This is a genomic window from Streptomyces sp. NPDC059895 (assembly GCF_042731035.1).
GTDB lineage: Bacteria > Actinomycetota > Actinomycetes > Streptomycetales > Streptomycetaceae > Streptomyces.
Genome location: NZ_JBHWKO010000019.1, coordinates 1 through 56,106, shown reverse-complemented (window position 1 = coordinate 56,106; position 56,106 = coordinate 1). Strand labels below are relative to the sequence as shown.

At 73.7% G+C, this 56,106-nt stretch carries 52 protein-coding genes and 1 riboswitch (1 of these 53 only partly in view); of the genes, 25 read left to right on the top strand and 27 right to left on the bottom strand.

What is annotated here, in order from left to right; all coding sequences use genetic code 11:
* Both cbiE and cobM read right to left on the bottom strand, forming a co-directional pair.
* A protein-coding gene (gene cbiE, locus ACFV9M_RS22330) for a precorrin-6y C5,15-methyltransferase (decarboxylating) subunit CbiE (RefSeq protein WP_385068368.1) crosses the window boundary here: on the bottom strand, positions 1 to 534 show its 5' end (the start). The gene continues 732 nt to the left of window position 1, outside the view; only the first 534 of its 1,266 coding nucleotides appear in the window; the start codon lies at positions 532 to 534; the stop codon falls past the left edge of the window.
* On the bottom strand, positions 531 to 1,349 hold the full coding sequence (gene cobM / locus ACFV9M_RS22325) for a precorrin-4 C(11)-methyltransferase (RefSeq protein WP_385068370.1): 819 nt from the start codon (positions 1,347 to 1,349) through the stop codon (positions 531 to 533). Before cobM ends, cbiE begins: the two co-directional genes overlap by 4 nt.
* A gap of 484 nt (positions 1,350 to 1,833) precedes the next feature.
* Between cobM and ACFV9M_RS22320 the strand changes: the two genes are divergently transcribed.
* A complete protein-coding gene (locus ACFV9M_RS22320; protein ID WP_385068372.1) occupies positions 1,834 to 2,574 on the top strand; it encodes a ZIP family metal transporter in 741 nt (246 codons plus the stop codon).
* 11 nt (positions 2,575 to 2,585) lie between these two features.
* On the opposite strand, the gene cobI is transcribed toward ACFV9M_RS22320, so the two are convergent.
* The 9 genes from cobI to ACFV9M_RS22275 form a co-directional block, all read right to left on the bottom strand.
* Positions 2,586 to 3,317, bottom strand: coding sequence for a precorrin-2 C(20)-methyltransferase (gene cobI / locus ACFV9M_RS22315; RefSeq protein WP_385068374.1), 732 nt, complete (start codon positions 3,315 to 3,317; stop codon positions 2,586 to 2,588).
* Positions 3,314 to 4,783: a cobyrinate a,c-diamide synthase gene (locus ACFV9M_RS22310; protein WP_385068376.1), complete on the bottom strand. Its 1,470-nt coding sequence runs from the start codon at positions 4,781 to 4,783 to the stop codon at positions 3,314 to 3,316. The genes cobI and ACFV9M_RS22310 overlap by 4 nt, the downstream gene beginning before the upstream one ends.
* Positions 4,777 to 5,376 (bottom strand): cob(I)yrinic acid a,c-diamide adenosyltransferase, encoded by a 600-nt coding sequence (gene cobO / locus ACFV9M_RS22305; RefSeq protein WP_385068378.1) that lies wholly within the window; start codon positions 5,374 to 5,376, stop codon positions 4,777 to 4,779. The genes ACFV9M_RS22310 and cobO overlap by 7 nt, the downstream gene beginning before the upstream one ends.
* Positions 5,376 to 7,433 carry a putative cobaltochelatase gene (locus ACFV9M_RS22300; protein ID WP_385068380.1) on the bottom strand — a complete coding sequence of 686 codons (2,058 nt, stop codon included), beginning with the start codon at positions 7,431 to 7,433 and terminating at the stop codon, positions 5,376 to 5,378. Before ACFV9M_RS22300 ends, cobO begins: the two co-directional genes overlap by 1 nt.
* Positions 7,430 to 11,086 carry a cobaltochelatase subunit CobN gene (cobN, locus tag ACFV9M_RS22295; RefSeq protein WP_385068382.1) on the bottom strand — a complete coding sequence of 1,219 codons (3,657 nt, stop codon included), beginning with the start codon at positions 11,084 to 11,086 and terminating at the stop codon, positions 7,430 to 7,432. Before cobN ends, ACFV9M_RS22300 begins: the two co-directional genes overlap by 4 nt.
* Positions 11,083 to 12,591, bottom strand: a complete 1,509-nt coding sequence (locus ACFV9M_RS22290; RefSeq protein ID WP_385068384.1) for a cobyric acid synthase — start codon at positions 12,589 to 12,591, stop codon at positions 11,083 to 11,085. The genes cobN and ACFV9M_RS22290 overlap by 4 nt, the downstream gene beginning before the upstream one ends.
* Positions 12,588 to 13,532, bottom strand: coding sequence for a cobalamin biosynthesis protein (locus ACFV9M_RS22285; RefSeq protein ID WP_385068386.1), 945 nt, complete (start codon positions 13,530 to 13,532; stop codon positions 12,588 to 12,590). The genes ACFV9M_RS22290 and ACFV9M_RS22285 overlap by 4 nt, the downstream gene beginning before the upstream one ends.
* Positions 13,533 to 13,631: 99 nt before the next feature.
* A riboswitch (cobalamin riboswitch) is annotated at positions 13,632 to 13,774 on the bottom strand.
* A 269-nt stretch (positions 13,775 to 14,043) separates the two neighbouring features.
* Positions 14,044 to 14,265: a hypothetical protein gene (locus ACFV9M_RS22280; protein ID WP_385068388.1), complete on the bottom strand. Its 222-nt coding sequence runs from the start codon at positions 14,263 to 14,265 to the stop codon at positions 14,044 to 14,046.
* Positions 14,266 to 14,301: 36 nt separating this feature from the next.
* Positions 14,302 to 15,537, bottom strand: a complete 1,236-nt coding sequence (locus ACFV9M_RS22275) for an anion permease (protein ID WP_385068390.1) — start codon at positions 15,535 to 15,537, stop codon at positions 14,302 to 14,304.
* Positions 15,538 to 15,686: 149 nt separating this feature from the next.
* Between ACFV9M_RS22275 and ACFV9M_RS22270 the strand changes: the two genes are divergently transcribed.
* From ACFV9M_RS22270 to ACFV9M_RS22260, 3 genes are all read left to right on the top strand, one after another.
* Entirely contained in the window at positions 15,687 to 16,379 is a 693-nt protein-coding gene (locus ACFV9M_RS22270) for a class II aldolase/adducin family protein (RefSeq protein ID WP_385068391.1), read from the top strand.
* A gap of 146 nt (positions 16,380 to 16,525) precedes the next feature.
* Positions 16,526 to 17,653, top strand: coding sequence for an alpha/beta hydrolase family protein (locus tag ACFV9M_RS22265; protein WP_385068393.1), 1,128 nt, complete (start codon positions 16,526 to 16,528; stop codon positions 17,651 to 17,653).
* A 253-nt stretch (positions 17,654 to 17,906) separates the two neighbouring features.
* Positions 17,907 to 19,340: a hypothetical protein gene (locus ACFV9M_RS22260; protein ID WP_385068395.1), complete on the top strand. Its 1,434-nt coding sequence runs from the start codon at positions 17,907 to 17,909 to the stop codon at positions 19,338 to 19,340.
* A gap of 37 nt (positions 19,341 to 19,377) precedes the next feature.
* On the opposite strand, the gene ACFV9M_RS22255 is transcribed toward ACFV9M_RS22260, so the two are convergent.
* A complete protein-coding gene (locus tag ACFV9M_RS22255; protein ID WP_385068397.1) occupies positions 19,378 to 19,791 on the bottom strand; it encodes a VOC family protein in 414 nt (137 codons plus the stop codon).
* A 230-nt stretch (positions 19,792 to 20,021) separates the two neighbouring features.
* On the opposite strand from ACFV9M_RS22255, the gene ACFV9M_RS22250 reads away from it, so the two are divergent.
* From ACFV9M_RS22250 to ACFV9M_RS22240, 3 genes are all read left to right on the top strand, one after another.
* Entirely contained in the window at positions 20,022 to 21,620 is a 1,599-nt protein-coding gene (locus tag ACFV9M_RS22250) for an ABC-F family ATP-binding cassette domain-containing protein (RefSeq protein ID WP_385068399.1), read from the top strand.
* 335 nt (positions 21,621 to 21,955) lie between these two features.
* Positions 21,956 to 22,177 carry a helix-turn-helix domain-containing protein gene (locus ACFV9M_RS22245; protein WP_004002281.1) on the top strand — a complete coding sequence of 74 codons (222 nt, stop codon included), beginning with the start codon at positions 21,956 to 21,958 and terminating at the stop codon, positions 22,175 to 22,177.
* 163 nt (positions 22,178 to 22,340) lie between these two features.
* On the top strand, positions 22,341 to 23,144 hold the full coding sequence (locus tag ACFV9M_RS22240) for an enoyl-CoA hydratase/isomerase family protein (protein ID WP_385068401.1): 804 nt from the start codon (positions 22,341 to 22,343) through the stop codon (positions 23,142 to 23,144).
* Positions 23,145 to 23,350: 206 nt separating this feature from the next.
* Here the strand turns inward: ACFV9M_RS22240 and ACFV9M_RS22235 are convergent, their stop codons facing one another.
* The gene (locus tag ACFV9M_RS22235) at positions 23,351 to 24,094 is read right to left on the bottom strand and encodes a nucleopolyhedrovirus P10 family protein (protein WP_385068403.1); all 744 of its coding nucleotides are present in this window, start codon (positions 24,092 to 24,094) and stop codon (positions 23,351 to 23,353) included.
* Between the two features lie 86 nt (positions 24,095 to 24,180).
* Here ACFV9M_RS22235 and ACFV9M_RS22230 point away from each other — a divergent pair, with 86 nt between their 5' ends.
* Genes ACFV9M_RS22230 through amaP form a run of 5 tightly spaced genes read left to right on the top strand, consistent with a single transcriptional unit; the run spans position 24,181 to position 26,534 of the window.
* Positions 24,181 to 24,663, top strand: coding sequence for an Asp23/Gls24 family envelope stress response protein (locus ACFV9M_RS22230; RefSeq protein WP_385068405.1), 483 nt, complete (start codon positions 24,181 to 24,183; stop codon positions 24,661 to 24,663).
* A 35-nt stretch (positions 24,664 to 24,698) separates the two neighbouring features.
* Positions 24,699 to 24,884 (top strand): hypothetical protein, encoded by a 186-nt coding sequence (locus ACFV9M_RS22225; protein ID WP_385068407.1) that lies wholly within the window; start codon positions 24,699 to 24,701, stop codon positions 24,882 to 24,884.
* Complete coding sequence (locus tag ACFV9M_RS22220) at positions 24,881 to 25,300, top strand: Asp23/Gls24 family envelope stress response protein (RefSeq protein WP_385068409.1); 420 nt, start codon at positions 24,881 to 24,883, stop codon at positions 25,298 to 25,300. The genes ACFV9M_RS22225 and ACFV9M_RS22220 overlap by 4 nt, the downstream gene beginning before the upstream one ends.
* Entirely contained in the window at positions 25,297 to 25,950 is a 654-nt protein-coding gene (locus ACFV9M_RS22215; protein WP_385068411.1) for a DUF6286 domain-containing protein, read from the top strand. Before ACFV9M_RS22220 ends, ACFV9M_RS22215 begins: the two co-directional genes overlap by 4 nt.
* Before the next feature lie 5 nt (positions 25,951 to 25,955).
* Positions 25,956 to 26,534, top strand: coding sequence for an alkaline shock response membrane anchor protein AmaP (amaP, locus tag ACFV9M_RS22210; RefSeq protein ID WP_385068413.1), 579 nt, complete (start codon positions 25,956 to 25,958; stop codon positions 26,532 to 26,534).
* Between the two features lie 161 nt (positions 26,535 to 26,695).
* Here the strand turns inward: amaP and ACFV9M_RS22205 are convergent, their stop codons facing one another.
* The 5 genes from ACFV9M_RS22205 to ACFV9M_RS22185 all read right to left on the bottom strand — a co-directional run bounded on the left by ACFV9M_RS22205 (position 26,696) and on the right by ACFV9M_RS22185 (position 31,606).
* Entirely contained in the window at positions 26,696 to 27,451 is a 756-nt protein-coding gene (locus ACFV9M_RS22205; protein WP_385068415.1) for an SDR family oxidoreductase, read from the bottom strand.
* 5 nt (positions 27,452 to 27,456) lie between these two features.
* Positions 27,457 to 29,244, bottom strand: coding sequence for a glycoside hydrolase family 15 protein (locus tag ACFV9M_RS22200; RefSeq protein ID WP_385068417.1), 1,788 nt, complete (start codon positions 29,242 to 29,244; stop codon positions 27,457 to 27,459).
* A 92-nt stretch (positions 29,245 to 29,336) separates the two neighbouring features.
* Entirely contained in the window at positions 29,337 to 30,128 is a 792-nt protein-coding gene (locus tag ACFV9M_RS22195) for an SURF1 family protein (protein ID WP_385068419.1), read from the bottom strand.
* A gap of 48 nt (positions 30,129 to 30,176) precedes the next feature.
* Positions 30,177 to 30,410, bottom strand: a complete 234-nt coding sequence (locus ACFV9M_RS22190) for a hypothetical protein (protein WP_188291435.1) — start codon at positions 30,408 to 30,410, stop codon at positions 30,177 to 30,179.
* Between the two features lie 197 nt (positions 30,411 to 30,607).
* Complete coding sequence (locus ACFV9M_RS22185; RefSeq protein ID WP_385068421.1) at positions 30,608 to 31,606, bottom strand: DEDDh family exonuclease; 999 nt, start codon at positions 31,604 to 31,606, stop codon at positions 30,608 to 30,610.
* A 218-nt stretch (positions 31,607 to 31,824) separates the two neighbouring features.
* Here ACFV9M_RS22185 and ACFV9M_RS22180 point away from each other — a divergent pair, with 218 nt between their 5' ends.
* Positions 31,825 to 32,547: a VIT family protein gene (locus tag ACFV9M_RS22180; RefSeq protein WP_385068423.1), complete on the top strand. Its 723-nt coding sequence runs from the start codon at positions 31,825 to 31,827 to the stop codon at positions 32,545 to 32,547.
* A 132-nt stretch (positions 32,548 to 32,679) separates the two neighbouring features.
* On the opposite strand, the gene ACFV9M_RS22175 is transcribed toward ACFV9M_RS22180, so the two are convergent.
* The gene (locus ACFV9M_RS22175) at positions 32,680 to 34,182 is read right to left on the bottom strand and encodes a CoA transferase (RefSeq protein ID WP_385068425.1); all 1,503 of its coding nucleotides are present in this window, start codon (positions 34,180 to 34,182) and stop codon (positions 32,680 to 32,682) included.
* A gap of 205 nt (positions 34,183 to 34,387) precedes the next feature.
* Positions 34,388 to 35,917, bottom strand: coding sequence for a S8 family serine peptidase (locus ACFV9M_RS22170; protein ID WP_385068427.1), 1,530 nt, complete (start codon positions 35,915 to 35,917; stop codon positions 34,388 to 34,390).
* A gap of 317 nt (positions 35,918 to 36,234) precedes the next feature.
* Between ACFV9M_RS22170 and ACFV9M_RS22165 the strand changes: the two genes are divergently transcribed.
* The 3 genes from ACFV9M_RS22165 (at position 36,235) to ACFV9M_RS22155 (ending at position 38,796) form a co-directional block, all read left to right on the top strand.
* Positions 36,235 to 36,591: a DUF485 domain-containing protein gene (locus ACFV9M_RS22165; RefSeq protein ID WP_385068429.1), complete on the top strand. Its 357-nt coding sequence runs from the start codon at positions 36,235 to 36,237 to the stop codon at positions 36,589 to 36,591.
* Positions 36,588 to 38,213, top strand: coding sequence for a cation acetate symporter (locus ACFV9M_RS22160; RefSeq protein WP_385068431.1), 1,626 nt, complete (start codon positions 36,588 to 36,590; stop codon positions 38,211 to 38,213). The genes ACFV9M_RS22165 and ACFV9M_RS22160 overlap by 4 nt, the downstream gene beginning before the upstream one ends.
* A 310-nt stretch (positions 38,214 to 38,523) precedes the next feature.
* A complete protein-coding gene (locus tag ACFV9M_RS22155) occupies positions 38,524 to 38,796 on the top strand; it encodes a hypothetical protein (RefSeq protein WP_385078113.1) in 273 nt (90 codons plus the stop codon).
* Between the two features lie 68 nt (positions 38,797 to 38,864).
* Here ACFV9M_RS22155 and ACFV9M_RS22150 read toward each other — a convergent pair whose 3' ends face one another.
* A complete protein-coding gene (locus ACFV9M_RS22150; RefSeq protein ID WP_385078110.1) occupies positions 38,865 to 39,602 on the bottom strand; it encodes a ferritin-like fold-containing protein in 738 nt (245 codons plus the stop codon).
* A 521-nt stretch (positions 39,603 to 40,123) separates the two neighbouring features.
* On the opposite strand from ACFV9M_RS22150, the gene ACFV9M_RS22145 reads away from it, so the two are divergent.
* Both ACFV9M_RS22145 and ACFV9M_RS22140 read left to right on the top strand, forming a co-directional pair.
* Positions 40,124 to 42,373, top strand: coding sequence for a DEAD/DEAH box helicase (locus ACFV9M_RS22145; protein WP_385078107.1), 2,250 nt, complete (start codon positions 40,124 to 40,126; stop codon positions 42,371 to 42,373).
* 169 nt (positions 42,374 to 42,542) lie between these two features.
* On the top strand, positions 42,543 to 43,427 hold the full coding sequence (locus tag ACFV9M_RS22140) for an alpha/beta fold hydrolase (RefSeq protein ID WP_385078105.1): 885 nt from the start codon (positions 42,543 to 42,545) through the stop codon (positions 43,425 to 43,427).
* Positions 43,428 to 43,467: 40 nt separating this feature from the next.
* Here ACFV9M_RS22140 and ACFV9M_RS22135 read toward each other — a convergent pair whose 3' ends face one another.
* Positions 43,468 to 44,364 carry an NYN domain-containing protein gene (locus ACFV9M_RS22135; protein WP_385078103.1) on the bottom strand — a complete coding sequence of 299 codons (897 nt, stop codon included), beginning with the start codon at positions 44,362 to 44,364 and terminating at the stop codon, positions 43,468 to 43,470.
* A gap of 225 nt (positions 44,365 to 44,589) precedes the next feature.
* Here ACFV9M_RS22135 and ACFV9M_RS22130 point away from each other — a divergent pair, with 225 nt between their 5' ends.
* Positions 44,590 to 44,742, top strand: a complete 153-nt coding sequence (locus ACFV9M_RS22130) for a hypothetical protein (RefSeq protein ID WP_007384531.1) — start codon at positions 44,590 to 44,592, stop codon at positions 44,740 to 44,742.
* A 115-nt stretch (positions 44,743 to 44,857) separates the two neighbouring features.
* On the opposite strand, the gene ACFV9M_RS22125 is transcribed toward ACFV9M_RS22130, so the two are convergent.
* The 3 genes from ACFV9M_RS22125 to ACFV9M_RS22115 form a co-directional block, all read right to left on the bottom strand.
* Entirely contained in the window at positions 44,858 to 45,463 is a 606-nt protein-coding gene (locus tag ACFV9M_RS22125) for a MarC family protein (protein ID WP_385078100.1), read from the bottom strand.
* A 332-nt stretch (positions 45,464 to 45,795) separates the two neighbouring features.
* On the bottom strand, positions 45,796 to 46,653 hold the full coding sequence (locus ACFV9M_RS22120; RefSeq protein ID WP_385078097.1) for a PHP domain-containing protein: 858 nt from the start codon (positions 46,651 to 46,653) through the stop codon (positions 45,796 to 45,798).
* A 108-nt stretch (positions 46,654 to 46,761) separates the two neighbouring features.
* Positions 46,762 to 47,403, bottom strand: a complete 642-nt coding sequence (locus ACFV9M_RS22115; protein WP_385078094.1) for a DUF6758 family protein — start codon at positions 47,401 to 47,403, stop codon at positions 46,762 to 46,764.
* Between the two features lie 176 nt (positions 47,404 to 47,579).
* Here ACFV9M_RS22115 and ACFV9M_RS22110 point away from each other — a divergent pair, with 176 nt between their 5' ends.
* The gene (locus tag ACFV9M_RS22110) at positions 47,580 to 48,821 is read left to right on the top strand and encodes an MFS transporter (RefSeq protein WP_385078091.1); all 1,242 of its coding nucleotides are present in this window, start codon (positions 47,580 to 47,582) and stop codon (positions 48,819 to 48,821) included.
* A gap of 93 nt (positions 48,822 to 48,914) precedes the next feature.
* Here ACFV9M_RS22110 and ACFV9M_RS22105 read toward each other — a convergent pair whose 3' ends face one another.
* Positions 48,915 to 49,499: a suppressor of fused domain protein gene (locus tag ACFV9M_RS22105; protein ID WP_385078089.1), complete on the bottom strand. Its 585-nt coding sequence runs from the start codon at positions 49,497 to 49,499 to the stop codon at positions 48,915 to 48,917.
* Positions 49,500 to 50,003: 504 nt separating this feature from the next.
* Between ACFV9M_RS22105 and ACFV9M_RS22100 the strand changes: the two genes are divergently transcribed.
* Positions 50,004 to 51,119 (top strand): magnesium and cobalt transport protein CorA, encoded by a 1,116-nt coding sequence (locus tag ACFV9M_RS22100; protein WP_385078085.1) that lies wholly within the window; start codon positions 50,004 to 50,006, stop codon positions 51,117 to 51,119.
* Between the two features lie 23 nt (positions 51,120 to 51,142).
* A complete protein-coding gene (locus tag ACFV9M_RS22095; RefSeq protein WP_385078082.1) occupies positions 51,143 to 51,658 on the top strand; it encodes a hypothetical protein in 516 nt (171 codons plus the stop codon).
* Between the two features lie 364 nt (positions 51,659 to 52,022).
* Here the strand turns inward: ACFV9M_RS22095 and ACFV9M_RS22090 are convergent, their stop codons facing one another.
* Positions 52,023 to 52,724, bottom strand: a complete 702-nt coding sequence (locus ACFV9M_RS22090) for a hypothetical protein (RefSeq protein WP_385078115.1) — start codon at positions 52,722 to 52,724, stop codon at positions 52,023 to 52,025.
* A 241-nt stretch (positions 52,725 to 52,965) separates the two neighbouring features.
* On the opposite strand from ACFV9M_RS22090, the gene ACFV9M_RS22085 reads away from it, so the two are divergent.
* From ACFV9M_RS22085 to ACFV9M_RS22075, 3 genes are read left to right on the top strand one after another with little or no spacing between them, the layout of a single operon-like run.
* Entirely contained in the window at positions 52,966 to 54,261 is a 1,296-nt protein-coding gene (locus ACFV9M_RS22085; protein ID WP_385078079.1) for a magnesium transporter MgtE N-terminal domain-containing protein, read from the top strand.
* Positions 54,245 to 54,886 (top strand): DUF1003 domain-containing protein, encoded by a 642-nt coding sequence (locus ACFV9M_RS22080; protein ID WP_385078076.1) that lies wholly within the window; start codon positions 54,245 to 54,247, stop codon positions 54,884 to 54,886. The genes ACFV9M_RS22085 and ACFV9M_RS22080 overlap by 17 nt, the downstream gene beginning before the upstream one ends.
* 43 nt (positions 54,887 to 54,929) lie before the next feature.
* Positions 54,930 to 56,063: an Mrp/NBP35 family ATP-binding protein gene (locus ACFV9M_RS22075; protein ID WP_385078074.1), complete on the top strand. Its 1,134-nt coding sequence runs from the start codon at positions 54,930 to 54,932 to the stop codon at positions 56,061 to 56,063.
* The last annotated feature ends 43 nt before the right edge of the window (positions 56,064 to 56,106 follow it).

The window sequence follows — 56,106 nt, the reverse complement described above, 5'->3', positions numbered from 1 at the left end:
CGCCGGGTCGCCCAGCGCGGACGCGACGACCAGGACCCGCCCGGGGACGGTCCGGGCGAGCGCGGCGCCCAGTTCGGCCGGCCCCGCGCCGGGCCCGGTCAGCACCGCGACCTTCGGATACGCCCGGCACACGTGGACGGCCGTGCGCGGATCCCGCCCGTGCGCGCTGACGACCACGGCGTCGTCCCAGGTCAGCCCGAGCCGGGCGAAGGCTGCGGCGACGGAGGAGACACCGGGCCGCACATCGAGCCGGTCCGGCCCGAACCGCTCGGCGAGCGCCCGCACGATCCCGAAGAACCCCGGGTCGCCCGAGGCCAGCACGACCACCCGCCGCCGCGCCGCGACGTGCTCCTCCATCGCGTCGAGAGCGGGCGCCAGCGGCCCGAGCACGATCCGCCCGGCGCCCTCGGGCAGCCGTACGGCGTCCAGGTGCCGGCGCCCGCCGACGACGAGGGCGGCGCCCGTGAGGACGCCGTCGTCCGGCGGTGACCCGGTGCCGGTGCCGGTGCCGACGACGGTGATCGGACGGCTCACGTGCCGGCACCCCGCTCGCGCAGCGCCTTGCGGGCGGCCGGGTCGGCCCTGCGGTAGCCGTGGAAGTGGCCCGGGTGGTACAGGTGCGAGCGGGTGCCGTGCGCGTCGAGGGCCGGGCCGACCAGGAACAGCGTGTGCTTCCACAGCTTGTGCTCCTTGACGGTCTCCTCCAGCGTGCCGATCGTGCACCGCACGACCAGCTCCTCCGGCCACGTCGCCTGGTAGGCGACGACGACCGGCGTTTCGGTCGGATAGCCGCCCTCCAGCAGCTCCCGCACCAGCTGTCCGCTGCGGGCGGCCGACAGGAAGACCGCCATGGTGGTGCCGTGCCGGGCGAACTCCCGGACCTCCTCCCCGGGCGGCATCGGCGTCTTGCCGCCGCCGAGCCGGGTGAGGATCACCGACTGCGCGACCTCCGGGATCGTCAGCTCCCGCTGGGCGAGCGCGGCGACGGCGGAGAACGAGGAGACCCCGGGCACCACCTCGGTCCCGATGCCGATCTCCCGGCACCGGTCGAGCTGCTCCTGCGTGCCGCCCCACAGCGCGGGGTCACCGGAGTGGATCCGGGCGACGCGCAGCCCCGTGTCACGGGCCCGCTCGTACACGGCGACGACGTCCTCCAGGGACATGGCCGCCGAGTCGAGGATCTCGGCACCCTCCCGGGCGTGGTCGAGGACCTCCGCCTGCACCAGGCTCGCGGCCCAGATCACGACGTCGGCCTCGGCGATGGCGCGCGCGGCACGGAACGTCAGCAGGTCGGCGGCGCCGGGGCCGGCACCGACGAAGGTCACCTTGCCGGCGGGGGCGTCGGCCATGGGTTCGGGTCCTCTCATGACGGAAGGGGGACCGGCCCGGTGGACCGGGCCGGAGCGGAGCGGGGTTGTCGCATCAGAACGGGGCGGCGGGGCCGGGCGCGCACGGCAGCGGGGGGCGGGCGGGAGCCGCCGGCGCGGGGGCCGCGTACGCCCGGTCGTCCGCGTGTGGTCGTGCGGTGCGGGAGCGGGCGAGCGGGACGGGGGCGTTGTGCGCCCGGACGCTCGCGCGGGGTTGTGCGGTGCGGGAGACGGCAGTCCGGGCCGCAGTGCCGTACGTCCGGGCGTTCGCGCGCGGCCGTGCGGTGCCGGAGGAAGCCGGTGCGCCGCAGGCGCCGTGCGCGCGGGCACGGCCGGCCGTGACGGGGGCACCGGCGGTGACGGGGGCACCGGCCGAGGCGGGAGTCGCCGGCGCGGGCCGCCGGACGGCGCCCGCGAGCGGCGGCCGGACGTGCGCCGCCGGGGCGTGATCGGATACGAAGGGCGCATGGCGGTGTTCGTCGCGCTCGGCGCGTTCCTGATGACGTTGGCCGGCGGCTGGACGGCACAGCGGGTGACCGACCGCCGCCACCTGGTACTGGGCCTGGCCGGCGGCCTGATGCTGGGCGTGGTCGGCCTGGACCTGCTGCCCGAGGCCCTGGACGCGGCCGGCACCGAGGTCCTGGGCGTCCCGGCCGCGCTGCTGCTCTTCGTCGCGGGTTTCCTGTTGGCCCATCTGGTGGAACGTCTGCTGGCCCACCGGCAGGCGGCGCACGGCGCGGAGGAGCGCGCTCTTCCCCGCGACGGCCGCACCCCCGAGGTGGGCCTGACGGCCGCCGCGGCCATGGTCGGCCACAGCGCCATGGACGGTGTGGCGATCGGCGCCGCCTTCCAGGTGGGCGGCGGCATGGGCACGGCCGTCGCGCTCGCCGTCGTCGCCCACGACTTCGCGGACGGCTTCAACACGTACACGATCACCAGCGTGTACGGCAACGCCCGCCGCAGAGCCCTGGCCATGCTGTTCGCGGACGCGGTGGCCCCGGTGCTGGGCGCCGCCTCGACCGTGTTCGTCACCATCCCCGAGCCGCTGCTCGGCGCCTACCTCGGGTTCTTCGGCGGCGCGCTGCTGTACCTCGCGGCCGCCGAGATCCTCCCCGAGGCCCACCACGCGCACCCCGCACGCTCGACCCTGCTGTGCACGGTCGCCGGCGTGGCGTTCATCTGGCTGGTGGTGGGCCTGGCGGGCTGACCCGGACGGACTCACAGCTTGCCGCCCCGCCCGCCGTCGCGCCGGGCGGGCGCGATGAGCGTGGACAGGTAGGGGAGGGGCTCCGCACCGAGGTCGGCGGCGGGCCGGACGGACTCCTCGGGCAGCCCCAGCGAGGCCCCCCACACGGCGTCCTCGAGCCGCCCGGTCTCCCGCAGCGCCTCGGCGACCTCGGCGGCCTGCCGCCCGAACTTGTAGGCGACGACGGTGCCCGGCCCGGCCAGCGCGTCCTTCAGCACGGCCGACCCCGCGGTCACCGGCACCAGCGTCAGCGGCTCGGTGCCCTCCGTGAGCACGGCCCCCGACCGCGCCGCCAGATCCTGCATGGCGGTGATCCCGGGAACGGTCTCCACGACCACGCCCGGCACCGCCCCGGCGACGGTCTGGGCGAGATACGTGAACGTCGAGTACACGTTGGGGTCCCCGATGGTCGCGAACGCCACACTGCCGTGCCGGCGCAGCAGCGCGGCCACCCGCTCCCCGGCGGCGTCCCAGGCGGCCTCCCGGCGCGCCCGGTCGCTGCGCTCGTTGAGCGCGAACACCACCCGGACGACCTTCTCCTCGGGCACGTAGTGCAGCACGGTCGCCTCGGCCCGGCCGCGCTCCCCGGTGTCCATGACCGGCACGACCACGACCTCGGCCGCGCGCAGCGCGTTGACGCCCTTGACGGTCACCAGCTCCGGATCGCCCGGACCGACCCCCACTCCGATCAGCTTGCTGCTCATGACGTCCGGCACCTCTCCACGAACCGACGGGCCGCACCGGGCTCGGCCGCCCAGTGCGTGTGCAGATAACTCGCGTGCACACCCCGCTGTACAAAACCTTCGACCCGCCGCCGCGGGACGCGCAGCCCCCAGGCGGGATCCGCCCCCGAGCCCGGCTCGACGGCCGTCCGGTGGAACTCGTGCCCCCGCATCCGCGTCCCCGCCGCGGCCAGCACGCTGTCGCTCACCGCCACCGCGTCCCGGTACCCGAGCGTGAGCCGCTCCGACATCCGGGCGGTGGCGTCCAGCACCCCGCACATCGGCCGGCCGTCCAGCTCCTGGCACAGGTAGAGCAGCCCCGCGCACTCGGCGGCCACCGGGGCGCCGCTCAGCGCGAGGTCGGCGACCGCCTTCCGCAGCGGCTCGTTGGCGGACAGCTCGGAGGCGTACACCTCGGGGAACCCGCCGCCGACGACGAGCCCCCCGGTCCCCTCGGGCAGTTCCTCGTCCCGCAACGGGTCGAAGACGACGACCTCGGCCCCGGCGGCCGCGAGCAGCTCGGTGTGCTCGGCGTAGGAGAAGGTGAACGCGGGGCCGCCGGCGACGGCGACCCTCACCTCGCCGCCGGGGACGGCCGCCCCCAGCCCGTCCGGCGCCTGAGGACGAGGCCCGTCCTGGGCCGACGGCGGGGGTGCGGGGGCGGTCGCCCCCGGGGACGGAGAGGCAAGGGGCGGAGCGGGCGAACCGGCCACGGCCCCGGCCGCGTCCCAGGCCGCACACGACAACGCGCCGGCCCCCCGGGCCAGCGCCACCAGCCCCTCCAGATCGCAGCCCGCACTCACCTGCGCGGCCATCGCGGCCACCGCCTCGACCGCCGCGGCCCGCCGCTCGGCGACCGGCACCAGCCCGAGATGCCGCGACGGCGTGTCCACCTGCGGCACCCGCCGCAGGGCACCGAGCACCGGCACCCCGGCCGACTCCAGCGCCTCCCGCAGCAGCTCCTCGTGCCGGTCCGACCCCACCTTGTTCAGGATCACGCCGCCGATCCGCACCTCCGGGTCCCACGTCACGAACCCGTGCACCAGCGCGGCGACGGACCGGGACTGCGACGACGCGTCGACGACCAGCACCACCGGCGCCCGCAGCAGCTTCGCCACCTGGGCGGTGGACGCCAGTTCGCCCTCGCCCGCGGCCCCGTCGTAGAGCCCCATGACCCCTTCGACGACGGCGATGTCGCACCCGCGGGCCCCGTGCAGGAACAGCGGGGCGACCAGCTCCGGACCGCACAGGTAGGCGTCCAGGTTGCGCCCCGTGCGCCCGGTCGCGAGCGCGTGGTACCCGGGGTCGATGTAGTCCGGCCCGACCTTGTGCCCGGACACGGCGAGCCCCCGCGCGGCGAGCGCGGCCATCAGCCCCGTGGCCACGGTGGTCTTGCCGCTGCCCGAGGAGGGCGCGGCGACGACCAGCCGGGGCACCGACCTCACCACTCGATGCCCCTCTGGCCCTTCTGCCCGGCGTCCATCGGGTGCTTGACCTTGGACATGTCGGTGACGAGGTCGGCGAAGTCCACCAGTGCGGCGGGCGCGTTCCGCCCGGTGATCACGACGTGCTGGGTGCCCGGCCGCGCCCGCAGCACCTCCACGACCTCGTCGGTGTCGACCCAGCCCCAGTGCATCGGGTACGCGAACTCGTCGAGCACGTACAGCCGGTACGTCTCGGCGGCCAGGTCGCGCTTGACCTGCTCCCAGCCCTCGCGGGCCTTCTCCTCGTTGTCCATCTGCGCGTCGCGCTGGACCCAGGACCAGCCCTCGCCCATCTTGTGCCAGTCGACGCTGCCGCCCTCGCCGGAGGCGCCGAGGACCCGCAGGGCGTTCTCCTCGCCGACCTTCCACTTCGCCGACTTGACGAACTGGAACACCCCGATGGGCCAGCCCTGGTTCCAGGCGCGCAGCGCCAGCCCGAAGGCGGCGGTGGACTTGCCCTTGCCGATGCCCGTGTGCACCACGACCAGCGGCCGGTTGCGCCGCTGACGGGTCGTCAGACCGTCGTCCGGAATCACACTCGGCTGTCCCTGCGGCACTACGCGGCCCTCCTCGACGTCGCCTGCACATCCCTGACCAGCCCGGCGATGGAGTCCGCCCGCAGCTCGTCCAGCGTCACCGCCGTACCGCCCAGCTCGCCCGCGAGCCGCCCGGCGAGCCCCAGCCGCACCGGCCCCGACTCGCAGTCCACGACCACCGAGGCGACCGACTCCGCCGCGAACAGCCGCGCCGCACGCGAGGCCAGCGCCACCGGCTCGGGGCCACCGGTGGCCCGCCCGTCGGTCACCACCACGACCAGCGCCCGGCGCGCCGGGTCCCGCAGCCGCTCCACCCGCAGCACCTCGTGCGCCTTGAGCAGCCCCGCCGCGAGCGGCGTCCGCCCGCCCGTCGGCAGCGACTCCAGCCGGACCGCCGCCGCGTCCACCGACGAGGTCGGCGGCAGCGCGACATCGGCCGCCGACCCGCGGAAGGTCACCAGCCCCACCTTGTCCCGCCGCTGGTAGGCGTCGAGCAGCAGCGACAGCACGGCGCCCTTCACGGCGCCCATCCGCTGCCGCGCCGCCATCGACCCGGAGGCGTCCACGACGAACAGCACCAGGTTGCCCTCGCGCCCCTCCCGCGTCGCCTGCCGCAGATCGTCCCGGCGGATCACCAGCCCCGGCCCCGACCGGCCGCGCGCCCGCTGGTGCGGGGCGGCGGCCAGCACGGTCGCCGCCAGGTGCAGCTTGGTCAGCGCACCCCGGGGCCGCCTGGCCCCGGTGGTCCGCCCGTGCTCGGTCCGCGCCCGGGAGCGCCGCCCGGCGGCCCCCTCGCCGAGACCCGGCACGCTCAGCACCTTCGTGCGGAACGGCTCAGCGGCCCGCGCGGGCCGCTGCTCACCCGCCCCGGCCCCGGCCGGCCGGTGCTCCCCGCCCTCCCCGGCCTCCGGCCGCGCGGCGGTGTCGCCCCCCTCGGAGCCCTCCGAGGGCCCGTCCGAGGGCCCCTCCGAGGGACCCTCGGACGGCGGGCGCCCGCCACCGCCGCCGGGCCCGTCCGGATCGGGCCCGTCGGGGTCGGGGTCGTCGTCGCCCTCGCTGTCGTCCTGCCCGCCGAACCGCTCCAGCGTCTCGTCCAGCTTGTCCTCGTCCAGCCCCGGCGCGTCGAACGGGTTGCGCCGCCGCCGGTGCGGCAGCGCCAGCAGCGCGGCCTGCCGCACGTCCTCCGCCAGCACCTCGGTCCGCCCGGCCCAGGCCGCCAGCGCCGTCGCCGTGCGCGCCATCACGATGTCGGCGCGCATGCCGTCCACCTCGAAGGCCGCGCAGGTCGCCGCGATCTGCCGCAGCGCCCCGTCACCGAGCCGCACCGACGGCAGCAGGTCCCGCGCCGCCGCGATCCGCGCCCGTACGGCGGCCTCCTCGTCCGCCCAGCGCACCGCGAAACCGGCCGGGTCGTCGTCGTAGGCCAGCCGCCGCCGGACGACCTCCACCCGCTGCTCGGGCTCCCGCGAGGCCGCGACCTCGACGGTCAGCCCGAACCGGTCGAGCAGCTGCGGCCGCAGCTCGCCCTCCTCGGGGTTCATCGTGCCGACGAGCAGGAAGCGGGCGGCGTGCCGCACGGAGACGCCCTCGCGCTCCACGTACGAGGCGCCCATCGCCGCCGCGTCCAGCAGCAGGTCGACCAGGTGGTCGTGGAGGAGGTTGACCTCGTCGACGTAGAGGATCCCGCGGTGCGCGTCGGCGAGCAGGCCCGGCTCGAACGCCTTGACGCCCTCGGCGAGGGCCCGTTCGATGTCCAGCGCGCCCACGAGCCGGTCCTCGGAGGCGCCGACGGGCAGCTCGACCATCCGCGCCGGCCGGGACTCGAAGGCCCCCGGCTCGTGCGGGCCGTCCGGGCAGCCGGGGTCGGGGGAGTCGGGGTCGCAGGAGAAACGGCATCCGGAGACGACGTCCACCCGCGGCATGAGCGCCGACAGGGCGCGCACGGCGGTGGACTTGGCGGTGCCCTTCTCCCCGCGCACCAGCACCCCGCCGACCGCCGGTGACACGGCGTTCAGCAGCAGCGCGAGCCGCAGGTCGTCCTGGCCGACGACGGCCGTGAACGGGAACGGGGTACTCACTGGTCGTCGCCCTCCAAGTCGCCTTCCAGCTCCAGATAGGTGGCGCGCAGCCGCTCGATCGTGTCGGCGTCCGGCTCCGCCCAGAGCCCGCGGTCCGCCGCCTCCAGCAGCCGCTCGGTGATCCCGCGCAGCGCCCACGGGTTGGACTTCCTCATGAAGTCCCGGTTCTCCGCGTCGAAGACGTACTCGGCGCTGAGCTTCTCGTACATCCAGTCGTCCACGACCCCGGCCGTGGCGTCGTAGCCGAACAGGTAGTCCACGGTCGCCGCCATCTCGAAGGCGCCCTTGTAGCCGTGCCGGCGCATCGCCGCCATCCAGCGCGGGTTGACCACGCGGGCGCGGAAGACGCGGTGGGTCTCCTCGCCCAGCGTGCGGGTCCTGACCTGGTCGGGGACGGCGGAGTCGCCGACGTACGCCTCGGGGGAGGCGCCCGTCAGGTGCCGGACCATGGCGACCATGCCGCCGTGGTACTGGAAGTAGTCGTCGGCGTCGACCAGGTCGTGCTCGCGGGTGTCGACGTTCTTCGCGGCCACCGCGATCCGCCGGAACGCCGTCTCCATGTCCCCGCGCGCGGCCCGCCCGTCGAGTCCGCGCCCGTAGGCGTAGCCGCCCCACACCGCGTACACCTCGGCGAGGTCGGCGTCCGAGCGCCAGTTCCGGGCGTCGATCAGCGGCAGCAGACCGGCGCCGTACGCGCCCGGCTTGGAGCCGAAGATCCGGGCGGTCGCCCGCCGCCGGTCGCCGTGCGCGGCCGCGTCCTCCTCGACGTGCGCCCGCACGTAGTTGGACTCGGCGGGCTCGTCCAGCCCGGCCACCGCCCGGACCGCGTCGTCGATCAGCCCGACGACGTGCGGGAAGGCGTCCCGGAAGAAACCGGAGATGCGGACCGTGACGTCGATGCGGGGACGGCCGAGCTCCGCGAGCGGCACGACCTCGAAGCCGGTCACCCGGCGCGAGGCGTCGTCCCACACCGGACGGCAGCCCAGCAGCGCCAGGATCTCGGCGATGTCGTCGCCCTGCGTGCGCATCGCCGACGTGCCCCAGACCGTCAGGCCGACGGACTTCGGATACGCGCCGGTGTCCTGGAGGTAGCGCTGGACGAGGGAGTCGGCGAGCGACTGCCCGACCTCCCAGCTGAGCCGCGAGGGAATGGCCTTGGGGTCGACGGAGTAGAAGTTCCGGCCGGTCGGCAGGACGTTGACCAGCCCGCGCGTCGGCGAGCCGGACGGGCCCGCCGGGACGTAACCGCCGTTCAGGGCGCGCAGGATGTGCCCGATCTCGTCGGTGGTGCGCGCCAGCCGCGGCACGACCTCGGCGCAGGCGAACTCCAGCACGGCGACGGCGTCCGGGAGTTCGGCGCCGATCACCTCACGGACCAGGCCCGGGACGGCCGCCGTGTCCCATCCGCCGGACTCCATGCCCTCCGCGAACCGCCGGCACAGCTGCTCCAGCAGGTCGATGGCGTCGGCGCCCGTGCGCGCCGGCCCCGCCACCAGGTCGGTCAGCTCGACGGGCACCTTCACCGGCGCCCCCGGCTCGGCGAGCAGCTCCTTCTCCACCAGCCCGAAGTGCGCGGCCAGCGCGGCCCGCAGGCCCGGCAGCGCGTTCGCCCGCCCGCCCCACACCTGCGCGGCCCGCAGCACCGCGAGCACGAGGTTCACGCGCGGCTCACCGACCGGGCCGCCGCCCAGCACGTGCAGCCCGTCCCGGATCTGCACGTCCTTGATCTCGCACAGGTAGCCGTCGATGTGCATGACGAACTCGTCGAAGTCGTCGTCGTCCGGCTGGTCGTCCACGTGCAGGTCGTGGTGGAGCTCGGCCGCCTTGACCAGCGTCCAGATCTGGGCGCGCACGGCCGGCGCCTTGACCGGGTCCAGGTCGGAGACGAGCGCGTACTCGTCGAGGAGCTGCTCCAGTTTCGCCAGGTCGCCGTAGGTGTCGGCGCGCGCCATCGGCGGCACCAGGTGGTCGACGACGGTGGCGTGTCCGCGCCGCTTGGCCTGGGTGCCCTCGCCGGGGTCGTTGACGATGAAGGGGTAGACCAGCGGGAGTTCACCGAGGACGGCGTCCGGAGCACAGCCGCCGCTGAGCCCGAGCCCCTTGCCCGGCAGCCACTCCAGCGTGCCGTGCTTGCCCATGTGCACGATCGCATCGGCGCCGAAACTGTTCTCCAGCCAGCGGTAGGCGGCCAGGTAGTGGTGGGACGGCGGCATGTCGGGGTCGTGGTAGATCGCGATCGGGTTCTCGCCGAAGCCGCGCGGCGGCTGGATCATCACCACGACGTTCCCGAACCGCAGGGAGGCCAGCACGATGTCGTCCCCGTCGACGTACAGCGAGCCCGGCGGCTCCCCCCACGCCTCCAGCATCGCCTCCCGCAGCTCCGGGTCGAGCCGGTCGAACCAGGCCCGGTAGTCGGCCAGCGGCACCCGGGCCGGCGCGGCGGCGAGCTGGTCCTCCGTCAGCCACTCCACGTCGTGCCCGCCGGCCTCGATGAGCCGGTGGATCAGCTCGTCGCCGCCGGACGGGTACTCGGTGAGCGCGTAGCCCGCCTCGCGCAGCGCGTCCAGGACCCGCACCGCCGACGCGGGCGTGTCGAGGCCGACCGCGTTGCCGACGCGGGAGTGCTTGGTCGGGTAGGCGGTGAAGACGAGCGCGATCCTCTTCTCGGCGTTCGGCTTGTGCCGCAGCCGGGCGTGCCGGACGGCGATCCCGGCGACCCGGGCCGACCGCTCGGGGTCGGCGACGTACACCGGCACGTCGTCGGGCCCCTGCTCCTTGAAGGAGAACGGCACGGTGATCAGCCGCCCGTCGAACTCGGGGATGGCGACCTGCATCGCCGCGTCCATGGGGGACAGGGCGGCGTCGGAGGCGTCCCAGGCGGCCCGGGAGGAGGTCAGGCAGAGCCCCTGGAGGACGGGCACGTCGAGGTCGGCCAGGGCGCCGATGTCCCAGGCCTCCTCGTCGCCGCCCGCCGACGCCTGTGAGGCGTGCGCGCCGCCGGCGGCGAGGACGGTGGCGACGAGCGCGTCGGCCCGGCCGAGGATCTCGTACAGCCCGGGGTCCGCGCCGCGCAGCGAACCGCAGTACACGGGCAGCGCGTTGGCGCCCCGCGCCTCGATCGCCTCGCACAGGGTGTCCACGAAGGCGGTGTTGCCGCTCAGCTCGTGGGCCCGGTAGAAGAGCACGCCGACGGTCGGCCGGCCCGCGACGAGGTCCCGCTCCCCGCGCACCCCGTACTCGGGCATCTTCCGCGGTTCGTCGAACCCCTCGCCGGTCAGCAGCACGGTGTCCGACAGGAACCGCGCCAGCTCGGTCAGGTTGTCCGGCCCGCCCTCCACGAGGTACCTCAGGGACTCCGCGACGACACCGGCGGGCACCGACGACTCGGCCATCAGCTCGGCGTCGGGCACGGCCTCCCCGCCGAGCAGCACGGTCGGGATCCCGGACGCCTTCAGCGCGGCCAGCCCGTCCTCCCAGGCCCGCTTGCCGCCCAGCAGCCGTACGACGGCGATGCCGGCGCCCTCGACCAGCGCGGGGAGGTCCCGCTCGACGTCCACCCGGGTCGGGTTGCCGATCCGGTAGGAGGCGCCGGAGGCGGACCGGGCCGCCAGCAGATCGGTGTCGGCGGTCGACAACAACAACACTGTGCTCATGCGGGCGCTCCCGGTGGAATGAAAGGCAGTCCTTGCGGCGCGCCCGACTCGATGAGCCGCCGGAGCGCGTCGGTGTCCGCGTGCTGTTCGATCAGGTCGCCGAGCCGGTCGAGCTGCTCCTCGCGCAGCGCGGCGAACGAGGTGTCGGCGGCGGGCACGAAGCGGCGGCCCGCGGCGGCCGCCACCTCGCGCAGGAAGGCCCGCCGGAATCCGTCCGACTCCAGGGAACCGTGCCAGTGCGTGCCCCAGGTCTGCCCGACCCGGCAGCCGTCGAGGAAGGGCTCCCCGCCCATGACCTCGGCGACCCCGTGGTGGATCTCGTAGCCCTCGACCGGCTCCCCGAGGGCCTCCCCGACGGGCCGGGTGAGGGTCTTCTCCCGGGCGAAGCGCACCCGCACGGGCAGGACGCCGAGCCCGTCCACCCGCCCCCTGCGGCTCTCGACGTCGTCGTCGATGCGCTCGCCGAGGAGCTGGAAGCCGCCGCAGATGCCGAGGACGGGCCGCTGTTCGGCGGCGCGGCGGACGAGGGCGTCGGCCAGCCCCCGCTCCCGCAGCCACTCCAGCGCCCGCACGGTCCCCCGGGTGCCGGGGACGACCACGAGGTCGGCGTCCGCCAGTTCCTCGGGCCGGTCCACGAACCGCACCACGACGCCCGGTTCGGCGGCCAGCGCGTCGACGTCGGTGAAGTTGGACATGAGCGGGACCGCGCAGACGGCGACCCGCAGCACGTCCTCGCCCACGGGAGGGGTGACGGCCGACTCCCGGACCGTGCCGCGCAGCGACACGCGCAGTCCGTCCTCCTCGTCGATGCCGAGCCCGTGGCGGAACGGCAGCACCCCGTACGTCCGCCGCCCGGTGAGCCCGTGCAGCATGTCCAGGCCCGGCTCCAGCAGCGAGACGTCGCCGCGGAACTTGTTGACGAGGAACCCGGCGACGAGCGCCTGGTCCTCGGGGGAGAGCAGGGCGACGGTCCCGAAGAACGAGGCGAAGACGCCGCCCCGGTCGATGTCGCCGACGACGAGCACGGGCAGCCCGGCGCCCCGCGCGATCCCCATGTTCACGATGTCCGTCCGCCGCAGGTTGATCTCGGCGGGAGAACCGGCCCCCTCACAGATCACCGCGTCATACGTGCCCCGCAACGTGTCGAGGCACTCCAGCACGGTGCCCAGCAGCTTCCGCTGCCGCCCCCCGTGGTACCCGCGGGCGCTCATCTCGCCGACCGGCCTGCCGAGCAGCACGACCTGGCTGCTCTGCTCGCCACCGGGCTTGAGCAGCACGGGGTTCATCAGCGCGGTCGGCTCCACCCGGCACGCCTGGGCCTGCATGGCCTGCGCGCGCCCGATCTCGGCGCCCTCCCGCGTCACGAACGAGTTCAGCGACATGTTCTGCGCCTTGAAGGGCGCGACCTTCACCCCCTGCCGCACCAGCCACCGGCAGATCCCGGCGGTGACGACGCTCTTGCCGGCGTCGGAGGTGGTGCCGGCGACGAGGAGACCCCCGCTCATGACGTACGCCCCTTCGCGAGGAGGCGCGCGGCGACGGTGACGCCGAGCGCGAGGAGGCCGACGCGGCGGGAGAGCCGCGCGGCGCGTTCGATGTCCCGCGCGGCCACGGGCCGTCCGGCCGCCCCGTTGAGCACGGGCCGGTGCTCGACCCGGCCGCCGTAGGACAGGGTTCCGCCCAGCCGCACCCCGAGGGCGCCGGCGAAGGAGGCCTCCACCGGACCGGCGTTCGGGCTGGGATGCTTGCGCGCGTCGGCCCGCCAGGCCCGTACGGCCCCCCGGGGGTCGTCCCCGGCGACGGCGGCGAGGACGGCCGTCAGCCGTGCCCCCGGCCAGCCGGCGAGGTCGTCCAGGCGCGCCGAGGCCCAGCCGTAGCGGCGGTGGCGCGGCGACCTGTGACCGACCATGGCGTCGAGGGTGTTGACGGCCCGGAAGCCGAGCAGCCCCGGCACACCGCCCACGGCGCCCCACACCAGTGCCCCGACCACCGCGTCGGAGGTGTTCTCGGCGACGGACTCGACGACGGCGCGGGCGATCCCGTCCGCGTCCAGGGCCTGCGGATCCCGCCCGCACAGATGCGGCAGCCGGGCCCGCGCGCCCTCGACGTCCCCCGCCTCCAGACACCGCCCGATGGTCCGGGCCTCGCGCACCAGGGAGGTCCCGCCGACGACGGCCCAGGTGGCGGTGGCGGTCAGGGCGACGGAGGCGGCGGCCGACGGCCGGACGGCGCGTGCGGCGCCGGCTCCCAGGGCCACGGCCCCGCCGACGCACACGGCGGTGTGCAGCGCGCCCCACCCGCGGTGGTCGTGCCACAGCATCCGCTCCACACCGGCCGCGGCCCGCCCGAACACGGCGACCGGATGTCCCCGGCGCGGATCGCCGAGGAGCAGGTCCCCCAGGAGGCCGGCGGCGGCGCCGTACGCGTGAACGCGATCGGCACCCATCGGCTCAGCCGGCCGCGGGGTCGGGCAACGACCGGGTACGTGACCTCGAACGGCAGCCGAGCATGGCGTCATGTCCTCACTCAGGGTGTCCACGCCCTGGTTCGACGAGACCGGCGACGAGAGTTCCTGGCTCCCGGGGGTGTCTACCCCGGTGACAGTGGCGGGACCGCGCCGGATTCACACCGGCTTCCTCTTCTGTCGCCGTAGATGGCTCCGGCAGTCCACCACGGGCCCGGAACGGCCGTCAACTTGCTGCTGACCTGCGCGGGGAGAGTGTGCACAACCCCACACCGGCCGTCCGGGACGGCCTGTCGCGGACGCGCGTCCGCCCCGCCGGGACCGCCGGTGGGACGGCCGCCGACAGGGCGGAGGTGAGAGGGACGAGAGGGTGGAGGGGAGGGGAGGGGAGGGGAGGGGAGGGGAGGGAGCGGAGGAGAGGCGGGGACCTGTGGTGCGTGGGGACCTGTGGTGCGCGGGGACCTGTGGTGCGCGGGGACCCGTGGTGCGCGGGTCAGACCACGATCAGCGAGATGCCGTACGCCACCGCGGCCGCGCACGCCGCGAAGCACGCGTACGCCCCGGTGACCGCGAGCGCGGCCGTCCCGCCCTGCTCCGCGGCCCGCTCGCGCCGCGACAGGCCCATGATGCCGAGGGTGAACAGCGTCACCAGGGCCACCGTGACCACGAGGCTGACGCCGAAGACGGAGCCCAGAGCCGCCCAGTCGATCTTCATGATGCTTCTCTTCCTTCGTACCGGTGCGGGCCGGGCTCAGACGGTGGTGGCGGCCGACGGCGCCGGCTCGCCCGCCGGGGCGGGGATGGTGGCGGTGAGGCCGTCGGTCACCGTGCCCGCGGGCGGCGGGGTCACCGCGGCGATCGCCGTGGTCACGACGCCGGGCGGCTCCTCGGCGTCGTTGACGTTGGTGTGGTCGACGACCTCGTCGCGGGACCTCTTCCAGATCGCGGCGCTGGAGGCGACGAGGAAGACCGCGACGAGTCCCGTGCCCCATGCGCCGAAGCCGGTGACGTACTCGGCGAGCGCGCCGACGACGGCCGCGGCCGGCAGGGTCAGGCCCCAGGCGACGAACATCCGGGTGGCCGTCGACCAGCGGACGACGCCGCCCTTGCGGCCCAGCCCCGCGCCCATCACCGCGCCGGAGACGGAGTGCGTGGTGGAGAGGGAGAAGCCGAGGTGGGAGGAGGCGAGGATGACGGTGGCCGCGCTGGTCTGGGCGGCGAAGCCCTGCTGCGGCTGGAGGTCGGTGAGGCCCTTGCCCATGGTGCGGATGATGCGCCAGCCACCCAGGTAGGTGCCGAGCGCGATGGCGAGGCCCGCGGAGAGGATGACCCACATCGGCGGGTCGGAGTCGGGGGCGACGGCGCCGCCGGCGACCAGGGCGAGGGTGATGATGCCCATCGTCTTCTGCGCGTCGTTGGTGCCGTGGGCGAGGGAGACCAGGCCCGCGGAGGCGATCTGGCCGGCCCGGTAGCCCTTCTCGGCCGCCTTGCCGTCGGCCTTCCGGCCGAGCGTGTACGACAGGCGGGTGGCGAGCATCGCGGCGAGGCCCGCCACGATCGGGGCGGCGACCGCCGGGAGCAGCACCTTGGTGACGAGCACGTCGCCGTGGACCGCGCCGACGCCCGCCGAGGCGATGGTGGCGCCGATCAGGCCGCCCATGAGGGCGTGCGAGGAACTGGAGGGGAGTCCGACCAGCCAGGTCAGCAGGTTCCAGAGGATCGCGCCGACCAGGGCGGCGAAGATGACCTCGGGACGGATGCCGGTCTCGTCGACGAGACCCTTGGAGATCGTGTTGGCGACCTCCACCGAGAGGAAGGCGCCTACAAGGTTGAGCACGGCGGACATGGCCACCGCGACCTTGGGCTTGAGCGCGCCGGTCGAGATGGTCGTGGCCATCGCGTTGGCGGTGTCGTGGAAACCGTTCGTGAAATCAAACGCGAGTGCGGTTACCACCACAATCGCGAGGATCAGCGAGAAGTTTTCCATTTACCCAGGCAATCGTTCAGAGGTCATTGGCTGGATGAACGTAGGTAACCTGGGTGAACGGAAGGTGAACTGAGGCGGGCTTCGTGGTGACTGTCTGCGGAGTCACGCATTCCGGCCGTCCGGGCGCCGCCCCTGGCAGGATCACGGACATGGCTGAACTGCGACGTGACCCCCGCCACGACACCGCCGGCACACCGGGGCCGGAGGAGAGACGGGCCTGGGCGGACCTGGTGGCGACGGCCCGCCGTACGGCCGCCGACGGGCTGGTCGTCGGCGCCTCCGGCAACGTCTCGGTCCGGGTCGGCGACACCGTGCTCGTCACCCCCTCCGGCGTGCCCTACGACCGCCTCGCCCCCGACGACATCACCGGCGTCCGCCTCGACGGCCGGCAGGTCCTCGGCACCCTGGTCCCGACCAGCGAACTGCCCATGCACCTCGCCGTCCACCGCACCACCGACGCCCGCGCCGTCGTCCACACCCACGCCGTGCACGCCACGGCCGTCTCCACCCTCGTGACCGAGCTCCCGTCCGTCCACTACATGGTCTGCGCCCTCGGCGGCTCCGTCCGGGTCGCCCCCTACGCGACCTACGGCACCCAGGAACTGGCGGACAACATGCTCCGGGCCCTCGACGGCCGCACCGGCTGCCTCCTCCAGAACCACGGCACCCTCACCTACGGCGCCACCCTCGACCAGGCCTACGACCGCACCGCCCAGCTGGAGTGGATGTGCCGCCTGTGGCTCACCGCGTCCTCGGTGCCCGGCCTCACCCCGACCCTCCTGACACCGGAGCAGCTGGCGGCGGTGGCGGAGCGGCTGGGGGGCTACGGGCAGCGGACCTGACCGGGCCCGTGGCGCGCCGTGCTTCGGCCCGTGGTGCGCCGTGCTTCGGCCCGTGGCGCGCCGTGCTCCGGCCCCTGGTACGCCGTGTTCCGTCCCGACCCGCGCCACCACTGGCCGGTCGGCCGCTCGGCCGGGACACTGGACGGGTGCGCACTGTCACCGCGACGGCCGCCGCCGTCACCGCAGCCCTGGCCGCCGGCGCCGCCAGTGTCGCCGCCGGCCGGTTCGCCAGCGACGCCGCGCTCAAGGCGCCGCCCGGCCGCCCCCTGCCCACCGAACCCCGGCTCACCGTGCACGGCACCGCCGCCGGCCAGATCGTGCTCACCCGCGACCTGGCCGCCCTGCGGCCCGGCACCTACGGCCTCGGCGGGAACGGCTCGCACGCGGTCGTCGGCCCGGTCCTGGCCACCGCGGCCCCCTCCGCCGACACCGTCGTCCGCCGCCTCGAACGCGTCACCCACGGCACGCTGAGCCCCGGCGACGCGGTGTGGTTCACCCCGAACCTGCACGTCGGCAACCCGAGCGGCACGCTCGGCCTCGACCACGCCGACGTCGACGTGCCCGGCGAGCTCGGACCGCTGCCCGCCTGGTTCGTCCCCGGCGCCCGCCGCACCTGGGTGATCGCCGTGCACGGCCTGGGCACCACCCGGGAGCACGCGCTCAACCTCGCCGGCTTCCTGCACCGCCGGCGCTTCCCGGTGCTCGCCCTCGCCTACCGCGGCGACCTCGGCGCGCCCCGCCCCCCGGACGGCCTCAACCACCTCGGCGCCACCGAGTGGCGGGACGTCGACGCGGCCCTGCGGTACGCCGTGCGCCACGGTGCCGAACGCGTCGTCCTGCTCGGCTGGTCCACCGGCGCCACCATGGCCCTGCGCGCCGCCGCCCACTCCGGGCTGCGCGACCTCGTCTCGGGCCTGGTGCTGGACTCGCCGGTCCTCGACTGGCAGGCCACCCTGCGCGCCCTCGCCGCCGCCCGCCACACCCCCGGCGCGCTGCTGCCCCTCGCCGTGCGCGCCGCGCAGGGCCGCGCCGGCCTGGACGCCCACCACCCCGACGAGGCAGCGGACCCCGCCCGCCTGCGCGTGCCGGCCCTGGTCCTCCACGGCCCCGACGACACGGTCGCCCCCTGGGAGGCCACCCGCCGGCTCGCCGCCCGGCGCCCCGACCTCGTCACCCTCCACACCGTCCGGCAGGCCCCCCACGCCGCCATGTGGAACGCCGACCCCGCCGCCTACGAGGAGGCCCTCCGCCGCTTCCTGACCCCGCTGATGTGACCTCCGCCGGCGGGGGGTCGCCACCGTCGCGCCCGCGGGGCCGCCGCCCTCCTTCCGCTCACCCGCACCAGGTGCCCCCGCGCCCCCGCGAGCACCGGGCCGCGCCCCCCGTCCCGAAGGTTCCGTTTAACCCCGTACCAGTGGCTTGATCACGTCTCCTCACCCGTCTGCGGCCCCCGCCCCGGGACCGGGTCCCCGCCCCGCCAGGGCATTCCGTTTGGGTTTTCGGACCGTCAACCGGAAGACTGCACCCGTGACGTCCCGTATCCCGCGCGACTCCAGGCTTCGACTCGTCCGCCCGCGACCCCTGGCCGCCGCCCCCACAGCTGTGAACCAGCGGCGCCCGCGCCGCCCCGCACCCCGCCCGCCGGAGGGCACGCCGGCCCCGGCGGAGCTGGCCGGAATGGCGCGCTCACGGCTCGCCGCCGCCGCCCGCGTCGCCCGCTGGGCCGACGCGGCGCTGGGCCCCGGCCGCAACGGAGCGACCGACGACGGCAAGGCCACCTTCTCCGACCCGACCGCCGAACGGGCGGCGGCCGATCTCGCCCTCACCCCGGCACAGGTGCGCGCCGACTGGGACACCGCCCGTCTCGCCGGCCTCGTCGAGGTGCACGGCGACAGCGCCCGCCCCGGCTGGCGCCTGCGCGCCTGGGACCGCGACGACAGCGCGGTGCTGCGCGGCTGGGTGGCCCTGTTCGACGCCTGGTCGCTCGCCACCCCCGAGCCCCCGGAGCAGGAACCCGGCGCCGTCGCCGAGGTCGTCTCCGCCATGCCGCAGGTGCTCTCCTTCCTCCAGTTGTCCGCCGGTCCCGTCCCGGTGGACCAGCTCCTCGACCTCCTCGGCCAGCGCGTCACCGAACTGCGCACCGAACGCTGCGAGGTCTCCTACGGCCCCGAGGCCGCCACCGCGAAACCCGAGGCCCCGGCCCCCTCCGCCGACGCCGACCCGGCGGAGCCCGCCGGGGCCCCGGAACTCGCCCCGCTCCTCGACTGGGCCCTGGACGCCCTCGCCTCCGTCGGTGCCCTCACCTACGGCGACGGACAGGCCACGCTCACCCCGCTCGGCAGCTGGGCGGTCTGGGTCAAGCTGGAGCAGATCTGCGTCGCCGCGCAGAGCCCCGCCGGCAACATCGAGGTCGCCGCCGAGGAGATGCTCCGCGGCTGCGCCCAGCTCCGCCCGAACGCGGCCCGCGCCGAGTACCGCGCCTGGCTCGCCGCCCGGCCCGTCGGCAGCGCCGTCACCGAGCTGCTGTCGGCCGCCCGCGGCGAGGACGCCCTGCTGCGCGGCCTCGCCTTCGAGGCGCTGCGCGTCGTCGGCGCCCCCGCCGAACCCGACGTCCGCGCCGTCGTCGAGGAGCCGGCCCTGAGGCCGTACGCCCTGCTCTGGCTCGCCGAGCACGACGGCGCCGACCCCGAGGACGCGCACGAGGTGCTCACCCGCGAGGAGGCGACCTGGCTGTGGGTCGACACCGCGGCGGCCGTCGCCGACCACGGCGAGGCGCCGATGCTGGTGCGGCACCTGGAGTCCGCGGTGCAGCCGACCGTCCCCGCGCTCCTGAACGAGGTGCGCGCCGTCGGACACCCGCGCACCGTGCAGGTCCTGGTCGCGCTCGCCGCCGCGCACCCCGACCCGGCGCTGGCCAAGGCCGTCCGCCGGGCCGCCTTCCAGGTCCACACCGGGGGCTGACTCCCCGACGGCCCCCTCGACGGCTCGGGGGCGGCCGTCAGCCCTGCACCTCGGGCGCGTACGTGCCGAAGCTCCAGATGTTGCCCTCGGCGTCCCGGGCCATGTAGTCCCGGGAGCCGTAGTCCTGGTCCGTCGGGGGCATCAGGATCTCCGCGCCGTGCTCCACGGCCCGCCGGTGGTGGGCGTCGACGTCGTCGACCACGACGTACACCCCGGCCGGGCCGGCGTCCTTCATCGCGGTGTCGAAGACACCGCCGCGGCCCTTCGAGCCGAGCATCACCGCGCCGTTGCCCTGCACCAGCTCGGCGTGGAGCACGGCGCCGTCCTCACCCTCGTACACCGACAGCTCGGTGAAGCCGAAAGCCTCGGTGAGCTGCCGGATCGCCGCCTTCGCGTCCCGGTACAGCACTGTCGGGAAGATGCTCGGGCGCCCGCCGTTCGTCCCTGCCATGCCGATCACTCCTTCGTGATCCCGCCGGAATCCTCGTCCGCCGCCCAGTCTGGCAGCCACCACCGACAACGCCCCGGAATGGCGCCCCGCGAAGATCGAACACCCGAACCAGGAAAACTGGTTGCACAACCCCGTTAGACTGGCCCCCATGGCCATTCTCCTCGCGCATTAGACGGCGGGAACGTCCTCAGCCGCCCATCCCGCCAACGACCCCGCACTGGAGTCTGACCGTGATCTCCGCCTCCGGCATCGAGCTGCGCGCCGGTGCCCGCATCCTCATCGAGAGCGCCTCCTTCCGCGTCGCCAAGGGCGACCGCATCGGCCTGGTCGGCCGCAACGGCGCAGGCAAGACCACCCTCACCAAGGTCCTGGCCGGCGAGGGCATCCCGGCCGGCGGCACCGTCACCCGCTCCGGCGAGGTCGGCTACCTCCCGCAGGACCCGCGCACCGGCGACCTCGACGTCCTCGCCCGCGACCGCATCCTCTCCGCGCGCGGCCTGGACGTCCTGATCCGCAAGATGCGGGAGAACGAGCAGCGCATCGCCAACGGGCAGGGTTCCACCCGCGAGAAGGCGCTCAAGCAGTACGAGCGCCAGGAGACCGAGTTCCTCACCAAGGGCGGGTACGCCGCCGAGGCCGAGGCCGCCACCATCGCCGCCGCGCTCAACCTGCCCGACCGGGTGCTCGGCCAGCCCCTGCACACGCTCTCCGGCGGTCAGCGCCGCCGGGTCGAGCTGGCCCGCATCCTGTTCTCGGACGCGGACACCCTGCTCCTCGACGAGCCGACCAACCACCTCGACGCCGACTCGATCGTCTGGCTGCGGGACTACCTCAAGACCTACCGCGGCGGCTTCATCGTCATCTCCCACGACGTCGACCTGGTCGAGACGGTCGTCAACAAGGTGTTCTACCTGGACGCCAACCGCTCCCAGATCGACGTCTACAACATGGGCTGGAAGCTCTACCAGCAGCAGCGCGAAGCCGACGAGAAGCGCCGCAAGCGCGAGCGCGCCAACGCCGAGAAGAAGGCCGCCGCACTGCATTCGCAGGCCGACAAGATGCGCGCCAAGGCCACCAAGACGGTCGCCGCGCAGAACATGGCCCGCCGCGCCGACAAGCTGCTCTCCGGCCTGGAGGCCGTCCGCCAGTCCGACAAGGTCGCCAAGCTCCGCTTCCCCGAGCCCGCGCCCTGCGGCAGGACCCCGCTGATGGCGGAGGGCCTGTCGAAGTCGTACGGCTCGCTGGAGATCTTCACCGACGTCGACCTGGCCATCGACAAGGGCTCCCGGGTCGTCATCCTCGGCCTCAACGGCGCCGGCAAGACCACCCTGCTGCGCCTGCTCGGCGGGGTGGAGCAGCCCGACACCGGCAAGGTCGTCCCCGGCCACGGCCTCAAGCTCGGCTACTACGCCCAGGAGCACGAGACCCTCGACCCGGACCGCACGGTCCTGGAGAACATGCGCTCCGCCGCCCCCGACATGGACCTCGTCGAGGTCCGCAAGGTGCTCGGCTCCTTCCTGTTCTCCGGCGACGACGTCGACAAGCCGGCCGGCGTCCTCTCCGGCGGCGAGAAGACCCGTCTGGCCCTGGCCACCCTCGTGGTCTCCTCCGCCAACGTGCTGCTGCTCGACGAGCCCACCAACAACCTCGACCCGGCCAGCCGCGAGGAGATCCTCGGCGCGCTGCGCACCTACAAGGGCGCCGTCGTCCTCGTCACCCACGACGAGGGTGCCGTGGAGGCCCTCCAGCCCGAGCGGATCATCCTGCTCCCCGACGGCGTCGAGGACCTGTGGGGCTCCGACTACGCGGATCTCGTCGCCCTGGCGTGATCGAACGAGTGATCCGCGGCGTATGGATCATTCGGCCTACTGGTGATCCATCATCTGTGTGAGATCTCCTCGTATCGAGGTGTGTCCTACACCCATCTCACGGCCGATCCCTTTGTCGACAAGGGATCGGCCGTTGTGCGTCCCTGACCTGGCACTTCTCGGATGCACCCGTTCGGCCCCACGAACACCACGGCATGGAATGACGGGTTCCACTTGTGGGGACGTGCTCCTGTCGTCACAACCCTGTCGCACGGACCTTGCCGAATGGGTGGCCATCACGCCCCGGAGGGGTGATCATGAGGAGACCAGAGCGCACTTCCCATGAGGAGGCACGGGTGGCCGAGACTCTGAAGAAGGGCAGCCGGGTGACCGGCGCCGCGCGCGACAAGCTCGCGGCAGACCTGAAGAAAAAGTACGACTCCGGTGCGAGCATCCGGGCACTGGCCGAGGAGACCGGCCGCTCGTATGGCTTCGTCCACCGGATGCTCAGCGAGTCGGGCGTCACGCTCCGTGGGCGTGGCGGTGCGACGCGGGGCAAGAAGGCCGCCTCGTCCTGACCACGGGCGGCCCATCGGCTTCGATGGTGGCCACCCGGTCGATCTCCCTCCTGGGTCCTTAAGGGGCCCTGGAGGACCCTCGGACCGGCCGGGTGGTTACTGTGCAGTCACTTAGCGATGCTTCCCGCATCGCTCTGCGGACCGCACCCATCGGAGGCGCCCCATGGCTTCGCCCGACCAGGAACTCGCTCCCCTGCTCGACCAGGACGGCGTACGGCTCACCGTCGACGACGCGCTCGCCACGGTGACGCTGACCAACCCGGCCAAGCGCAACGCGCAGAGCCCCGCCATGTGGCGCGCGCTCGCCGAAGCCGGGCGCCGGCTGCCGGGCTCCGTCCGGGTGGTCGTGCTGCGCGGCGAGGGCAAGTCCTTCTCCGCCGGCCTCGACCGGCAGATGTTCACGCCCGAGGGGATCGAGGGCGAACCCTCCTTCATCGATCTCGCGCGCAGTGGCGACGCCGAACTCGACGCCGCCATCGCCGGGTTCCAGGAGGGCTTCACCTGGTGGCGACGGAACGACCTGGTGTCGATCGCCGCCGTCCAGGGCCACGCCATCGGCGCCGGCTTCCAGCTGGCACTCGCCTGTGACGTGCGGGTCGTCGCCGACGACGTGCAGTTCGCGATGCGCGAGACCAGCCTCGGGCTGGTGCCCGACCTCACCGGCACGCACCCCCTCGTCAGCCTGGTCGGCTACGGCCGGGCCGTCGAGATGTGCCTGACCGGCCGTTTCGTGCACGCGCAGGAGGCGGTCGACTCCGGCCTCGCCTCCATCGCCGTGCCCGCGGCCGAGCTGGACACAGCGGTGCGCGACCTGGCCGCGGCGATCCTGGCCGCGCCCAGGGACGCGGTCGTCGAGACCAAGGCGCTGCTGCGCGGCGCCGGCGACCGCACCTACGACGAGCAGCGGGTCGCCGAACGCGCCGCCCAGGCCCGACGCCTGCGGGACCTGGCGGGCGTCGGCGAATGAACGGGCGGTAGGGCAGGGGCGCGTGGTCGGTGCGTGGGCGCGTGGTCGGTGCAGGGGTGCGCGGTCGGTGCGTGGGCGCGCGCCGGTGACCGAGCGCGCCCGGTGGTCAAGCGCGGGCCCGTGGTCAAGCGCGGACTCGTGGTCAAGCGCGCGCCCGTGGTCAAGCGGCGCTGGTGGACGAGCCCGCTCGCCGGTGGCGAGCGGGCTCAGCTCACCGCGGTGACCAGCACCGCCACCGTCGGCTGCTGATCCCGCAGCACCTCCGCAACCGCGCCGCGGACCTCCCGGGCCACATCCACTGCCCGGTGGTCCGCCCCCACCCCGATCTCCACGCGCACGTGGGCGCGCGGCAGCGCGGCGGCCGTCCCGCCCCGCCGCGCCTCGATCCGCACCGCCCGCCCGAGCACGGCCGTCAGCCCCGTCACCCCCGGCACGGCGAGGACCGCCGCGGCGACGCGTGCCTCGTCCCCCTCCCCGGCCGCCCCCGACGGCCCCGGGGCGACCCCGCCGCCCAGCACGCCCTCCGGTTCCTCGCCCTCCGCCTTCTCCTCGCCCCGGTCGAGGAGAGTCGTCACCCGCAGGTCCACCTCCGCCACCACCAGCCCGATCCGCTCCGCCGCCACCGTCGCCAGCGCCGTCCGCAGCCGGGCCGCGGTGGCCGGCAGCGGCTCGGCGGCCTCCGCGGCGAAGTCCGCCGTCACCCGGAGCGGCCCCGGCGGCAGCGCGCTCGGCGGCGGCGGGACGACCGGCTCGTACCCCTCCTCCGGATCGGCCGACGCGATCCGCAGCACCCCCAGGCGCACGCCCCGCACTTCCCGCGCCGCCCGGCGCAGCACCGCCTCCGCCGCGCTCTCCGCGATCCACGCGCCGTCCCGGGGCCCACCCAGAGGGAGCAGTCTGCCCAGACCGAGCTGATCGCGCACCGCACGTGTCCATCTGTCCGCCGTCATTCCTCCAGCCTGCCGCATCCCGGCGCGCGGTCGGGCGACCACGCTTACCGTGGTCGGAGGAAGACGACCGAAAAGGACGTACGGTGATGAGCGAGACATCGGAGCAGAACCGGACGCAGACCCCGGACGCGGGATCCGAGCCGGCGCAGACCCGCAGGCCCGCCAGGAGTGGCGGGGGCGCCCCGGACAGCCGGGGCCGCACCACCATCGCCGACGGGGTCGTGGAGAAGATCGCCGGACTGGCGGCACGGGACGTCATCGGCGTCCATGCCATGGGCAGCGGTGTGAGCCGTACCTTCGGCGCGATGCGGGAGCGGGTGCCCGGCGGGTCGAAGTCGGTGACCCGGGGCGTCAAGGCCGAGGTCGGCGAGGTGCAGACCGCGCTCGATCTGGAGATCGTCGTCGACTACGGCGTCTCCATCTCGGACGTCGCTCGGGACGTACGGGAGAACGTGGTCGCGGCCGTGGAGCGGATGACCGGCCTCGAGGTCGTCGAGGTCAACATCGCGGTGGGCGACGTCAAGTTGCCGGAGGAAGCGGAAGAGGAACCGGAACCCCGGATCCAGTGACACGGCACCCGGGCGACCGGTGAGGGGAGACCGTCTTGAGCATGGCCGTGGTCGGCTTGATCGTCGGCATGGCGCTGGGCTTCGCCGGATACTTCGGCGGGTTCGGAGCCTTTCTGCTGGTGGCGGCGCTGGGCGCCGTCGGCTTCGTCGTCGGCCGGTTCCTGGAAGGGGACCTGGAGCCCGGCGATCTCTTCCGCACGCGTGACGGCCGTCGCCGGTGACGTCCGCGAGCGAGGGAGGCGACACGTCCGGCCGGGGTCCGGACGTCGTCCCGCCGCGGGAGCGCGGCGCGACGCGGATCGCCGACCGGGTCGTCGCCAAGGTGGCGGCGCAGGCCGCCCGCGAGGCGGTGGGCGCCCTGCCGCCGGAGGCCGCGCGCCCGCACGCCACCGTCGTCGTACGCCCTCACTCCTCCCCCCGCCCGAGCGGGGGGACGCCCGGCGATGCCGCCCACGTCAGCGTCCACCTCGAACTCGGCTATCCGACCGACATCGGCCCGCGCTGTCATGCGGTGCGTCGTCATGTCACCGAGCGGGTAGCCGCGTTGGTGGGAATGGAGGTGCCGGAAGTCGCGGTCCGGGTCGAACGGCTGCATCCGACGGCGGCACACGGCGTGGCACACGGGAGGACGCGATGAGCGAGCCCCGGGGCTCCGAGGGCACCACACAGCGGCTACCGGTCCTGGAGAAGGAGAAGACACCCGAACCCGACGGCGTACCGGAGAGCGCGCCCCCTCCCGCGGCGAGCAGCGGCCGCTTCTGGTCGGCGCGCCGCGTCCCGGCGGCCGTCGTCGCCCTCGTGCTCCTGGGCGTCGCGGGCGCTTTCCTCTACGACATCGCCGCCGTCCGCGCCGACCGGCCCGCCCTGCAGGCCCGCCGGGAACTCGCCCGGCAGCTCGCCGAACGGCCCCTGGACGACACCTGGGTGCTCGTCGGCGCGGGCGTGGCCGTCGCCCTCGGCCTGTGGCTGATCGTCCTCGCGATGACGCCGGGCCTGCGCGACGTGCTGCCCATGCGGCGCAGCCGGCCGGAGGTCCGCGCGGGTCTCAGCCGCGGCGCCGCCGCGCTGGTGCTGCGCGACCGGGCCATGGAGGTCGCCGGCGTGCAGTCGGTGCGGGTCCGCGTCGGCCGCCGCAGGGCCGACGTCCGCGCGGTCTCCCACTTCCGCGACCTGGACGACGTACGTGCCGATCTGGACGCCGTGCTCGGTGACGCGGTCCGCGGCCTGGGCCTGGCCCGACCGCCCGCGCTGAACGTGCACGTGCGCCGGCTCGGCGGGAAGGGGTGAGGAGAGTGCTGAAGGCGGTCGACCGGGTGGTACTGGGGCTCGTGGGCCTCGTCCTGCTCGCCCTCGGCGGCGCGGTGCTGGCCGTCGGCCTCGGCGTCTCCCCGCCCTCCTGGTGGATCCACGACGGCCCCCACGACGTGCTCCTCAGCACCGCCGAGCGCACCCGCCGGCGGGGCGAGGCCTGGTGGTGGCCGGCCGTGCTCGCCGTCCTCGCGGTCCTCGTCCTGCTCGCCCTGTGGTGGCTGGTCGCGGTCCTGCGCCGCCACCGGCTCGGCGAGGTCCTCGTCGACACCGGCGACGGCGCGGGCGCGCTGCTGCGCGGCCGGGCCCTGGAGGGGGTCCTGGCCGCCGACGCGACCCGTCTGGACGGCGTGGCCCACGCCCGCACCCGTCTGACGGGCCGCAGGGCCGCCCCCGAGGTCCGCGTCCGTCTCCTGCTGGAGCCGCACGTGGACCCGGCGGACGCCCTGCACCACCTGACGGCCGAGTCCCTGACCCACGCGAGGGACTCCGCGGCGCTGGGCTCCCTCCCCGCGGAGGTGCGCCTGCGAGCGGCCGGGCACAAGGCCGAACGGGTGAACTGAGCGGAGCGCGAGGGCCGGTGCGCCGAGGGGCTGACCGGCGTAGGGCCCTGCCGCCGGGCGCGCTCCCTCGGGGTTCGCCCGGCCCGGATCCTGCGCCGTCCCGCCGGTCAGAAGTCGTGCGCCCTTCCGCGCTGATCAGAAGTCGTGCGCCGTCCCGCCGCTCAGAATCCGTGCCGCATGCCGCCGTCGACCGGCACCATGATGCCGGTGAGGTAGGAGGCAGCCGGGGACAGCAGGAACGCCGCCGTCTTCCCGAACTCCTCCGGCCTGCCGTACCGCCGCAGCGGGATGCGGGACTCGTGGGCGGCCCGCGTGGCCTCCGGATCGGCCGACAGGCCGTCCAGCTCGCGCACCCGGTCCGTGTCGATCCGCGCCGGCAGCAGGCCCACCACCCGGATCCCCCGCGGTCCCAGCTCGTCCGCCAGGGACTTCGCGAGCCCCGCGAGCCCCGGCCGCAGCCCGTTGGAGATCGTCAGCCCGGGAATCGGCTCGTGCACCGAACCGGACAGCACGAATCCGATGACACCACCGGCCTCCAGCTCGGCGGCGGCCGCCCGCGCGAGCCGGACCGCGCCGAGGAACACCGACTCGAACGCCGCCTGCCACTGCTCGTCGGTGTTGTCGGCGACGAACCCCGGCGGCGGGCCGCCGACGCTGACGAGCACCCCGTCGAAGCCGCCGAAGTGCTCGCGGGCGGCCGCGATCAGCCGCGCGGCCGCCTGCGGGTCGGCGTTGTCGACGGCCACCCCGACCGCGTTCGGCCCCAGTTCCCGCGCCGCGTCGGCGGTACGCTGCGCGTCCCGTCCGGTGACGACCACCCTCGCGCCGTCGGCGACCAGCTCGCGCGCGGCGGCGTTGCCGAGGCCGCGCGTGGCCCCGGTGACGACGTACACCCGGTCCTTCAGTCCAAGATCCATGCCCCCTATCCTGCCTCTTCGCCGCCGAACAGGGTGAGGGCGGTGTTGACCAGACCGATGTGGCTGAAGGCCTGCGGGTAGTTGCCGAGGTGGCGGCCGCTCACCGGGTCGTACTCCTCGGCCAGCAGCCCCACGTCGTTGGCCAGGCCCACCAGCCGCTCGAACAGCTCGCGGGCCTCCCGCGTACGGCCCGTCAGGTGCAGCGCGTCGGCGAGCCAGAACGAGCACGCCAGGAAGGTGCCCTCGCCGCCGGGGAGGCCGTCGACCGTGGTGCCGTCGGTGCTGTAGCGGCGGACCAGGCCGCCGTGGCCGAGCTCCGCGCGGACCGCGTCGACGGTGCCGACCACGCGCGGGTCGTCGGGCGGCAGGAAGCCGACGCGGGGGATCAGCAGCAGCGAGGCGTCCAGCTCGCGCGAGCCGTAGGACTGGGTGAAGGTGTTCCGCTCGGCGTCGTAGCCCTTCGCGCACACCTCGCGGTGCACCTCGTCGCGCAACGCCCGCCAGCCCTCCAGGTCGCCGCGGAGCCCGGGATGGCGTTCCAGCGCGGTCACGGCCCGGTCGGCGGCCACCCACACCATCACCTTGGAGTGCACGAACTGACGGCGGCCGCCCCGCACCTCCCACAGCCCCTCGTCCGGCTGCCGCCAGTGCTCGCTCAGCCAGGTCATCAGCGCGCACTGCAACGACCATATGTGCGGTTTGGGCGACATGCCCGCGGCGCGGGCGAGTGACAGGGAGTCCATGACCTCGCCGTAGACGTCCAGTTGCAGCTGGTTCACGGCCCCGTTGCCGATGCGCACGGGCCGGGAGTCCAGGTAACCGGACAGCCAGGGCAGTTCGCACTCGGGCAGCCGGCGCTCGCCGCCCAGCCCGTACATGATCTGCAGGTCCGCCGGGTCGCCCGCGACGGCGCGCAGCAGCCAGTCGCGCCAGGCCTCGGCCTCCTCCTGGTACCCGGCCGCCAGCAGCGCGCCGAGGGTGAGGGTGGAGTCGCGCAGCCAGCAGTAGCGGTAGTCCCAGTTGCGCAGCCCGCCGATCTCCTCCGGCAGGGAGGTGGTGAGCGCGGCGACGATACCGCCGGTCGGAACGTAGGTGAGGGCCTTGAGCGTGATGAGGGAGCGCACGACGGCGTCCCGGTGCGGTCCGCCGTAGCGGCAGCGGGCCGACCACGCCCGCCAGTCCTCGACGCTGGAGCGCAGCGCCTCGTACGGGTCGACGAGCGGTGGACGCGCGAGGTGCGAGGCGTGCCAGGTCAGCACGAACGCGACCGACTCGCCCTCGGCGACGGTGAACTCCGCGTGCGTGCCGAAGTCCTCGCCCCACGTGCGCACGGCGGGTTCGCTGCGGAACCAGACCGCGTCCGGTCCGGCGACCGCCACCCGGTGGCCGTCGACCCGGCGCATCCAGGGGACGACCCAGCCGTAGTCGAAGCGCAGCCGCAGCGTGGAGCGGACGGTGACCCGGCCGCGCAGGCCCTGCACGACCCGTACGACGTCGGGGGCGCGGTCGCGCTGCGGCATCAGGTCGGTGACGCGGACCGTGCCCTCGTCCGTCTCCCACTCGGTGTCCAGGACGAGGGTGTCGGGGCGGTAGGCGCGCCGTGTGCAGGGGCCGTCGACGCCCTTGGGCGCGATGCGCCAGTGGCCGTTGCGCTCGTCACCGAGGAGGCGGGCGAAACAGGCGCCGGAGTCGAAGCGCGGCAGGCACAGCCAGTCGACGGAGCCGTCCGTGCCGACCAGCGCGGCGGTCTGTTCGTCGCCGATCACGGCGTAGTCCTCGATGCGGGGGTGCACGGGGTGCGGGTTCCCGGCTCGCCCCGGGGGCAATCAGGGGTGCGGCCGGGGGAGTGACACGCGGTCCGTCCCGGCCGTGCCGCCGGCCCCGGCTACACCGTCGCCGGTTCCGTCCGGTCCGTCTCCTGCCGGGCCGCCTGGGTCCGGTCCCGCCGCTCCCGGCGGACCAGGACCACCCAGCCGACGGGTACGCCCGCGGAGAACAGCCACCACTGGATGGCGTAGGCGTAGTTCAGCGCGGCGTCCTCGTTGCCGGGCTTGCCGATCAGCTCCGGGGTGTCGCCCCGGGGCTCGGGGGCGGTCTGGACGACGTAGCCGCCGAGCACCCGGGCGCCGAGGCGCTCCGCCTCCTGCTCACTGTTGATCAGCATGACCTGCCGGTCCGGCAGCCCGTCGAGGTTCTTGATGCCGCTCGCCTCGGTCGTCTCGTCGGGCATCAGCCGCCCGGTGACGGTGATCGTACCGGAGGGGGGTGCCGGGACCTTCGGGAACGCGGTCTGGCTCGCGCCGTCGGCGGGGATCCAGCCGCGGTTGACCAGCAGCACCCTGCCGTCCGTCAGGACGAACGGGGTGAGGACGTGGAAGCCGACCTCCTCGTCGGCGTTGACGCGCCGCCGGACCACGACCTCCCGCTCGGGGTCGAAGCGGCCCTCGGCCGTCACGGTGCGGTACCGCTCGCCGGTGGTGACGGTGTGCCCCGGAGCGGTCAGCTTCTCCACGGGCACCGGGTCGGCGGTGAGCGCGTCGGAGACCAGTTGGTTGCGGGCGGTGCGCTCCTCGTAGCGGTGCATCTGCCAGAAGCCCAGCCTGATCATCGTGGGGATGAGGAGGAGGGCGACCAGCGTGAGGATCACCCACTGCCGGGACAACAGGAAGCGGTACACCCCACGACCGTACCTCCCGGACCGTGGGGTGCCTCGGGCAGGGGGCGCTCAGACGCGGTCGACGATGCCCACCTTCCCCTCCGCCCGCGCGCAGTGGGCGCCGCAGTACCAGTGACCCTCGACCTCGACACCCTGGCCGATGATCTGGACACGACAGTGCTCGCAGATGGGGGCCATGCGGTGGATCGCGCAGGAGAAGCAGTCGAAGACGTGCACCGCGCCCTGCGCGTGCACCTCGAAGGTCATGCCGTAGTTGTTTCCGCAGACTTCACAGGTCGCCATGGGCCACAGGGTGAGCGGTCGTGGTGGCGCGGGCGAGCGGGCGGCGGGCGAGTCGGGCGGCAATCACCCGTACGTACGGGTCGCGGCGAGGCGGCCGGCGGCCCCGCCCGCCCGCCCGTCCGGCGCGCGGGGTCACCTGTCCGCGGGGTCACCTGTCCGCGGGGTCACCTGTCCGCAGGGTCATCCGTCCGCAGGGGTCACCCGTCCGCGGGCTCGACGTCCCGCAGCAGTTGCCCGAAGGCGGCCTCGTCGACCACCGGCGTCCCGAACTGGCGCGCCTTGACCACCTTCGACGTGCCCGAGTCGGGGTCGTTGGTGACCAGCAGGCTGGTCAGCCGCGACAGGCTCGTCGCCACGTGCAGCCCGGCCTCCGCCGCGCGGTCCTCCAGCAGCTCGCGGTCGACCGACGTGTCGCCCGAGAACGCCACCCGCATGCCCTGCTTCAGCCTTTGGCCCTCTTCGTACCGGCCGGGGTTGGGATAGGGGCATACCGGGCGTTTGCGGGACGGACGCCAACTGGTCGGCCGATAGCTGCCGTAACCGCCCGAACCGCCCGGCTGCTGCCCGATCCGGGGCGCGGGCCGGTCCTGCCACTCCGTCAGCGGGCGGCACTCGTGCAGCGGCAGCCGTACACCGCCCGCCGCCGCGGCCCGCAGGCTCGGCCGGAACGCCTCCGCGAGCACGCGCGCGTCGTCGAGCGCGTGGTGCGCCCGCCGCTGGACCACACCGAAGTGGGCCGCCAGCGACTCCAGCTTGTGGTTGGGCAGCGGCAGGCCCAACTCCTTCGAGAGGGCGATGGTGCACAGCCGCTGCTTCACCGGGGCCTCGCGCTCCGCGCGCGCGTACTCCCGCGCGATCATCTGCCAGTCGAAGACCGCGTTGTGCGCCACGAGCACCCGGCCCGCGAGCCGGGCCGCGAACTCCTCGGCGACGTCCCGGAACACGGGCGCCCCGGCCAGGGCGTCGCTCGTCAGACCGTGGATCCACACCGGGCCGGGATCGCGCTCCGGATCGACCAGCGTGTACCAGTGGTCCTCGACCTCACCGCGCGCGTCCAGCCGGTAGACGGCGGCGGAGATGATCCGGTCGTCGCGGGCCAGGCCGGTGGTCTCCACGTCAACGACCGCGTACCCCAGGGGATACGCGGCCGGCCACTCCGTGGGGGAGGGCGCTGTGGTCGTGTGGTCATCGAGCATGGTCCCTGAGGATACGGGCCACCACTGACACCCCGCGCACGTGTCCCCGCCCGGCCCCGCCCGCCGCCACACGCGCGTGCGGGACGAAGCCGGACGGAAGGTGCCCGCGGCGCACGGCAGTTCGGCCGGTGCCACCCGGACGGGGTGTCACACGCCGTCACGCGCGCGTGGAGCGTCGGTACGCAGCGGGCGGTGCCCGGGGTGCGATCCTCCGACCTGTGACGGAACCCACGCCGGAACCCACCGGGGGCAAGGCCCACGACAGCACGCTCGGATCCCGCCTCAACTGGCTGCGCGCCGCCGTCCTCGGCGCCAACGACGGCATCGTCTCCACCGCCGGTCTCGTCGTCGGCGTGGCCGGTGCGACGGGCGACCGCTCGACACTGCTCACGGCCGGCCTGGCCGGACTGCTGGCCGGGTCGATGTCCATGGCGGCGGGGGAGTACGTCTCGGTGTCGACGCAGCGGGACTCCGAGAAGGCCGCCCTCGCCCAGGAGAAACGGGAGCTGCGCGAACAGCCGGAGGCGGAACTGGAGGAGCTGACCGTACTGCTGGAGGAGCGGGGCCTGAGCCGGCAGGTGGCCCGGGAGGCGGCCGTCCAGTTGACCCGGCGGGACGCGCTGAGGGCCCACGCGCGCGTGGAGCTCGGGATCGATCCCGACGACCTCACCAACCCCTGGCACGCGGCCTGGGCCAGCTTCCTCGCCTTCACGGTCGGCGCCCTGCTGCCCCTGCTGGCGATCGTGCTGCCGCCGCCGGACCGGCGGCTGCCGGTGACGGTGGTCTCGGTGCTGCTCGCCCTCGCCTGCACGGGATGGACCAGCGCCCGGCTGGGCGCGGCGCGACCGCGGCGCGCGGTGGTGAGGAACGTCGGCGGCGGGGCCCTGGCGATGGGGGTGACGCACGCGGCCGGGATCCTGTTGGGGGCGGCGGGGGCGTGAGGCCGGGGCGGCGGGTCACCGCCCCCACCCTCCGTCGGGCCGGGCTCACCCGCCCCCTGGGCGCGGGCGGCGCTGCCGGGCGGGGCCGCTCACCCCGGCCTTGGCGCGGGTGGTACCGCCGGGTCCGGCCGCTCACCCCGCCCAGCGTGCCAGATCCGCTCCCCAGGGCCCCGGCGGCCGGGCCCAGTCGACCGGCCCGCCGTCGAAGGACACCGGCGGGAGCGCGTACCGCAGCCGCCCGAGCCGACTGTCGGCCTCGGCGAGCCGGACAGCGGACTCGCTGCGTGCGGGCTCGGGGGGCCGAGGGGCGGGTTCGTCGTGGCCGGCGTCGGCCCCTTCGGCGCCCGCCGAGACGGCGTTACCCCTGCTCCGGCCCGCTGAGTCGGCGTCGGCCCCTTCGGCGCCCGCCGAGGCGACACCGCCCCCCACCCCGCCCGGCCGCACCCCCTCCGTCAGCCAAGCCGCCGTCCGCGCCAGCGCCAGGCGCAGGACCCGGCCGCCGCCCCGCGCCGACCGGTCGGTCAGCGCGCGCAGGACCGCCGCCGCCAGGAGGTACCCGGTGCCGTGGTCGAGCGCCTGGGCGGGCAGTGCGCCGGGCCGCCCGCCCGTCGCCTCGACGGCCGCGATGCCGGTCGCGGCCTGGACGAGGCTGTCGAAGCCGCGCCGTCCGCCCCACGGCCCGTACGCCCCCCACGCCGACAACTGCGCCACGACCAGCCCGGGCCGGCGCTCGGCCAGCGCCTCGGGCGAGAGGCCGAACCGGTCCAGGGCCGCGGGCCGGTACCCCGTCACGACGACGTCCGCCGTGGCGAGCAGTTCCTCCAACGTCCGCCGGTCGACGCCGAGATCCAGGACCGCCGACCGTTTCCCGAACCCCGTGTCGGCGTGCTGGCCGGGGAGCTCGGGCAGGTGGGGGGCGTCGACGCGCAGGACGTCCGCGCCCAGCAGGGCGAGGGTGCGGGTGGCGACCGGGCCGGCGAGGACCCGGGTCAGGTCCAGCACGCGCAGCCCGGCGGCCGGCAGCAGGGGAGTGCCGTCGAGGGGCGGCAGCGCACGCGCGGGCGCGGTGTCCAGGCGCTCGCGCTCGACGAGCGGCCGGCGGGCGATCTCCGCCGCCTGCGGGTGCGCGGCCCACTCCGCGGGCGTGCGCAGCGCCACGGCCAGGCCCGAGGCGGCGGTCACCGTCTCCTCCACCTCCAGGGCGGAGCGTCCGGCGAGGGCCGCCTCGACGGCGGCCGGACCCGCACCGCCGGGCAGGTCCAGCGCCCGCAGCAACCGCTCACGGTGGTGCGGGTAGTTGGCGTGCGTGCGCACCCATCCGTCGGCCGTCCGCCAGAACCGCGACAGCGGCGCGAAGGAGACGGGAGCCCGCCCGTCGATCAGCAGCTGGCGCTCGCTGACGAACGCCGTGGCCACCGCCCCGTCGTCCACCCGCACCCGCGGCACCTCGGTGAGCCCGGCCCGTACCGCCGCGAGTTCGGCTCCGGCGAGCGCGCAGGCGCCGACGCAGGCCCGCGCCAGTTCCCGTACCGGCAGCCGGGCGGCGAGGACGCCCTCCCGCGGGAGGGCCGTCACGCGCGCGAGGAGGGCAGGGCGGCCGCCCAGTTCCGCCCAGGCGGAGGCGATGTCAGACATGACCGCACTATGCATCACCGAAATATGCATCACCGACCGGATCACCACAGGAACCCCCGCAGCCGCCCGCCCACCCACCGGCCGCCCACCCACCGGCCGCCCCGCGCCGGCCCGTCCGGCCCGGGGAAGGGCAAGGGCCGGACGGGACACCCCGCCCGGCCCCGGGAAGGCCCTGGAAAGGACCCGGTAAGGCCCCGGCCCCCGGCTACTGCACGGCGCGCAACGCGTTCACGACGCCGAAGCCGAAGAACCCGTTGAGCCGCTTGACGCCCGCGCACGTGGCGTCCACCACGCCGTCACCGTTGCCGTCGTACGGCTCGGCCGGGCACCCGGGGTTGTCCGCCTGCGCCTTGAGCAGCGCCTGCAACGTCGCCGGGGACGCGGACGGGTACGTCGACTTCAGCAGCGCCGCCACACCGGCGACGTGCGGGGACGCCATCGAGGTGCCCTGGAGGAAGCCGTACGCGTTGTTCGGCATCGTCGACAGGATGCGGCCGTTGGCCGACGGGGTGTCCGGGACCTGGTACCGGTCGCCGCCCGGAGCCGCGACGTCGACGACGCCCAGGCCGTAGCTGGAGTAGTACGACTTGGTGCCCTTGACGCCCGTCGCGCTCACCGTGACCACGCCCGGCAGCTGGGTCGGCACGTCGAGGCAGGTGTGCGGGTCGACCGTCCGCGTCACCGGCGTGGAGTCGTCCGGGCTGCTGGAGTCGACGATCTCGTCCGCGTCCAGGTCGTGGTTGGAGTTGCCCGCGGAGGCGACGTTGAGCGTGCCCTTCCGCTGGGCGTACAGCTGCGCCCTGTTGACCGCGTCGACGATGGCCCTCTGGTCGGGGTCGTCCAGGCAGTTGTAGAGCCACGGGTCCACGTAGTAGCTGTTGTTCGTGATCTCGACGCCGTGGTCGGCGGCGAACACGAAGGCGCAGACGACGTTCTCCGGGTAGAAGAGGCCGTCCCCCGGGTCGCTCACCTTGATGCTGGCGACCTTCACCCCGGGCGCCACACCGGCCACGCCGATGCCGTTGCGGGCCGCCGCGATCTCACCGGCGACGTGCGTGCCGTGGTAGTCCTGCGCGGTGTACGGGCGCCAGGCGCCCTCGGAGGTGTCCGCGACGCCGCCGACGCAGTTGGCCGACTGGGACGCGGAGAAGTTCGGGGCGAGGTCCGGGTGGGTGTCGTCGACGCCGGTGTCGATCACGGCGACCGTCACCTTCCTGCTGCCCGGGTCGATCGCGGCGGCCTTGTCGGCGCCGATGGCGCGCAGGTCCCACTGGTCGGCCTCGAGGGGCTCGCTCGCGTCCGTCGCCGCGGACACGCTCGCGGTCCGCGCGGCCTGCGCCGGGGACAGGAGCTGCGCCGCGCCCTCGTCGGTGGTCCCCGCCGGGCTCAGCGGCGCGGTACGGGTCGCACCCGCCGATTGCACGCCGCGCACCGCGCGTATCGTCGCGCCGAAGTCGGGGTTCGCCGAGTGCACGACGAGCACGCCGATCCGGTCGTACGCCGCGGTGACGGTGCCGCCGGCCGCGGCGATCGCCTTCTCCACGGACCCGATCGTGCGGTGGTCCACCTTCGTGTTGACGACGTACGTCAGGGTGCCGGCGTCGGCCGCCTCCGCGGCGGAGGCGGTGACCGGGGCCGCCGCGGCCGCCGACGGCAGGAAGCCGAGCGAGGCGGTCAGCGAGAGCACGACGGGCACCGCGAGGGCGAGACGGCGTCTGGACGGCAGATGAGCCATGGGGTCTCCACATCATCCGGGAACAGGACCGCCCGGGCACAGGTCGTGTCTGGGCAGGTACATGACGCATGGTGCTGGGCAGAAGCTATCTTCCCGACTCGCCGGCCAGCAATGACCCACGGCCACGAGTTCTCCGGGAACCTCCCCGCGGCCCCGGCCGAAATCCCGTGACGGCCTCCGGAACAACCCCCCGACGACTTCCGAAACAACCCGATCGAGTTGAACCGCGGCTTGCGCGCCGCCGTGACCTTGGACAGGGAGCCCGAGGACGATCGAGCCCCCCGGTACACCCGCCATCCGCAACGCGAGGAGACTCCGTGGCCACCGATGCACCGCCCCCCTCGAAAACCCAAGCCCGACTCCCGTCCACCGAGGAGTTCGTCGCGGTGCGGGAGAGCGCGGAGTTCGGTGAACTGCGCCGCTCCTACCGCAGCTTCGCCTTCCCGCTGACCGTGGCCTTCATCGCCTGGTACCTGCTGTACGTCCTGCTGTCCAACTACGCGGGCGGCTTCATGGGCACCAAACTGTTCGGCAACGTCAACGTCGCCTTCGTCCTCGGCGTCGCCCAGTTCCTCACCACCTTCCTCATCGCCTGGTGGTACTCGCGGCACGCCGCCGCGAAGCTCGACCCCCAGGCCGAGGCCATCAAGTCCCGGATGGAGGGCGGCGCATGAGCCCCGCACAGCACACCTTCCTGGCCGCCAACGAGGCCAGCGAACACCGGCCGCTGATCATCACCCTGTTCGCCCTCTTCGTCGTCGCGACCCTCGTCATCACCGTCTGGGCGGGCCGCCAGACCAAGGACGCCGCCGACTTCTACGCGGGCGGCCGCCAGTTCAGCGCCTTCCAGAACGGCCTCGCGGTCTCCGGCGACTACATGTCGGCCGCGTCGTTCCTCGGTATCGCCGGCGCCATCGCGCTCTTCGGCTACGACGGCTTCCTCTACTCCATCGGCTTCCTCGTCGCCTGGCTGGTGGCCCTGCTCCTGGTGGCCGAGCCGCTCCGGAACTCCGGCCGGTACACCATGGGCGACGTCCTCGCGTACCGCATGCGCCAGCGCCCGGTCCGCACGGCGGCCGGCACCTCCACGATCGTCGTCTCGATCTTCTACCTGCTGGCCCAGATGGCGGGCGCCGGCGTCCTCGTCTCGCTGCTGCTCGGCATCACCTCCGACGCCGGCAAGATCCTCATCGTCGCCCTGGTCGGCGTCCTGATGATCGTGTACGTCTCCATCGGCGGCATGAAGGGCACCACCTGGGTCCAGATGGTCAAGGCCGTGCTGCTCATCGGCGGCACCCTCCTGATCACCTTCCTGGTGCTGCTGAAGTTCGACTTCAACATCTCCGACCTGCTCGGCAAGGCCGCCGAGAACAGCGGCAAGGGCGCCGCCTTCCTGGAACCCGGCCTCCAGTACGGCGCGACCGGCACCTCCAAGCTGGACTTCATCTCCCTGGGCATCGCCCTGGTGCTCGGCACGGCCGGCCTGCCGCACATCCTGATCCGCTTCTACACGGTCCCCAACGCCAAGGCCGCCCGGAAGTCGGTCAACTGGGCGATCGGCATCATCGGCGGCTTCTACCTGATGACCATCGCGCTCGGCTTCGGCGCCGCCGCCCTGATCTCCCAGGACGAGATCATCGCCTCCAACCCGTCCGGCAACACGGCGGCACCCCTGCTCGCCCTCCACCTGGGCGGCGTGGACTCCACCTGGGGCGCGATCCTGCTGGCCACGATCTCGGCGGTGGCCTTCGCGACGATCCTCGCGGTGGTCGCCGGCCTGACCCTCGCCTCGTCGTCGTCCTTCGCCCACGACATCTACGCCAACGTCATCCGCAAGGGGACGGCCACGGAGAAGGAGGAGATGAGGGCGGCCCGCTGGGCGACCGTCTTCATCGGCATCGTCTCCATCGGTCTGGGCGCCCTCGCCCGCGACCTCAACGTGGCCGGCCTGGTCGCCCTCGCCTTCGCGGTCGCCGCCTCCGCCAACCTGCCGACCATCCTCTACAGCCTGTTCTGGAAGAGGTTCACCACCCAGGGCGCCCTCTGGTCGATCTACGGCGGCCTGATCGTCGCCGTCGGCCTGGTGCTGTTCTCGCCCGTCGTCTCCGGCGACCCCAAGGCGATGTTCCCCGACGCCGACTTCGCCTGGTTCCCACTGAAGAACCCCGGCATCATCTCCATCCCGTTCGGCTTCCTGATGGGCTGGCTCGGCACCGTCCTGTCCAAGGAGGAACCCGACGCCGGCAAGTACGCGGAGCTGGAGGTGCGGTCCCTGACCGGCACCGGCGCCCACTGACCCGGCACCCCGCGGCGGGGGGGGGGGCCGGGCCCCCCCCGGGGCCCGGGGCCCCTCTCGTCTCCGCCCCACGCTCCCCTTCCCCCCTCTCCACCCCACCCCTCTGCCGCCCCTCTCCGACCCCTCTGCCGCCCCTCTCCGACCCGTCTCCGACACTCACCGACCGGGCCCGGCCGCCCCGGCCACACACCCGTTCGGCCCTTCACAGATGGAGCACATCTCGGCCACAGAGGAGGATTGCATTCCGCAGGTCACGGGTAAGACCGGCTACGACCTCGATGCACAGCCCGGCCATCTCGGAGGGACCCGCATGATTCTGGAAGCGCTCGGCTCCGCTGTGCTCGGTGTGGTGCTCGCGTGGGCCGCGGTCCACCGCCTGTCCCACCGGCTGCCGACGCCCACCCTGGTCTTCGCGACGGGCGTCGCCGGAGCCCTCTTCGGTGACTTCGTCACCCACAGTGCACTGGGCCCCGGCTCCGCGCCGGTGAGCCTCGTCGGCGCGGCGGTCGTCTCCGCCGCCTCGCTCTCCCTGCTGCTGCGCCCCGCGGGCCGCAGGCTCCGCCGACGATCAGCGACGGCCTAGCGGACCAGCGACGCTCGGACGCTCCGCGAGGGAACGAGGGAACGAGGGAACGAGGGAACGAGGGAACGCTAGGCCGCCAAGCCCAGCGCGGCCATCCGCTTGGTGTGCGCCTCGGTGATCCGGGAGAACATCCTGCCGACCTCCGCGAGGTCGAAGCCGTCCGCGACGCCGCCCACCAGCATCGTCGACAGCGCGTCGCGGTCCGCGACCACCCGCTGGGACTGCGACAGGGCCTCGCCCATCAGCCGCCGCGCCCACAGGGCGAGACGTCCGCCCACGCGCGGGTCGGCGTCGATCGCCGCGCGCACCCGGTCCACGGCGAACCCGGCGTGCCCGGTGTCGTCCAGCACGGCCAGCACCAGCGCACGGGTGTCGGAGTCCAGGCGCGCGGCGACCTCCCGGTAGAAGTCGCTGGCGATCGAGTCGCCGACGTAGGCCTTGACGAGGCCCTCGAGCCAGTCCGAGGGAGCCGTCTGCCGGTGGAAGCCGTCGAGCGCGGCGACGAACGGCTCCATCGCGCTCGTCGGTTCCTGACCGATCTCCGCGAGCCGGTCGCGCAGCCGCTCGAAGTGGTGGAACTCGGCCGACGCCATCTTCGCCAGCTCCGCCTTGTCCTCCAGCGTGGGCGCCAGCTTGGCGTCCTCGGCCAGCCGCTCGAACGCCGCCAGCTCGCCGTACGCGAGCGCGCCGAGCAGGTCCACGACCGCGGCGCGGTACTGGGGATCCGTGGAGGCGCTCGCCCAGTCCTGGGCTGCGATACCGGTGGCGGCGTTCTCAGGCTTGTCAGAGGTCGTCATGAAGCGCACAATAGCCCGCCGGCCGCGCGCGGGAAGTCCCTGGTCGAACAGGGCCGACACGACGCTCCGGAGACCGGGCCCGTCGGTGTGACAACCACAACGTGACCGAATCGGCCATCGCATGTGCGCGAATCCGGGGTATGGTGGTAATGCGCCTGCTGAGTACGTTGACGTATCTCGACGGGCCGCACGTATGAGGATGCCCGGTCGGTGGCCCGATCGGCTCCGACCCGACAGCCCTACCGGCTCGTACGGCACATCGCGTACGGCGACCGGAGGGAACCCCTCAGCGGTACGAGCGCTAGAGCGTCGGCAGTGGTCCCGTGCCATACGGCTTGCCCCAGCGGTTTGCCCGTAAGGCAGCCGACGTCCCCCGGCACGGTCCGTCAAAGACCCCCGCGCTCGCCTCGCACCGCGCACACAGAAGAGGCAGCACCCTGACTACGACGTTCCGACAGCTCGGAATCCTCCCCGAGACCGCCGAAGCCCTCGAGGCCGTCGGCATCATCACTCCCTTCCCCATCCAGGAGATGACGCTCCCCGTGGCCCTTTCGGGCACGGACGTCATCGGCCAGGCGAAGACCGGCACCGGCAAGACGCTCGGCTTCGGCCTCCCGCTGCTCGAGCGGGTCACCGTCCCCGCGGACGTCGAGGCGGGCCGTGCCCGTCCCGAGGACCTCACCGACGCCCCGCAGGCGCTCGTCGTCGTTCCCACGCGCGAGCTGTGCACCCAGGTCACCAACGACCTGCTGACCGCGGGAAAGGTGCGCAACGTGCGCGTCCTCGCGATCTACGGCGGCCGGGCCTACGAGCCGCAGGTCGAGGCGCTGAAGAAGGGTGTCGACGTGGTCGTCGGCACCCCGGGCCGCCTGCTGGACCTCGCGGGCCAGAAGAAGCTGGACCTGAAGCACATCAAGTCCCTCGTCCTCGACGAGGCCGACGAGATGCTCGACCTCGGCTTCCTGCCCGACGTCGAGAAGATCATCGCCATGCTGCCGGCGAAGCGGCAGACCATGCTGTTCTCGGCGACCATGCCGGGCGCGGTCATCGGCCTCGCGCGCCGCTACATGTCGCAGCCCACGCACATCCGCGCCACCGCGCCGGACGACGAGGGCGCGACGGTCGCGAACATCAAGCAGTTCGTCTACCGCGCCCACTCCATGGACAAGCCGGAGATGGTCTCCCGCATCCTCCAGGCCGAGGGCCGCGGACTCGCGATGATCTTCTGCCGTACGAAGCGGACGGCCGCCGACATCGCCGAGCAGCTCGAGCGCCGCGGCTTCGCCTCCGGCGCGGTCCACGGCGACCTCGGCCAGGGCGCCCGCGAGCAGGCGCTGCGCGCCTTCCGCAACGGCAAGGTCGACGTGCTCGTCTGCACCGACGTCGCCGCCCGCGGCATCGACGTCGAGGGCGTCACCCACGTCGTCAACTACCAGTCCCCCGAGGACGAGAAGACGTACCTGCACCGCGTCGGCCGTACGGGCCGCGCGGGGGCGAAGGGTACGGCGATCACGCTCGTCGACTGGGACGACATCCCGCGCTGGCAGCTGATCAACAAGGCGCTGGAGCTGGACTTCGCCGACCCGCCGGAGACGTACTCCACGTCCGCGCACCTCTTCGAGGACCTGAGCATCCCCGCCGGCACCAAGGGGGTCCTGCCGCGCTCGGAGCGCACCCGCGCCGGGCTCGACGCGGAGGAGCTGGAGGACCTGGGCGAGCCGGGCGGCCGTGGTGGACGCGGTCGCGGTGACCGCCGGGGCGGCCGGGACGAGTCCCGCTCCGCCGACCACGAGCGCCCCGCGCGGACCCCGCGCCGCCGACGCCGTACCCGGAACGGGTCCCCGCTCGACGCGGCATCGGCTGCCGCTCCCGCTCCCGTTGTCGAGCAGACCCCGGTGGCGGAGGAGGCGGCAGCGGCTTCCTCGCGCACTCCGCGCCGACGCCGCCGTACGCGCGGCGGTGCCGTGCAGGAGGCCGTCGGCGCCGCACCGGCCGCGACCGACACCCTCATCACCACCACCGCCCCCGAGGCCGCGGAAACGGTCGTGACGACGGCGGAGAGCCCGGCCCTCGACACCTCGGAGACGCCGTCGAAGCCTCGGCGCCGCCGCACCCGCCGCGGGGCGGACGCCCCGGCCGACACGGCCGTCGAGACGCCGGCGGAGACGGTCGTCGAACCCACGACGGAGACGGTCGCGCAGGCCCCGACGGAGACGGTCGCACAGGCCCCGGTGGCCACGGCCGCCGAGACTGCTGCCACCAAGGCCACTGCCGCCGAGGCCGCCGTCGACGCGGCGGAGGCCGTGGAGGCCAAGCCGCGCCGCCGCACCCGCAAGACGGCTGCCGCGGCCCCGGCCGAGGCAGCGGTCGAGACGATCGAGACGGCCGCCCCGGCCGAGGCCGCGGAGACGACGCCGGAGGCGGTCCCCGAGGTCAAGCCGCGCCGCACCCGCAAGACCGCCACGGCCGCCCCGGCCGAGGCAGCCGTCGACACCGCCGACGCCGTCGCGGCCGTCGACACCGCCGAAGGCACCGAGGCCAAGCCCCGCCGCCGCACCACCCGCAAGGCCACCCAGCCGGAACCGGCCACCACCCCCGGCATCCCGGCCCAGGCCACCGCGGAACCGGAGCCCAAGCCCCGCCGCACCCGCAAGACCGCCGCCGCCACCGCGACGACGGCCGACACCACGTCGGGCACGGCCGATACGGCCGAAGCAAAGCCGAGGGCACGCCGCACCACCCGCAAGGCGACGGTCCCCGCGGAGCCCGCGGACGGCTGATCGCCCGGCCGGCACGGCAGAACGGCCCGACGGCCCGGTTCCTCCCGCACGGAGGCGCCGGGCCGTCGGCGTTCCCCAGCCCACCGGCGCCGCGCGCCCACCGGGCACCGGGCAGCGGACACCTGACACCGGACACCACCCCGGCCCACCCGCCCGATAACCTCGCCCCGTGACCAAGCCGATCAGCTTCACGCCCCCTCCCGGCGCCCGCGCCCACCGCCTGCGCACCGCGCGCGGTGAGTTCGCCGTCGTCGACGCGCCCGTGGCAGCCGGGGCCGAGCCCCGAGGTGTCGCGCTGCTGGTGCCCGGGTTCACCGGGAGCAAGGAGGACTTCCACTTCCTGCACGAGCCCCTCGCGGCGCGCGGATACCGCACCGTCGCCGTCGACGGGCGCGGACAGAACGAGTCGGACGGTCCCGAACACGACGAAGCACCCTACGCACAGCGGGAGTTGGCGCGGGACGTGCTCGCCCAGGCGGCCGCCCTCGACACGCCCGTCCACCTGGTCGGACACTCCCTGGGCGGACAGATCGCCCGGGCCGCCGTCCTCCTGGACCACTCCCCCTTCGTCTCGTTCACCCTGCTCTCCTCGGGCCCGGCCAGGATCTCCCCGTCCCAGCAACAGCGGGTCCGACTGCTGCACGAGGCGCTCGCGGTGCTGACGATGTCCCAGGTGTGGGAGGCCATCCTGGCGATGGGCCCGCCGGAGGAGGTCGGCGGCCCCGCCCGCGGCATCGGGGACCTCGCCCGTCTGCGTCAGCGCTGGCTGAACCACAAGCCCGCCCAACTCATCGCCACCGGACACCAGTTGGTCGTCGAGCCGGACCGGGTCGACGAACTCGCCGCCGTTCCGCTGCCGTTCCACGTCCTGTCGGGGGCCCGCGACGACACCTGGCCGGTGACGGTCCTCGACGACATGGCCGTACGACTGGGCGCGCACCGGACGGTCGTGCCGGACGCGGAGCACTCGCCGAACATGGACCAGCCCCTGCCGACGGCCCACGGCCTCGCCGATTTCTGGGACAAGGTCCACCAGGACGGGGACGACCTCTAGCCGACGGCCCTCCCCCCGCCGCCGGTACCGGCCAGCACTGCTAGTACTGCGTCTGAAGGTGCTCCCAGAACCCGTCCCGCAGCGCGCGCCGCAGGTCCGCCTGGCCGCGCAGGGAGTACTGGAGGAGCCCCTCCGCCTCGACCAGGAGGTCCTGGTCGACGGAGCCGGGCAGGTACGGGTGGCCGGGCAGGAGTTCCCCGAGGGACTCCCTGCCCCGGGCCGCCAGCCACTTCGCGGCGATCTGCGCGCCGACGAAGCGGACGTCCTCGCGGGTGGGCCGGGCCGCGCCGGCCGGCTCGTAGGCGAGGGTGGTGCGCCGTGAGACGTACGGCTTGAAGAAGTCGAGGTCGAGCGTGCGCTGGCTGTCGACCTCCCAGAGCAGCGGCTCCGCCTGGTTGCGGCCCTCGGGGGCCTCGATGCCCCACAGGTGGACGCGGGCGCCGTAGCCCTGCGCCGCCTCCACCGCCGACACCAGGTCCTCGTCGCCGCCGAGGAGGGCCGCGTCGCTGATGGCGCGGTGCCGGGCGAGGGACTCCAGGTCGCTGCGGATCAGGGAATCGACGCCCTTCTGCTGGTTGTTGGCGTTGAGGTTGCCCAGGCGGACCTTGACGTCCGGGAGTTCGGCGATGGACTGCTGCTCGGCGGTGTGGATGCGGCGCCGGGCGCCGTCGTACCAGTAGACCCGCAGCAGCCGGCTGTCCGCGAAGATGGTCCGTGCCCGGTCGATGAGCGCCTCGATCAGGCCCTCGGCGTCCAGGTCGAAGGCCCGGCGGTCCTCGGTCCCCGCAACGAGCCGGCCCGCGGCCGCGTAGAGGTACCCCGCGTCGACGAAGATCGCATGGGTCGAGGGTGTCTTCGCCACCTCGGCGAGCATGCGGTTCAGCAGCTCGTTCGTGCGGTCGATGCGGGCGGCGAGAGCCGCGAGGTCGTCGTTCATCACCTCCATTCTCCTGGCGGTCACGCTGCGAACACAACCGGTCCCGTTCGGTCCACCGAAGCTCCCTTACTCGTTAGTAATTAGTCGTTCGAAAAATTTCTTTAGCGTAGGGAATGTTTGTAACACGCACCGCGTTGAATACGAACAGACCAGGGGGCACCGTCGTCCCATGGGTCACTCATCAGTAGTTCTCCTCAGGAGGATGACCAGACGAAGGGAGAAGCCATGCGCTTCGAAATCATGCGACTCGACGACGTCGACGGCACGCCCGTGGACAGCACCGTTGTGGACGCCGCCTCCGTCAACCGGATCGTTCAGCAGGCCGCAGCCATAGGGCAGCGGCTGTGGATCCGCCCGGCCGACACCTCGGCCTCGTAATCCGCGGATCCTCTCCACGCACTCCGGAGCCCCGTACGGCAGTCACTCGAATGCCGTACGGGGTTCCGTACGTTTTCCCCGGCGCCGGAGCAGCCCGGCCCCGGCCCCGATCCGCTCAGTTCCCCTGGATCACCTGCGTGACCCCGTTGATGATCTGCTGCACGGCGATCGCGGACAGCATCATGCCCGCGAGCCGTGTCACCAGCACCACGCCGCCGTCCTTGATGACCCGGATGATCAGCAGCGAATAGCGCATCACCAGCCACAGCACCACATGGATGGCGAGGATCGCCGTCCACACCGACAGCTGCGTGGCGGCACTGTCGGCCTTCTGCACGGCCAGGATCACCGACACGATCGCGCCCGGACCGGCGAGCAGCGGCATGCCCAGCGGGACGAGCGCGACATTGACGTCCTTGGTCTGCTTCGGCTCGTCGGTCTTGCCGGTCAGCAGGTCCAGCGCGATCAGCAGGAGCAGCAGCCCGCCCGCGATCATCAGCGCGGGCACAGACACATGCAGGTAGTCGAGGATCTGGTGCCCGAGGAGGCCGAACACGGCGATCACCCCGCCGGCCACGCAGACGGCCTGGAAGGCCATCCGCTTCTGGACGGCGGCCGGGCGTCCGGCGGTCAGCGCGAGGAAGACGGGGGTGATCCCGGGGGGATCCATGATGACGAACAGGGTGAGGAAGAGGGAGCCGAAGACGGCGAGGTCGAACATCGGTACAGGCCTTGCGGGAACGACGCGCACATACGCGAAAGTACGGGAAAGGGGCGGGGCCGCCGGGAGGACGGCGAAGGAGGACGGTCGCGGGAGCGGGACCGTGGAGGGTGAGACTCAGGACGCCGTGAGCGACCAGGCCGGCGGACGGCGAACGCGGGACGGACGACGGCGAACACTGGACGGACGACGGCGGACGCGGGACGAGACAGCGAATGCAGCACGGACGACGGCGGACACGGAACGGACGACGGCGAACGCAGGCCGGCCGGAGAACGGCGAACGCAGCCGGCGAACGGCGAAGGGTGAACGGACGGAGCCGAGCCCGAGCCTCAGGCCCCGCCGGTCCCCGGCACCGGGAACGCCCCCGTGGCGCGCCGCGTGATCTCCCCGTAGATCTCGGGGTCGGTCGTGTACTCGCCGAGCACACAGGTCTTCCGGCTGCCGTGGTAGTCGCTGGACCCGGTCACCAGCAGACCCAGATCACCGGCGAGCCCCCGCAGCCGCGCGCGGGTGTCCGTGTCGTGGTCCATGTGGTCGACCTCGATGCCGTCGAGGCCGGCGGCGGCCAGGTCGGCGATCGCGGACTCCGGCACCGTACGGCCGCGCTTGCTCGCACCCGGATGCGCGAAGACCGTCACCCCGCCCGCGGCCTTGACCAGGCGGATCGCCTCGAAGGGGTCGGTCTCGTGCTTCTCGACGAAGGCCCGTCCGCCGTCGGCCAGCCAGTCCTGCGTGAACGCGTCGCCCACGGTCGGGACGACTCCGAGCTCCACCAGCGCCGTGGCGACGTGCGGCCGCCCGACGGACCCGTCGCCGGCGATCCGCGCGACCTGCTCCCAGGTGACGGGCACGCCCAGCTCGTTCAGCTTGGCGATCATGCCCCGGGCGCGCGGCACCCGGTCGTCGCGCACGAGCTCCCGCTCGGCGAGCAGGCCGGACTCCTCCGGGTCGAACAGGTAGGCCAGCATGTGCATGCTGATGCCGTCGATACGGCAGGACAGTTCGGCGCCGGTGACGAGGGTGAGCCCCTCCGGCAGCGCGGCGATCGCCTCGGCGTACCCGCGTGTGGTGTCGTGGTCGGTGAGGGCGACGACGTCCAGGCCGGCCGCGGCGGCGTTGCGCACCAGCTCGGCCGGGGTGTCCGTGCCGTCGGAGGCCGTGGAGTGGCAGTGCAGGTCTATACGCACGACGCGGGCTCCAGGCGGTGACGGGGCGGAAGGGGACGCTCCAGCATAACCGCACCTCGCGCACCCCTGTCACACCCGCACCCCGGATGCACCCCCTACAGCAGACCCCTAGGGCTTCAACAGCCGCGGCGACAGCGCGCCGCACGGCACCAGCTCTATCTCCGCGCCCGCGTCCCGCAGGTCCGTCAGCACCAGTTCGTCGTACATGAGAAGCCCGGACTGCTCGGGCCACACCACCGCCCACAGCCACAGGCCGCGCGCCTCGCCCGCGAAGACCGCCCGGTCGTCGGGGGAGCCGGAGACGTGCCAGAGCGGGGTCGGGCGGCCGGCGGCCAGCACCTTGGCCTGGGGAGGCTTCTCGACGTTCAGATACGGGCCGGGGTCCGGCCCGTCGACGCCGGCGTACCGCGCACCGAGACCGACACCGAGTTCCTCTGCGACGAGGATCAGCTCGCCCACTCCTCCGAGCGGACCGGGACCGGAGCAGGCCACGGCGGAGGCGCGGCCGCCGCTGCGGTCGTCACCGGCGTACGCCACGCCCGTGAACAGCCAGCCGACCGGCAGCGGCCACGGCATCCACACCGGCACCTGGGTGCGGTGGACGACGACGCTGAGGGCCTCGACGCTGGGCGGGATCACGGGCTGCAGCGGATGCACCGTCCCGTGCACATCGCACTGCCAGGAATCGGCGAAGAGACCGGGAGCCCTGACCCGGCCACCACACTTCGGGCAACTGGGTTCGCCCCTCATAGAGCCCCACGGTCCTACCCCATTCCGTCCACGTCAAGGACGATCACCCGTCCGGGCGGAAGCGGGGGTACGGGTGGCGGAACCCTCCCCCTCCCGAGATAGATGCATCTTGCATTAATTAGATCGGCTAACTTACTGTGTGCATACACCAACCATCTACCGGGATTGGAGCAGGCATGGACCCCATCGACACGGGCTCCGCCGCCGGCACCGGAACGAACGGCATACTGCGGCAGCCCAAGGCGGTCTGGGCGACCGCCGGCGCGTCCGTCGTCGCCTTCATGGGCATCGGACTGGTCGACCCGATCCTGCCGTCCATCGCCCAGGGCCTGGACGCCACGGCCGGGCAGGTCTCCCTCCTCTTCACGTCCTACTTCCTCATCACCGCCTTCGCGATGCTGCTGACCGGCTTCGTCTCCAGCCGCGTCGGCGGCCGCAGGACCCTGCTGCTGGGCCTCGCCCTCGTCGTGGTCTTCGCGGGTCTGTCCGGCACCTCGGACACGGTCGGCCAGCTCGTCGGCTACCGCGCCGGCTGGGGCCTGGGCAACGCCCTGTTCGTCTCCACCGCCCTCGCGGTCATCGTCGGCGCGGCGGCGGGCGGCAGCGCGGCCGCGATCCTGCTGTACGAGTCCGCCCTGGGCCTCGGCATGGCGTGCGGGCCGCTGCTGGGCGCGCTGCTCGGCGACGCGAGCTGGCGCTACCCCTTCTTCGGCACCGCGGTCCTGATGGCGATCGGCTTCCTGTGCATCACGGCGTTCCTGAAGGAGCAGCCGCGGCCGGCCCGCAGGACCTCTCTGCTGGACCCCGTCCGGGCCCTCGGCCACGGCGGCCTCGCCTCGGTGGCCGGGTCGGCGTTCTTCTACAACTACACGTTCTTCACCGTGCTGGCCTTCACCCCGTTCGTGCTGAACATGACGCCCTACGCATCGGGTGCGGTGTTCTTCGCCTGGGGTGTGCTGCTCGCGGTCTTCTCGGTCGTCGTGGCGCCCCGCCTGCAGAAGCGGTTCGGCTCGCTGAAGGTGCTCGGCGGCTCCCTGGTACTGCTCGCCGCCGACGTGCTGGTCCTCGGCTACGGCGGCCACACCGCGGCCGTCGTCTGCACGATCCTGTCCGGCGCCTTCATCGGCGTGAACAACACCGTGTACACGGAGCTCGCCCTGGGCGTGTCGGACGCACCGCGCCCGGTGGCGAGCGCGGGCTACAACTTCGTGCGGTGGTTCGCGGCGGCGGCCGCTCCCTACTTCGCGCCCAAGATAGAGGAGTGGACCGACGTCCACGTCCCGTTCGTCGTGGCGGCGCTCACCGCGGCCGCCGGCGCGCTGGTGGTCGTCGTACGGCGCCGGGCGCTGGCGCACGACGCGGGCGAACTCGCGCCGCGGCACGCCACGGAGGACGGCGTCACCGTCTTCGCCGACTGAGCGGCGGAGGGCGTCACCGTCTTCGCCGACCGAGCCGGCGTCCGGTCAACCGGCGCTCACTCCGAGCCGGTTGGTGACCTTGCTCACGTGCCGTCAGTCCAGCGGGACGGGCCTGCGGGACGGATCCCGCAGGTCCGTCCCGTGCGTGAGCCAGCGCTCCTGGAGGGCCTGGGCCCCGTGCACGCGCTTCCAGGCCGCCTCGTTCGGCGTCATCGGCAGCAGCGGCAGGAAGCGGACCGGGTCGAGGGGTTCGTCGAGGTCCAGGTCCTCGACCAGACCGCCCGGCTCGGCGACCAGCACCGAGGTGAACGGCGCGCCGGGCCACAGGGGTTCACCGACGTCGAGGGAGGCGCCGGGGGTCACGACCACGCCCTCGACCTGCGGGGACGCGGCGAGCACGGCGAGCGGGCGGAGCACCTTGTCGGTGTCGGCGAGACCGCCGCGCACGGACAGGACCAACTCGGCGCGCGGTCCCCGGACCGGGTCGGCGACCATCGCGGTGGGGTCGCCCATCGGCTGCGCGGACATGCCGAGTGTGGCGTAGCGCAGGATGTCCCCCTCCTGGAAACGCAGCACCTCGATGCGGTCCGTACCGAGGAAGGTGACCGCGGCGCGGGCGTCGGGATCGCCCAGCGCGGTACGCAACCGGGCCTCGACCAAAGGGAGAACATCCGTCATGCCGCGAGAATAGAACTCGTCGGTACCGGGCAAAGCAGCGCCTTGACACTTCCGTCGACTGATACTCTGGCCCGGTGGTTCGGGGCAGCACGCAGAAGCGTCGCGATCAAGCCCCGACGCCGAAGGTACTCCCCCACGGGGGACCGGCTGGAGGAGGTGGGGCTGTCATGGATCGAAGTCGACCGTGCAGTACCACTCGCTCTTCCCGCCGCTGATGTAGCTCTGTGGCTCCGGCCGATCGCCGCCTCTCGCGCTCGCGTCTTCACACGGAAGAGCACTTCGTTTCGTTGTACCGGATCCGTCCGACCGGTCCCGCAAGGTCCGATCGTCCTGGTCCTTCTGATCTGAAGCAGTAGCTGAATCAGTAGCGAAACCCGCCACCGCGACGGTGCGGTGCTCCCCGCTTTGTGGACGTGCCAAACATCTGGAGTCAGGACGTCCCCATTCCGGGTAGTTCCACCCGTCGTCGGCGCCTTTTCGTTGCCCGTCGCGAAGGAGCCCGCCATGTCGATGATCCGCGACCTGCGTGCCGTGGTCCGCCCGTCCCGTCCCTCTCCGCGCAAGGACGGCCACGCGTACGACACCACCCGCGACCCCGCCACGCCCTCGGCCGTCGTCGACTGCGCCGTCTACCGCGACGGCGCCCGTGTCCACACCCCGGCGCCGCTCACCCCGCAGGAGGCGATGCGCCAGGTGCGGCGCGACGGCGGCTTCGTGTGGATCGGGCTCCACGAGCCCACCGAGGCCGAGTTCTCCGGGATCGCCGGCGAGTTCGGGCTGCACCCGCTGGCCGTGGAGGACGCCGTCCAGGCCCACCAGCGGCCCAAGCTGGAGCGGTACGACGACTCCCTGTTCACGGTCTTCAAGACGATCCACTACGTCGAGCACGACCAGTTCGACGCCAACAGCGAGGTCGTCGAGACCGGTGAGGTCATGTCCTTCACCGGCAAGGACTTCTTCATCACCGTCCGGCACGGCGGCCAGGGCTCGCTGCGCGGTCTGCGCCGCCGCCTCCAGGACGACCCCGAGCTGCTCGCCAAGGGCCCCTCGGCCGTGCTGCACGCCATCGCCGACCACGTCGTCGACGGCTACATCGCGGTCGCCGACGCCGTCCAGGACGACATCGACGAGGTCGAGACCGAGGTGTTCTCGCCGGGCCGCAAGGGCGCCCCGCGCGGCACCGACGCCGGACGGATCTACCAACTCAAGCGCGAGGTGCTGGAGTTCAAGCGCGCGGTCTCGCCGCTGCTGCGGCCGATGCAGCTGCTGAGCGAGCGGCCCATGCGGCTGGTCGACCCCGACATCCAGAAGTACTTCCGGGACGTCGCCGACCACCTCGCCCGTGTCCAGGAGCAGGTAGTCGGCTTCGACGAGCTGCTCAACTCCATCCTCCAGGCCAACCTCGCGCAGGCGTCCGTCGCCCAGAACGAGGACATGCGCAAGATCACGTCCTGGGCGGCCATCATCGCCGTACCGACCATGGTCTGCGGGGTGTACGGCATGAACTTCGACTACATGCCGGAGACCCACTGGAAGTACGGCTACCCCGTGATCATGTCGGTCACGGTCGTCCTCTGCCTGGGCATCCACCGCACGCTGAAGCGCAACGGCTGGCTGTGACCGCGCCTGGATAGGGTGAGGCCATGACACGCGAGCTGCTCGACCAGGCCCTCGTCGAGGAGGCCACCAAGAAGTCCGGTCTCATCTGGGTCAAGGCGTCCGGTGAGCCGACCGCGCGGGCGCTGTGGCACGTCTGGCACGAGGGCGCGGCCTGCCTGGTCGGTGACGGACCGGGCGAGCAGCCGCTGCCCGGCCTGGCCGACGGCGCGTCGGCCGAGGTGACCGTGCGCAGCAAGGACAAGGGCGGCCGGCTGGTCACCTGGACCGCCCGGGTCGTCCAGCTCGCCCCCGGCAGCGTGGCGTACGAGGCGGCCGTCGCCGACCTCAAGGGGAAGCGGCTGAACGCCCCCGACGGGGAGGCGATGACCGAGCGGTGGGCGGCCGAGTGCAGGGTGGTCCGCCTGGAGCCGACCGGGGATACGGTGCCGCTGCCCGAGGGCTCCCTGGCCGAGGCCCCGCGGCCGTCGCCGGCCACGACCCGGCGGGAGATCCCCGCGGCCCTGCCGCGGTTGCTGCTGAAGCGACGCAAGAGAAAGTAGCCGCCGCCGGCGCGGGAGCCGGTCCCGACCCCGCCCCGCAGCCGCCCCCGAGCGGTGACCCGGACCGAACCACCCGCGCGGCAGCACCCCCGAGCAGTGACCCGGGCGGAGCCCCGGCTCGCAGCCACCACCCCCGCGCCCGAACCGGGCCCGACCGCCCGCACGGCAGCCGGCCCCGAGCGGTGCCCGGGCGGAGCCCCGCAGCCATCCCCGAGCAGTGACCCGGGCGGAGCCCCGGCTCGCAGCCGCCACCCCCGCGCCCGAACCGGACCGGACCGCCCGCACGGCAGCCGGCCCCGAGCCGGATCGGACCGCCCGCGCGGCAGCCGGTCGGCGGGATCGCCCGCGCGGCCGGCCCCGGCGCTCACGACGTGGGCAGTTCCTTGCCGTAGTCCACCGTCTCGCCCTTCGCCGGTTCCTTCAGGGCGAAGTCCTCGCCCCACGCCGAGAAGCTCAGCGTGCCGGCGTCACCCGCGCGCACCAGGCGCAGCGGGTACGCCTTGCCCTCCAGGGAGACGTCCAGCGTGCCGCCGGAGCCGCCGTCCCCGGTGATGCGGACCGTGCGCTTGCCGGACTGCTCGTGGTACCCGTCCTTGCCCAGCGAGCCGTGCAGTGTCAGCAGGTCGCCGAGGAGCAGGTCCTTGTCCGTGAAGCCGCTGAACTTCTTGTACGAGGGGTCCCCGGACGGCACCTTCACGTACTTGCCGTCGAGCTTGTCCGCGGCCGCCGTGTCGGAGTCGCTGCCGGCCTCGCCGTCCTCGTTCTTCCAGAACGCCGCGTCCGCCTTCAGGTACAGCTGCTCCCCCACCCGCAGCAGGTTGAAGGACGCCCCCGCGGCGGTGACCGACCCCGTGCCGCCGTCCGACTTCAGACGCATGTCGAGCTTGTACGACTTCCCGCCGGCGACCACGGTCCCGGACAGCCGCACGGTGTCGGCCGCGGCCGCGGCCGCCTTCGTCTTCTTCTGGATCCGGTCCGCCGACAGCTTGCCGACGCCGTTCGTGCCCGCGTCCGGGTCCTCGCTGCACCCCGTCACGCCCAGGCCCGTCACGACCAGTGCGCACATCGCGCTCACCAGTGTCCGGCGGAGTGTACGGCCCTGGGGCATCGCAGTCACAGAGACAACAGCCTTTCTGCGGGGGAGTCCTGAACGGCGTACCGCAGCGTACCGGGGCTGCCTGGCGGCAGCGGAGCCAGTCCGTCCGCACCGCTCACCAGGGCGCAGCCGATCGGGACGGGCTAGCCTGAAGCCCGCACGAGCGGGCATTTGCGAAAAGAGCACCACGGGTAACAAAGGAGGTGCGGCCATGGCCGCGGGCGTCCCCCGGATCTTCGTCTCGCACCTCTCCGCCGTCGCCGTCTTCGACCCCAACGGCGACCAGGTCGGCCGCGTACGCGACCTGGTCGTGATGCTGCGCGTCCGGCGCCGGCCGCCGAGGCTGCTCGGGCTGGTCGTCGAACTGCCCACCCGCCGCCGCATCTTCCTGCCCATGACCCGGGTGACCAGCATCGAGTCCGGCCAGGTCATCACCACCGGCGTGCTCAACGTCCGCCGCTTCGAGCAGCGGCCCACCGAGCGCCTCGTCTTCGGGGAACTGCTCGACCGGCGCGTCACGCTGGCCGAGACCGGCGAGGAGGTCACCGTCCTCGACCTGTCCGTGCAGCAGCTGCCGGCCCGCCGGGACTGGGAGATCGACCGGATCTTCGTGCAGAAGGGGAAGAAGTCGGGCGCCTTCCGGCGCGGCAAGGGCGAGAAGCTCACCGTGGAGTGGTCGGCGGTCTCCGGTTTCTCCCTGGAGGAGCACGGGCAGGGCGCCGAGAGCCTCCTCGCCACCTTCGAACAGCTGCGCCCCGCCGACCTCGCCAACGTGCTGCACCACCTCTCCGCCAAGCGCCGCGCGGAGGTCGCCGCCGCCCTCGACGACGACCGTCTCGCCGACGTCCTGGAGGAGCTCCCGGAGGACGACCAGATCGAGATCCTCGGCAAGCTCCAGGAGGAACGCGCGGCGGACGTCCTGGAGGCCATGGACCCCGACGACGCCGCCGACCTGCTCGCCGAACTGCCCGAGGCGGACAAGGAGCGGCTGCTGAGCCTGATGAAGCCCGACGACGCGGCGGACATGCGGCGCCTGATGTCGTACGAGGAGCACACGGCGGGCGGTCTGATGACGACCGAGCCGATCGTGCTGCGGCCCGACGCCACCGTCGCCGACGCCCTCGCGAGGGTCCGCAACCGCGACCTCTCCCCCGCCCTCGCCGCCCAGGTCTACGTCTGCCGCCCGCCCGACGAGACCCCCACCGGCAAGTACCTCGGCACGGTCCACTTCCAGCGCCTGCTGCGCGACCCGCCCTACACCCTGGTCAGCTCCCTCCTCGACGACGACCTCCAGCCGCTGGAGCCGGACGCGGCGCTGCCCGTGGTCGCCGGGTTCTTCGCGACGTACGACATGGTCGCGGCGCCCGTCGTGGACGAGGCGGGGGCGCTGCTGGGCGCGGTGACCGTGGACGACGTGCTGGACCACATGCTGCCGGAGGACTGGCGGGAGACGGAGTTCCACCTGGGCGACGGTGACGGGGAGGTGCCCGATGGCCCCCGAGCGTGAGAGCGGCCGTGTCGAGCGCACCCCGGTCGGCGCCACCGCGGCCGGCCGGCCGGGAGCGGCCGGTGCCACCGCGACCGGCCGCCCCCGGGCCCGGCTGGACCAGCCGCGCCCGCCCCGGCGGCGCATCGTGCCCGAATGGGACCCGGAGGCCTTCGGGCGGCTGTCGGAGCGCATCGCCCGGTTCCTGGGCACCGGACGGTTCATCGTCTGGATGACGATCGTCATCATCCTGTGGGTGGTGTGGAACGTCTCCGCCCCGCGCGACCTGCGCTTCGACGAGTACCCGTTCATCTTCCTGACCCTGATGCTGTCCCTCCAGGCGTCCTACGCGGCCCCGCTGATCCTGCTCGCGCAGAACCGGCAGGACGACCGCGACCGGGTCAACCTGGAGCAGGACCGCAAACAGAACGAGCGGTCGATCGCGGACACCGAGTACCTCACCCGGGAGATCGCCGCCCTGCGCATCGGCCTCGGCGAGGTCGCCACCCGGGACTGGATCCGCTCGGAGCTCCAGGACGTGCTCAAGGATCTGGAGGACCGCCGGGACGGCCATGGCGTGGGGCACGGCGTATTCCCGGCAGTCCCGGCGGAACGGTCGCGCGGACGTGACGTAGACGACCGCTGACGGGCATCCCGGGGCGCCCGCGGCGCGCCGTACCATCGTCTCTATGGCTACGGAAGACGCGGTGCGCGAAGCACTGGCGACGGTGAACGACCCCGAGATCAACCGCCCCATCACCGAACTGGGGATGGTCAAGTCGGTGGAGATCGGCGCGGACGGAGCGGTCGCGGTCACCGTGTACCTGACGGTCTCCGGCTGCCCGATGCGCGACACGATCACGCAGCGCGTCACCGAGGCGGTCTCCCGGGTCGAGGGCGTCACCCGGGTCGACGTCACGCTCGACGTGATGAGCGACGAGCAGCGCAAGGAGCTCGCCACCGCCCTGCGCGGCGGCCAGACCGAGCGCGAGGTGCCCTTCGCCAAGCCGGGCTCGCTGACGCGCGTGTACGCGGTCGCCTCCGGCAAGGGCGGTGTCGGCAAGTCGTCGGTGACGGTGAACCTGGCGGCGGCGATGGCGGCCGACGGCCTGAAGGTCGGTGTCGTCGACGCCGACATCTACGGGCACAGCGTGCCGCGCATGCTGGGCGCCGACGGCCGTCCCACCCAGGTCGAGAACATGATCATGCCGCCGTCCGCGCACGGCGTGAAGGTCATCTCCATCGGCATGTTCACCCCGGGCAACGCCCCCGTGGTGTGGCGCGGTCCGATGCTCCACCGCGCGCTCCAGCAGTTCCTGGCGGACGTGTACTGGGGCGATCTGGACGTCCTCCTGCTGGACCTGCCGCCCGGCACCGGCGACATCGCCATCTCGGTGGCCCAGCTGGTCCCGAACGCCGAGATCCTGGTCGTGACGACGCCTCAGCAGGCCGCCGCCGAGGTGGCCGAGCGGGCCGGTTCCATCGCCGTACAGACCCACCAGAAGATCGTCGGCGTGGTCGAGAACATGTCCGGCCTGCCCTGCCCGCACTGCGGCGAGATGGTCGACGTGTTCGGCACGGGCGGGGGCCAGCTCGTCGCCGACGGCCTGACCCGCACGACGGGCACCTCCGTCCCCGTCCTCGGCAGCATCCCCATCGACGTCCGCCTCCGCGAGGGCGGCGACGAGGGCAGGCCGGTCGTGCTGACCGACCCGGGCTCTCCCGCGGGCTCGGCCCTGCGGGCGATCGCGGGGAAGCTGGGGGGACGGCAGCGCGGGCTGTCGGGGCTGTCCCTGGGGATCACCCCGAGGAACAAGTTCTAGCGTTCCGTACGACAACGGGGGCGCCGTCCGGCACGGACGGCGC

Coding starts and splice junctions, on each gene's coding strand:
- ACFV9M_RS22125 (WP_385078100.1), bottom strand. CDS start 45,463: ATGTTCGACCTCGCCGTCTTCGGCTCCCTCTTCCTCACCCTGTTCGTC.
- ACFV9M_RS22240 (WP_385068401.1), top strand. CDS start 22,341: ATGGCTTCGCCCGACCAGGAACTCGCTCCCCTGCTCGACCAGGACGGC.
- ACFV9M_RS22205 (WP_385068415.1), bottom strand. CDS start 27,451: ATGGATCTTGGACTGAAGGACCGGGTGTACGTCGTCACCGGGGCCACG.
- ACFV9M_RS22115 (WP_385078094.1), bottom strand. CDS start 47,403: ATGAGGGGCGAACCCAGTTGCCCGAAGTGTGGTGGCCGGGTCAGGGCT.
- ACFV9M_RS22235 (WP_385068403.1), bottom strand. CDS start 24,094: ATGACGGCGGACAGATGGACACGTGCGGTGCGCGATCAGCTCGGTCTG.
- ACFV9M_RS22190 (WP_188291435.1), bottom strand. CDS start 30,410: ATGGCGACCTGTGAAGTCTGCGGAAACAACTACGGCATGACCTTCGAG.
- ACFV9M_RS22175 (WP_385068425.1), bottom strand. CDS start 34,182: ATGTCTGACATCGCCTCCGCCTGGGCGGAACTGGGCGGCCGCCCTGCC.
- ACFV9M_RS22255 (WP_385068397.1), bottom strand. CDS start 19,791: ATGGCAGGGACGAACGGCGGGCGCCCGAGCATCTTCCCGACAGTGCTG.
- ACFV9M_RS22185 (WP_385068421.1), bottom strand. CDS start 31,606: ATGCTCGATGACCACACGACCACAGCGCCCTCCCCCACGGAGTGGCCG.
- ACFV9M_RS22095 (WP_385078082.1), top strand. CDS start 51,143: ATGACACGCGAGCTGCTCGACCAGGCCCTCGTCGAGGAGGCCACCAAG.
- ACFV9M_RS22230 (WP_385068405.1), top strand. CDS start 24,181: ATGAGCGAGACATCGGAGCAGAACCGGACGCAGACCCCGGACGCGGGA.
- ACFV9M_RS22100 (WP_385078085.1), top strand. CDS start 50,004: ATGTCGATGATCCGCGACCTGCGTGCCGTGGTCCGCCCGTCCCGTCCC.
- ACFV9M_RS22280 (WP_385068388.1), bottom strand. CDS start 14,265: ATGAAGATCGACTGGGCGGCTCTGGGCTCCGTCTTCGGCGTCAGCCTC.
- ACFV9M_RS22320 (WP_385068372.1), top strand. CDS start 1,834: ATGGCGGTGTTCGTCGCGCTCGGCGCGTTCCTGATGACGTTGGCCGGC.
- ACFV9M_RS22130 (WP_007384531.1), top strand. CDS start 44,590: ATGCGCTTCGAAATCATGCGACTCGACGACGTCGACGGCACGCCCGTG.
- cobM (WP_385068370.1), bottom strand. CDS start 1,349: ATGGCCGACGCCCCCGCCGGCAAGGTGACCTTCGTCGGTGCCGGCCCC.
- cobI (WP_385068374.1), bottom strand. CDS start 3,317: ATGAGCAGCAAGCTGATCGGAGTGGGGGTCGGTCCGGGCGATCCGGAG.
- ACFV9M_RS22215 (WP_385068411.1), top strand. CDS start 25,297: ATGAGCGAGCCCCGGGGCTCCGAGGGCACCACACAGCGGCTACCGGTC.
- ACFV9M_RS22155 (WP_385078113.1), top strand. CDS start 38,524: ATGATTCTGGAAGCGCTCGGCTCCGCTGTGCTCGGTGTGGTGCTCGCG.
- ACFV9M_RS22270 (WP_385068391.1), top strand. CDS start 15,687: ATGGCTGAACTGCGACGTGACCCCCGCCACGACACCGCCGGCACACCG.
- cobN (WP_385068382.1), bottom strand. CDS start 11,086: ATGAGCACAGTGTTGTTGTTGTCGACCGCCGACACCGATCTGCTGGCG.
- ACFV9M_RS22090 (WP_385078115.1), bottom strand. CDS start 52,724: ATGTGCGCACTGGTCGTGACGGGCCTGGGCGTGACGGGGTGCAGCGAG.
- ACFV9M_RS22145 (WP_385078107.1), top strand. CDS start 40,124: ATGACGCTCCCCGTGGCCCTTTCGGGCACGGACGTCATCGGCCAGGCG.
- ACFV9M_RS22160 (WP_385068431.1), top strand. CDS start 36,588: ATGAGCCCCGCACAGCACACCTTCCTGGCCGCCAACGAGGCCAGCGAA.
- ACFV9M_RS22075 (WP_385078074.1), top strand. CDS start 54,930: ATGGCTACGGAAGACGCGGTGCGCGAAGCACTGGCGACGGTGAACGAC.
- ACFV9M_RS22135 (WP_385078103.1), bottom strand. CDS start 44,364: ATGAACGACGACCTCGCGGCTCTCGCCGCCCGCATCGACCGCACGAAC.
- ACFV9M_RS22105 (WP_385078089.1), bottom strand. CDS start 49,499: ATGACGGATGTTCTCCCTTTGGTCGAGGCCCGGTTGCGTACCGCGCTG.
- ACFV9M_RS22085 (WP_385078079.1), top strand. CDS start 52,966: ATGGCCGCGGGCGTCCCCCGGATCTTCGTCTCGCACCTCTCCGCCGTC.
- ACFV9M_RS22285 (WP_385068386.1), bottom strand. CDS start 13,532: ATGGGTGCCGATCGCGTTCACGCGTACGGCGCCGCCGCCGGCCTCCTG.
- ACFV9M_RS22170 (WP_385068427.1), bottom strand. CDS start 35,917: ATGGCTCATCTGCCGTCCAGACGCCGTCTCGCCCTCGCGGTGCCCGTC.
- ACFV9M_RS22290 (WP_385068384.1), bottom strand. CDS start 12,591: ATGAGCGGGGGTCTCCTCGTCGCCGGCACCACCTCCGACGCCGGCAAG.
- ACFV9M_RS22275 (WP_385068390.1), bottom strand. CDS start 15,537: ATGGAAAACTTCTCGCTGATCCTCGCGATTGTGGTGGTAACCGCACTC.
- ACFV9M_RS22080 (WP_385078076.1), top strand. CDS start 54,245: ATGGCCCCCGAGCGTGAGAGCGGCCGTGTCGAGCGCACCCCGGTCGGC.
- ACFV9M_RS22110 (WP_385078091.1), top strand. CDS start 47,580: ATGGACCCCATCGACACGGGCTCCGCCGCCGGCACCGGAACGAACGGC.